This window comes from Streptomyces verrucosisporus, from assembly GCF_017114865.1.
Lineage (GTDB): Bacteria > Actinomycetota > Actinomycetes > Streptomycetales > Streptomycetaceae > Streptomyces > Streptomyces fenghuangensis.
This window is the reverse complement of record NZ_JADEYH010000004.1, coordinates 114,242-170,967: the sequence shown is the minus strand read 5'-3', so window position 1 is coordinate 170,967 and position 56,726 is coordinate 114,242. Positions and strand designations below refer to the sequence as shown.

Sequence of the window (56,726 nt, the reverse complement as noted above, 5' to 3'; positions counted from 1 at the left end):
GTCAGCGGTTCTGTCCTCGCAGCCGAACACCCTCATCATCGCCCTCTCGTAGGGCATCTCCTGTGTCATCCGCGTGGCCGGTGCCTTCCCGACCAGGGAGACCAGTTCACCGAGTTCTTCGTCGAGTTGCTCCGCGGTGCCGAAATGCACACCGCTGACGATGACCACCGGCAGTGTGCCGGGGCCGGCGTCGGGCAGCCGCACCAGCGCCCCGCACGCCAGGTCCTCGGAGGCGGAGTCGACCCAGTCCAGATAGCCCGGAACGGCCTGTCCGGCGTCGTCCCAGGTCCACGTCAGCGCGTAGTGGACGACCCTGGTGACCGGGGTGGGGCGCATCCTGAAGTCGGTGACCACTCCGAAGTTGCCGCCACCGCCTCCCCGCAGCGCCCAGAACAGGTCGGAATGCTCACGTTCGGACGCCTCGACCACGCGCCCGTCGGCGAGGACCACCCGGGCGGAGAGGAGTTGGTCGGAAGCCGGGCCGTACTTGCGGTAGTGCCAGCCGGTGCCACCGCCGGTGATGAAACCGCCAGGGCTGACGGTGGGGCAGAACCCCCCGGGTACGGACATGCCGTACGGGCTCAGCGCCGTCACGATGTCCACCGACTGCGAACCGGGGCCGAGGCGGACGCAGCCGGGAGCGGGAGCGACGTGGCGCATGCGTGTGAGGTTGACGACCAGGCCCTCGGTGGTGGACCAGCCGCCGTAACTGTGGCCGCCGCTGCGCACGGCGGTGTGTATGCCGTGGTGCTGGGCGAACAGCAGTGAGACGGCGACGTCCCGGGGGGTCTCGGCGTAGACGACCGCCTGGGGACGGATGCCGTCGAAGCGGGAACTGGCCAGTTGCCGGGCCCTGTCGTACCCGTCGTCGCCCGGGAGCACCAGGTCACCGCGGAGTCTGGCTTCCAGCCGGTCCCACCGGGTGCGGCGGGGGCGGGCGGCGGCGCCGCCCGCCGGGGCGAGTACGCCGCCCGCGGCGGCGAGACCGGCGGCACCGAGTAGCGTACGGCGCTTTACCATGGACGATCCTCCATAAAGGACGAGGGAAACGGGACAGGGAAGGGAAGCGGGAAGCGGGAGGCGGACAGGTGCGGGCGGGTCAGCCGGCGGGCAGGGAGCGTCGCTCCGGACTCGGCAGCGGGAGCGCGAGCGAGTCCAGCACGTGCCGCCAGTGCCCGGCCCGTGCGGCCGGGCCGGGCCGCAGGCCGGTCCTGACCCATGCCGTCACCGGTCTGATTCCGTGGAGGGCGTTGACGAGCCAGGTCTCGCGCCCGTCCAGGTCCGCCGGGGTCACCCGGCGCCGCTGCACCGTTACGCCGTGCCTGCGGGCCTGGTCGGTGATCAGCGAGGCCGTGACACCGGGCAGGAGGCTCCCCGGTGCGTCGGGCGTGCACAGGACGTCCTCCTCCCACCACAGGAGGCTCGCGGTGGTCGACTCGGTGAGCCGGCCGTCCGGGGCGGTCAGCAGGGCGTCGTCGGCACCGGCCGCCACGGCTTGTGCCTTCAGCCGGGCCAGCCGTTGCAGGTCCGGTCCTTTGCGGCCCGGTACTACCCGTGGGTCGGGCCGCTCCCAGAGCGTGGCGCGGATGGCCGGCAGCCGTGGTGGAGCGGGGCGCAGCCGCAGCCCCAGGGTGTGATCGGGGCGCAGTTCCACGCGAGGGAACCATGTTCCGGTGCGGGGCAGTTCGGCGACGGCGTGCCGCCAGAAGCGCTCCACACCGTCGAGGTCCGGTGCCGCCTGCTCGCACGCCTGGGAGAATCTGGCGGCGTGTCGCCCCAGACCTCGCACACGCCCGTCCTCGACCAGCCAGGAGTCGGCCGCGAGCAGTTCGTCCGTAGCCGCCGGAACGGGCCCGGGCGCAAGGCCGCGACCGTCGTCCCAGCCGAGGAAACGTTCGTCTTCTGCGGTGTGCATCGGTCAGTACCGCCCCCGTGTGTTGGTCGGAGCCCCGGTGCGCGGGCCGTAGGGAGCCCGCTCGAGCCACTCCCCGCAGGACGGCACGACCGTGGAGAGCACGGCCCCGGTGGCCTGCCGCAACCGGGTGACGCGGCGGCGGGGCCGCAGATGGGCCAGGGCGGTGCGGGCGGCCTCGCTGTTGAACAGGGCGGCCGCCCTGCGCGAGTGGGCGAAGGCTCCGACGAACCGGGCCCGTTCGGCGGGCTCGGCGAGGGAGCGGGCGATGGCCTCGGCGGCGGCGACGGAGTCGGCGATCCCGCTGTTCATGCCCCGCGCGCCGAACGGCGGGAAGAGATGCGAGGCTTCCCCCACCAGCAGGACGCGATGCTCGGAGTCGGTGAAGGTGTCGGCGACGACGTGCAGGAAGTGGTAGCGGGACACCCACAGCAGCCGGTCGGCGTACCGCTCACCGACCACCTTGGCCACCCAGGTCCGGGCCGCGGCGTCGTCGGCCCAGTCCTCCGGACGGTCGCCGTCCTTGCACTGCAGGTCCAGCTGGAAGCCGCCGGCGAACGGGACCCGCATGACGCTGCGCCCGCCGAGAGCGGGGTGTTCGTAGGTGAACACCCGCTCCAGGGGGAGCGGATCGTCCGGGTCCTCCTCGATGTCGACGACGACGTGGAAGGCCTCGGAGCGGTCGCCCGACATGGTGATGCCCTGGGAGCGTCGCACCTCGGAGCGCGCCCCGTCGGCGCCGATGACGTACTGGGCACGCCACGCGGTGCCGTCCGCCGTGACCACCCGGGCCCCGTCCTGGCCGGTCTCCACCGCGGCGACCGGCGAGTCCCACCGGAAGACGACACCGGCGTCACGGCAGGCTGCCATCAGGTGCCGCTCGGTCTCGACCTGCCGGAGGCTGGTGAAGGGAGGGGTCCTGCCTCCGTCCCGCGGTCCCTGCGGATAGGTGCGGGCGAAGACCTCCCTGGAGCGGTAGACGGTGCGCCGGGTGGGCCAGGTCACGCCGTTGCGGATCAGAGTGCGGTCCAGTCCGGGGCTGATGCGGCCGAGCAGCTCGAGTGACTCGCGGTGCACGAACAGGGCGCGGCTGCCGGGTCGGACCCGGTCCTCGGGTTCGGCCTCCACGACGGTCACGGGCAGGTCATGGCTGCGCAGGGCCAGTGCCGCGGTGAGTCCGACCGGTCCCGCGCCGACGACCAGCACCGGGTAAGGTCCTCGTTCGGAGGGGGTGTGGGGCATGGCTTCTCTTCCTCGGTCTCGTCCTGGGTCTGGTCCGGGCACCGCGCTCAGTCGGCGGATCCGGCGTCGGACGCGTTCTTTTCGTGCTTCTCGTGGAACATGCGGGTGATCTCGACCCGGCGGACCTTCCAGGTGGAGGTGCGCGGCACCTCGTCGAAGGGCCACTGCACCGGCTCGGCCAGAGCAGGCAGGTCCGCGGTGGCCTTGGCCCAGCGCTCGGGGTCGAGCGGCGCGTCACCCCGGGTGCACACGACCGGGACCGGTTCACCGTCGGCCCCCGCCACGATGATCACTTCCAGCAGCTCGTCCAGGCGGGACATCAGGACGTCCTCCAGCTCCAGATTGCTGTCGATGTCACCGATCTGGTCGATCTCCCGGTCGATCAGGTGCAGTTTGCGGAACTTGCCGAGGTAGCCCATGTCCCCCAGCCGCCACCAGCCGTCATTGAAGTTGTTCAGGAAGCGCTCGTGCTCGCCGAGGTAGGTCATGATGCGGCCGCGGCCGCGCAGTTCGAGATGGCCGGACTTGCCTCTGGGGACGGGCCTGCCGCTCTCGTCGACCACGCGCAGTCTGATGAATCCCGGCAGTACGTAGCCGACATCGCGGCCGTCGTTCCGCGCGGCGGTCTTCTTGGTGTACCAGGCCCCCGAGATCGGACCGGTCTCGCTCTGGCCGTAGAGCTGGACCAGGAGCGGCCGGGGGCGCCTGGAAGCGGCCAGCAGCCGCTGGATGGTGCGCGGGTGGATGGCGTCGAAGGTGCTGCTGTAGTACCGGACGCTGGACAGCGGCGCGCCGGGGGCGCCGACGAGGTCCTCCCACTGGATGAAGTTGTTCGGGTGGGTCTCGACCAGGCCGGGGCGGTGCCGCACGAAGACCGGCGCGATCTTCTCCGGATCCGGGTCGGCGAGGATGACCAGCGGGTTTCCGTAGTTGAGGAAGACTCCCAGGGAGTGGAAGAAACGCGAGTGCACGAAGGACATGCACAACGCGACCGTCTCCTTCTTCCGTATCGGCCAGGCGATCACCTGCTGTGGCAGCAGACGGTGGAAGAGCGCCTGCGCGGTGTGGACCATCAGCTTGGAGACGCCGGTGGTGCCCGAGGTGTGGGTGATCAGGGCCGGCTGGGAGGGGTGCAGCTGGACGGAGGGGCGCCGGGCCACCCCGTCCAGCTCGCTGATCAGGGGAAGGTCCTGGTGGGGGCTGGTCCCGGCCAGGACGGTGCGTCGGGTCAGGTCCCTCACCGGGACGCCGTCCAGCGGGCCGGTCAGCTTCTCGGCGTCGGTGATCAGCCAGGGCTGGTCGAGGCGGCGCAGCAGTTGTTCCACGATGTCGCCGGGGAGTGCGGCCGAGAGCATGACCGGGACCGCGCCGGCCCTGGCCACCGCACAGGCCAGCAGGGCGATGTCGAAGTTGTCGCTCTTGTGCACGGCGACGCGTTCGGAGGGACGGACCCCCAGCTCCCACAGCCGGGCAGCGAGGTCGTCCACCGCGTCGGCCAGGGTGGCGTAGGTGAAGGCGGTGCCGAGGTCCGGGAGGGTGGCGAGCGGAGCGTCGAGGGTGACGGGGACGGCCGGATGCTTCTCGGCCGCCTTCTGCCACATCTGACCGAGGTAGAAAGCCAGGTCCGGAAGGCGGGCGGGCAGGATCATGTATCGGCTGCTTTCTGCGCGGCGGATCGGAGGTCGGCCGTCACCAGGAACCCTGGCGCACGAGGAAGCGCCGGAGCTTGCCGGTGTCGGTACGTGGCAGTGCCGGGACGAACTTCACGCTGCGCGGCACTTTGTAGGGGGCCAGATGGTTGCGGGCCAGGGCGAGGATCTCCTTCTCCAGGAGGTCCGGGTCCGTGACGGCCTGCCCGGGGACGGCGAAGGCGCGCAGTTTGGTGGCGCCTCGCTCGTCGCCGACGGCGGCCACCACGATGTCGCGGACGGCCGGGTGGCGGGCGATGACCCGCTCGATCTCGACGGGGGAGACGGTGATGCCGCCGACCATCTCCAGGTCGTCGGTGCGGCCGAGGTGCACCAGCGTGCCGTCGGGGTTGCGTACGGCGCGGTCGCGCGTGTTCAGCCAGCCGTCGACGAGGATCCTGGCGGTCTCCTCGGGCAGTCCGAGGTACCCGGGCGTGACCGTCGGACCGCGCACCCACAGCTCACCGGGTTCACCGTCGGGCAGGACGCGGCCGGATGAGGCGCGGACCTCTGCGGCGAAGCCCGGCACCGGGCGCCCGATGGTGCCCGGGACGTGGAAGGAGACGCCGTTGGTGGCGATGGCGTGCCCCGCTTCGGTGGAGCCGAGCTGGTCGAACAGCGGAGCTCCGAGGAAGGCGGTGGCCCGTTCGCCGAGATCGGCACTCAGCCGTTCGCCGGCGGTGACGGCGGCCCGGACGCTGCGGAAGTCCTCCGGGCCCGTCTCGGCCAGCAGGTTGGCGTACGCGGACGGCACCGCGTACAGGTACGTGACCCGGTGGCGCGCCACGAGCTCGGCGATCCGCCCCGGACGCGGCGGGCCGGGCGACAGGACGGCGGAGCACCCGGAGTACAGGGGGAACGCCAGCGAGTTGCCCAGGCCGTATGCGAAGAACAGCTTGGACACCGACAGGCAGATGTCGTCGGGGCCGACACCGAGGACCTGGGCGCCTGCCCCGGTGTAGTAGGTCTCCAGGTCCCCCTGGCGGTGGATCACCCCCTTGGGACGTCCGGTGGTTCCGGAGGTGTACTGGATGTAGAGCGGGTGGTCGGCGCCCACCTGCGCTGCGGCGGCGGGGGCCTGCCGCTCCGCCAGTTCCAGCAGCCGTTCGCCCGTGAGGTGGGCGATGTCGGGGAAGTGCCCGGCGATCGCCTCGTCGGACACGGCCAGGGTGGCCCGGCTGTCCTCGGTGAGGTAGCGGTGGTTGTCCTCGGTCAGGTTCGGATTGAGCAGCACGGCGGTGGCGCCGAGCCGGGCGGCCGCGAGGAAGCAGACGACCCAGGCGACGGTGTCGGGCAGGGCGACCACGACCCGGCGGCCGGTGGCGACGCCGTGCTCGGCCAGCACGGACGCGGCGCGGGCGGCGAGATCGTGGACCCGCCCGTGGGTGACGGTCCGGTCCTGCTCGTGGTAGGCGGGCCGGTCCGCCCATCCTCTTGCGGCGGCTGTGGCCGCTAGGGCTTCGGCCATGTTCATGTGGACTTGCGCTCCTGTCGGTTCACGGGCCGTAGGGGCGGGCCGGAACTCGCCCCTGGGAGGAGTGACCACCCGGGCCGGGCGGTCACACGGTGGCGGTTTCCTGGGCGCGGTAGGCCCGCAGCGGGGCGGACGCCTTGAGAACCATCTCGTCGAACTCGTCGTCCGCGTCGGAGTCGAGGACGATCGCACCGCCGGCGCCGATCCGCCACCGGTCGCCGATCCTGACGGCGGTCCGGATGACGATGTTGAGGTCCGCCGTTCCGTTGGTGGAGAGCAGGCCGATCGACCCGGAGTACACACCGCGGGCCTCGGTCTCCAGCTCGTCGATGATCTCCATCGTGCGCAGTTTGGGGGCGCCGGTCATCGAACCGCCGGGGAAGCAGGCCCGGACGGCGTCGATGGCGTCGGTGCCCGGGCGCAGCTTGCCGCGTATGGTGGACACCAGCTGGTGGACCGTGGCGTAGGTCTCGGTGGCCATCAGCCGTGGTACGTGGACGCTGCCGACCTCGCACACCCGCCCCAGGTCGTTGCGGAGAAGATCGACGATCATCAGGTTCTCCGCGCGGGTCTTGGGGCTGGAGGCCAGCGAGGCGCGCAGCCTCTCGTCCTCCGCCGGGTCGGCGCCGCGAGGGACCGTGCCCTTGATGGGCTTGGTCTCCACCACACCGGAGCGGTCGATGGTGAGGAACCGCTCGGGTGAGGAACTGGCGATCTCCACGTCGTCGCCCAGGCGGAGGTACGCCCCGTAGGGTGCGGGGTTGACGCGCCGCAGCATCCGGTAGTAGCCGTAGCCGTCGCCGTCGGCCGGCAGCCAGGCCGAAGTGGTCAGGCACACCTCGTAGCTCTCCCCGGACCGCAGTTTCCGGTCGATCTCCGCGATCCGCGCCCGGTACTCCTGGCGGTCGTGGGTCAGCCAGGGCTCGGCGGAGGTGCCGCTCGTCTCGGCGGGCGGCTCGGGCGGGGACAGTGACAGGAGCCGGGCGGCGGTGGCCTCCATCCAGCGCCGGGCCTCCGTCTCGGCGGCGGGACCGCCGTCGCTGAGGGCCAGCAGGTAGGTGATGTCCTCCTGGTGGTCCACGACGACGACCCGGTCGGCGAAGACCCAGACGGCGTCGGGGACGGGCGAGGCGTGCTTGTTCACCGCGCCGAGATCGCCCTTGAGCTCGTAACCGAAGTAGCCGACGTAGCCCCCCGTGAAGTCGAACGGCACGTCGGTGAGGTCGGTGCGGCGGCGGTGCAGCTGCCTTTGGAGGTAGTCGAAGACCGTGCCCGGGACGCGCACGGGCGCCTCTCCGGTACGTGTGACCTCCACCCCGCCGCCCCCGGCCCGGTACCGGACGACCTCGGCCAGGGGACCCGCGGCGTCGCCGAGGAAGGAGAAACGGGATCGGCCCGGTTCGACGTGCGCGCTGTCCAGCCAGAAGGCGGGGGCCGACGACCGGGCGTACAGATGGGTGAAGACGGTCTCGGTGTCGACGGCCGTCTCCAGGGTGCGCAGGTGGACGCGGAGGCCGGCGGCGGGCTCACCGGGGGTGACGGGGAACTCGGCGGCGGGCTCGGCGGCGGGCTCGGTCCTGGCTGCCGGGGCGGCGGAGACGGTGACCGTCGGCCTCTGCCGGGTCCTGCGGTGCGCGAGGGCGAAGTCGCGCAGGTTGGCCATCATCAGGCGGCCGTGCTCGGTGCAGACGGACTCGGGGTGGAACTGCACCCCCCAGACGGGCCGTTCGCGGTGGCGCAGCCCCATGATGACGCCGTCCTCCGCCCACGCTGTGGCGACAAGGGTGTCAGGCAGTGGCTCGGCGACGTGGAGGGAGTGGTAGCGCACCGCTGTGAAGTCCTGCGGTAACCCCTCGAAGATGCCCTGGCCGTCGTGTTTGACACTGGTGAGGAAGCCGTGCCGGGGTTCGGGAGCGGGCACGATCCGGGCGCCCTCGGCCTGGCCGATGCCCTGGTGCCCCAGACAGACCCCGAGGACGGGGACGTCGGCAGTCCTCAGGATGCGGGCGGAGATCCCGAAGTCGCGGGAGCGGCCGGGGTGGCCGGGCCCGGGGGATATCGTGACGCAGTCGAAGGCGGAGGGGTCGATGTCGGCGGCGTCGGGCGAGTCGTTGGTGACGACGGTCGGTTCGACGCCGTTCACCTCCGCGATGAGCTGGTAGAGGTTGTAGGTGTACGAGTCGTAGTTGTCGATCAGAAGAGTTCTCATTACACGGCTTTCTGAAGAGTTATGGGACTCGGCCGGCAATGGAGCGAGTGGGGGCGGGTCACCCCCGGGCGATGAGTTCGGCGACCTTCTGGGCGGTCAGCAGTGCCTGGCTGTCGTTCAGGCGGGGGTCGCACAGGGTCCGGTAGGCGCGGGCGAGGCTTTCCTCCGTGGTGGGGCCTCCGGTTCCCAGGCACTCGGTGACGTGGTCGCCGGCGATCTCCAGGTGGACGCCGCCCGGCCACTGCCCGGCGTCGGCCATCACCTCGAAGAAAGCGGTGATCTCGGCGAGGATGTCGCTCATCCGCCGGGTCTTCAGGCCGCTCGAGGCCGTGAAGGTGTTGCCGTGCATGGGATCGCAGACCCACAGCACGTCGTGACCGGCGGCGCGTACGGCACGGGAGAGCACCGGCAGGCGCTCCCGGATCAGGCCGGCGCCGAAGCGGGTGATGAGGGTGAGCCGACCGGGCCTGCGGTGTGGGTCCAGCCGTCCGCAGAGCCCGGTGAGTTCCTCGGGAGTGATGCCCGGGCCCACCTTGCAGGCCACCGGGTTGGCTGTCTGCGCCAGGAAGGCGACATGTGCTCCGTCCAGGCGCCGGGTGCGGTCGCCGATCCAGGGCAGATGGGTGGAGAGCAGATAGTGCTCTCCGGTGTGCGGGTCGCGCCGCACCAGCGTCTGCTCGTAGTCCAGCACCAGCGCCTCGTGGCTGGTCCACAGGCCCGTCCGGCGCCAGGAGCCGTCCACCTTGACGGTGCGGCCGTAGTCCCTGATCACCGAGCGGAGCGTGCCGTCGTACGGGCGGGTGGGGACGGCGTGCGGTGCGGCTTCCTCCCAGGTGTGGGGAAGGAGCCCGGACACCGTCTCGTGCGCGATGAGGTGGAGTTCGTTGATGACCGCGCGTGCGGTGCGGTAGGCGGTCAGCATCCGGTGCGGGTCGGGGGTCCGGGCGTCGGGGTGCGGCGCGGCTTCGTTGACCATGTCTCCGCGGTAGACCGGCAGGACACGGCCGCCGACGGTCTCCCGCGGCATGGATCGCGGTTTGGCGTGCTGTCCGGCGATGCGCCCCACGGTGAGGGTGGGCAGATCGGCGCGGGCGCTGATGGTCTCGGCCATCCGACCGATGATCCGGTGCTTGCCGCGGACCGCTGCGAGCCCGGCCGCCCCCGTGGGCTCGGCGCAGTCTCCCGCCTGGAGCAGGAAGGCCCGCCCCGCTCCGGCGTGGGCGAGGGCTGATCCGAGCCGGCGGACATCGGCGGGCGCGGTCAGAGGGGGCTGGAGGGCAAGCTGGTCCTGGACGTTCTCCGCCAGGGCGGGATCGGGCCATGCCGGCTGCTGGTCGGCCGGCAGGTTGCGCCAGTCCGTGATGAGTGGGCTGCGGATGTCCGGGCCGGGACCGGACGCGGTGGGGCTGACTTGACGCGAAGATGCGGTGAGGGCCACTGTTCCTCTCTCCGTCGGAGCGGGGGCCGACTGCGGGGCCGTCAGTGGATATCAGCTCTCTGCCTCGGCAGTGACCAGTCCCTTGGGCTCGAGCAGGAACTGGGCGAGGCTGCCGTCGTGCGGTGTTTCGGGAAGGCCGGCCCAGGGCTTGACCCGGCCGGTGACCACCTTGCGGACCGACGGCTCGCGCAGGACCCGCGGTGCCAGGGAGGCGTGCTCGTCGGGCAGGCTGACGACCAGGGATTCGCGCAGCGGGCCGGTGCCGTCGTCCTGGTTCCACGGGGCCACCACGACGAAGGGGAAACCGAGTTCGGTGCCCGCCGGAGAGGCGTCGGGCCTGTTCACGGACACGACCACGGGCCGCAGGACGGCGGTGCCGTCGCCGGGGTCGGCGACCGGCGATCCGCCGTAGCGAGCGCTGCTGTGGTCGACCGCTTCGGCGGTCAGCTCGGCCAGGTACTCGGCCATGGCCTCCGCGTTGCCGCGGCTGGTGGCCGGCAGCGTGGCGCGCTCGTCCAGGACGGGCAGCACCGGCAGGGCCGCCAGCCGTTCGGCGAGTGCCTCGGCGAGGGGCTCGGCGGGGCCGCTGGTGAGGACCAGGGAGATGTTGTTGCAGCGCACTCCGCCGTCGTCGGCGATCCACCGGACCAGGTCGTCGAGGAGGCCGTCGTCCTGTGCGGCGCCTGATCCGACGAGGGCTTTGCTCCGGCCGGGGCCGCGGACCAGGACGTCACCCCGGCCGGCGTAGCGGGCCGCGGCGGCCGGGCCGCCGTAGACCAGGCCCAGGTCCGTCTGGGCCAGTAGGTGCTCGCCCATGTCGTGCCCGCCGGGCAGGAACGCCGCCTTGTCCGGGTCCAGTCCCGCGGCCAGCAGGGCGGCCAGGAGCCGGCGGGGGGTGAAGGGGTCCTTGCTCCCCGGCCGGACGAGCACGCTCATGCCCATGGACAGGGAGCGGACCCAGGTGACGTTGGGCTCGGGGTGGTTGTTGGGGACGACCGCGGCCAGCAACGAACCACGGGGCACCCAGTGAGTGCTGTAGCCGGGTACCTCGAAGGGGGCGGGCAGCTCGGCCCGGTTGAGCCGCTCGACCATGCCCAGGGAGTTGCCGATGCCGTCGATGGCGCGGGTGATGGCCCCGGCAGGGGTGCCGGTCGCCATGACGACCCGGCGCCGGTACTCCTGGGGGGTCTCGCCCTCCAGTTCCGCGGTGGCGAACAGCTTTCCGGCGGTGGCGAACAGTTCCGGCGGCGGTACAGAGCCGTCCGCCGAGGCCCGGACGCGGTTGAGGGCCGCCTGGGCGAGCAGCTGCGGGGCCAGCCCGATCGTGGCCAGCGGTGCGCCGTCGAGGGCGGCCAGTTCGGCGCGGTCGCGGCTCTCGGTGCCGCGACCGCCGATGACGGGGCCGATGAAGGGCTGCCGGTCCGGCATCAGTAGACCCCCTCGACGACCTTGGGAGCATCCGCGCTGCGCAGAGGTGCGATGTCGGCGAGGCCGTCGACGTCGTCCCCGGTGGCCGGCCGGACGCGGATGGCGGTGTCGCGCTCCAGCAGGTTCGGCAGGAAGAGGTCCCGGCTCATCTGATGGACGAGCACCTGGCCCCGTTCTCCGTAGGCGACCGGTTCGCCCGTCTGCGGGTCCAGGAGTTCGACGATCGACTGCGGGACGTAGGGCCGGAAGACGCAGGGGTGGGCGTCGCCCTCCTCCCGCGGGCGCTGCGGGGCGACGCCCATCATGGTGTTGCCGTATATCGCGGCCACCGTGGCGTCGGGGAAGAAGGTCTCCTCGATCTGGTGCAGCGTCTCGAGGCTGATGCTGGTGCCGGCCCACAGGATGCCCTTGAGCGAGCGAGCCAGGCGCTCGTACAGGCCGGAGCGTGCGCACACCGCCTCCAGCACCGGCGGGGTGATGAAAAGGACCGTGATGTTCTGGGTGCTGACGATGAGTTCCATCTGGTCGAGCAGGTACTCGCGGTACTCGGCGGCCAGGTCCGTGCGGCCGGAGCCGATCAGCCGCTTCACCCAGCGGGGGTCGAAGTCGAGTGTGAAGCACATGCCGTCGCGCAGCTGGGCCAGGCGGCGCACGCTGCGGCCGACGGCGTGGGGACCGGTCGGGCCGACATGCAGCCAGTGCCCGCGCTCGGGGAAGCCGTGCTCCGCGAGAACGGTGCTGACCCAGTCGATGTTCCTTACGCGGGCGGTGCTGTCGACCACTCGCTTGGGGGCGCCGACGGTGCCGCCGGATTCGAATACCTCGAAACTCCGGCCCTTCAGACCTGCGGGAACCAGGTCCTCGACGGGGACCGTGCGCAGATCGTCGCTGACGTCCGGGAAGCGGCGCAGGTCGGAGATATCGGTTATGTCGGTGAGCGGGTCGAAGTCCAGGGTCCTGGCCCTCGCCAGCCAGAAGGGGGAGCCGGTCGCGGGATCGAAGTGCCAGCGCAGGATGTCACGCAAGTACTCGGTGGGCTTCGGCGGTTCGCCGCCCTGCGCTGGGACGTTTGTCAGCTCGGTCATATCCGTCCAAACCGTTCGTCGGTCAGCCTCTGGAGCGTGCCGGAGACCGGCTTCCGGGGGTGGGACTCCCCGGAAGCCGGTTCGGTGGTCCGCCGGTTGTGGTGCGCAGACCCGGCGGGCCGGAATTCGTGGAGCCGGCGGTGGCGCAGTGCCGCACGCAACGGCCTTTGAGCGTGTTGCGAGGACGCGGGAGGCCGCGGTGGGGTCGAGATGCAGACAAGTGCACAAGGGTGCGGAGAGGCCCGGCGCGGGATCGCCGCCCCTCAGCGCGGAATTTAACTTTTCAGTGAGGTATCTGGGCTGTCAAGCGCCACCCGGCGGCCGTGCACACCGCCGTCGCGCAACCGTGCACACCGCCGTCGCACAGCCGTGCGCGACGGGGGGAAGGTGTCCACCCGGCGTGTTGCACACTGGTGCAACTGCCAGTGCCTTTCATAGCGTTCGGTCCATGACCACCAAGATCAGTGAGCGTCTGGACCTCAGCGAACTCTCCTCCGCCGCCTACTCGGCCATGGGCCGCCTGTACGCCACGGCCGACAAGGCGGCCGAGGAAGCCGGAGTGGAGGCCGCCATCCGCTACCTGGTGCAGATCCGCGCTTCCCAGATCAACGGATGTGCCTTCTGCATTGACATGCACACCATCGACGCCCGTAAGGCGGGGGAGACCGAGCAGCGCATCTACGCGCTGAACGCCTGGCGGGAGAGCCCCTTCTTCTCCGAGCGCGAGCGTGCGGCCCTGGAGCTGACCGAGGCCGTGACCCTGGTCCACGACGGCCAGGTGCCGGACGACGTGTACGAGCGCTCCCTGAAGGTCTTCGGCGAGGAGCAGCTGGCCCATCTGATCTGGACCATCGTGACGATCAACAGCTACAACCGGCTCGCGATCGCTCAGCGGCTGGTCCCGGGCAACTACGCGCCCTCGTCGTGACCTTGTCCGGTCCGGCTCCGGGTGCCGTGGCCGCGCAGCCGGCCACGGCACCCGCCCTCCCGGCGCCCGCGGACGGCGTCCCGCCGCGGGGTGTGCCGGCGGAGGAGTTCACCGACGTGTTCACCCGCCGCCTGCTGCGCCTGGACGGGTCGACCACGGAACTGCTGGAGGAGCGCCTGGGCCGCAGGCTCCGGCTGTTCGTCACCGCGCAGAGCACGGCCGCCGCGCCGCCGTCGGCGTCCGGCCGCGTCCCCGGCGGCTCTCGCCGGTTGCACGAGCCGCACGCGGATGAGCCGTACCTGATCCGCCGCAGCGAACTCATCGGCCCGCGCGGGATGGTGGTCTCCCGGAACCTGGTGACCGGGAGGCTGCCCGGCGATCCCCGCCTGGCCGGAGCGGTCACCGGACGCACCGTCCCGCTCGGAGTCTCCGCGGCGGTGCGGTGTGCCGCGCCGCGCCGGGTGCCGCTGGAGATCGCCCTGTGCCCCTGGCCGGGCTCCGCACCCGCCGTTTCCGCCGTACGGCGCGTCTACCTGCTGTCGCTGGCGGACGAGGCGCCGCTGTACGTCGAGGAGCGGTTCAACCCGGCCGTCGTCCCCTCCGTGCGCACCGCCCGTACCCCGCGCCCACCACGGTGACCGACGTCACCGTGGTGGGCGCGGGCCCGGTGGGCCTGAGCGCGGCTCTCGCGGCCAGGGCCCGGGGCATGGAGACCGTCCTGCTGGAAGCCCGCCCGCGCGGGGAGACACGCCCCGGCAGCCGCGCCCTCTTCGTGCACCGGGCGACTCTGGACCGGCTGTCGGGCATCAGCCCGGGGCTGGGGGAGGCCGTCGCGGCGCGAGGGCTGGTGTGGTCCACCAGAAGAACTCTGTGGGGCGGAAAGCAGGTGTACGCCCGCAGCTACGGAGCCTTTGCCTCCCCGCCCTTCACCAGCCTGCCGCAGACCGTGGTCGAGGATCTGCTGCGCGAGGCCTGCGACCGGGCGGGCGTGGTGTCCGTCTGGGGGGATCCGGTGGCCTCGGTGGTGCCGCGCCGTGACCGGGTGCTGGTGCGCACCGGCTCGGGTGCCGCGTACGACGCCGCGTACGTCGTGGGGGCGGACGGGGCCCGGTCGCGGGTCCGTGAACAGGTGGGCGTTGCCCTGGAGGGCACCACCGCGGCGGCCGAGTTCGTCGTCGTGGACGTCGCCGACGGGCCGGAGCCCGCCCCGGCCGAGCGCGTCTTCCACTACCGCCACCCGGCGGCGGGCGGACGCAACGTGCTGCTGGTCCCCTTCCGCGGCGGCTGGCGCGTGGACGTGCAGTGCCGTCCGGGCGATGATGCGCGGCGGATCGCCGGGGAACCGGCCCGGTGGCTGCCCGACGTCCTGCCCCAGGTGCCCGACGCGCGCGTCACCTGGGTGTCGGTCTACCGGTTCCATCAACGGATCGCAGGCAGTCTCGCCGACGCCACCGGGCGCGTGCTGCTGGCCGGTGAGGCGGCCCACCTGCTGCCGCCTTTCGGGGCACGCGGGATGAACTCCGGGATCACCGACGCGGTGGAAGCCGCCCGCGCCGTGCACGAGGGAGACACCGGGGAGTACGCGCGGCGCCGGCGGGATGCCGCGGAACGCAACGTACGGGCCGCGGGCATCGCCCTGGACCACCTGCTGGCCCGGAGCCCGGTGCAGCGGGCGGCGCAGTGGACGGCGGCGGCCGTCGCACCTCTGTGGCCCCGGGCCGGTCGCTGGCTGGACTCCGCCCCGTACGGGCCCCGACTGCGCTCCGTACGCTACTGAGCGGTCACCGGACGACGACACGGAGAGGGCCTGGGCCGGGAGGACCCGAAGCGTCGGGTTTCCACCGCTCCGGGCCCTCCCGGCCCTGCCCGTCAGGACCCCTGTCTCCTCACCTGGTCGGCGAACGACTGCCACGTTCGGGCGCACTCGAGCGCAAGGTCGGCGACGACGCCGGTGCGGTGCGCGGGCACCGCGTCGACCAGGGCGTTCCACTCCTCGGAGGACGTCTGAAGGAGACTGAGCAGGCGCAGCAGCCGGCGTCCCACCTCGCTCTGCCGCAGAGCCGGGTCCCGGCAGAGCCTGTGGTAGAGGGCGACCGGATCCGGTGTGGGCTGTGCGGCTTCGGGCTGTGCGCAGTGGTCCGCGGTGGCCTTGGCCGTCAGACCGGTGCGGGACCGTACGACGACAGGCCCGCCCGGCTCGGTCTCGCACGGTACGGACCGCCGGGGAGCGAGGGCGGGTTTCCGGTGGCGCCTGGGCACGATGTCCTCGCCCCGCTGCATCCGGTCGCGCACGTCCCGGACGGTGCTCGGGGAGAGCCTCGTCCGCCTGGCGATCTGCCGCAGTGACATCTCGGGGAAGGAGGAGAGCAGGCGACTCGCCTCCTTGCGGGCCTGTGCGGTGCTCAGTGGACGCACCCTTCCGTCCCGGCCGACTCGCGCGTCGGCCGGTAGCGGGGCCTTCGGCATGTTGCGCCGCAACGAGCTCACCTTCTGCGCGGACAGCCCCGTCACAGCGGCGATCGCCCGGTCGGACCAGTGCGGATGTGAGGCCAGGATGCGCAGGGCGGCGGCGCAGCGTTCCGCAAGCTTCAGCGGGAGCCCGTGGGCGATGTTGGACTCCACCGCCAGGACGAAGGCGTCATCCTCGCTGCCGTCGAAGAACCGGACTTCGATCTCCGTCCGGCCCCGCAGGACGGCGGCCCGCAGCCGGTGCATGCCGTCGATGACCCGCATGGTGGGGCGGTGCACGATGATGGGCGGAAGAGCCTCCCCCGCCATGGCCAGGACACGTAAGTGCTCGGTGTTCTCGAGAACGGCTCGCGGCGAATCGGCCGTGTGCAGGAAGTCGACGGGTAACACGTGCACCGCGCTGAGGAGCTGTTGGCGCGGGCTTCCGAAATCCCCCAACAATCCGTCCGGTTGTGCGGACTTGGCGGTCATTGTCGGCATCCTCCTTGTGGCCCCATCCCTGCGGCGGGATGATCGCGGTGGGCAGGACTGGGCGTGAGCGGTGGGCGACTGTGCGTCGCGCACAGTCGCCCACCCGGGATCTCCGTCCGGGGCGTCGGCCGGCCTCGCCGGTCGTCGCGCTCCGAAAGAAAGTCGTCACGATGAGCTAGTCAAATCGGTCATTGTGTGTCCGGACGCGCTTGAGGGTTCGCGGGAACAGGTAGCACTCCCTCGGCTCGCCGTCGCTCGTCGGCGGACGGCCGTTCGCGCGCGACCCGCAGGGCGGCAACCCGGCGGGGCGCCGGACGCTTCCCCTTCCGTGCGAACTCATCCGGGAAGCCCGTGCAGGAGGGTGGTCGGTCGCATGGGATCAAGGAGAACATGAATAGCTTTGATAAATAATATTATTGTTCAGGAAATATCGAGCGGGAATCCTGTTTTGTGCAATTACCCCCAATTCGAATAAAAGGGGTGAATGGCACAATGAGCGATACGGCGGGAATCTCGCCGTGCGGGAGGGAGATCATGGTCGGCTCAACGCTCTTGGAATGCCCCGACATGCCGGATCGGCTGGCGCGGCACGTCATCCGCTTGGCCCAGCTGCTGGACGCCGTCACCGCCGACGCCGCCGAAGACGCCGGCCTGACCCGAATCGACGCGGACGTACTGCTGGCTCTGTACGCGGCTCCTGGGCGGCGCCTCAGTCCGACCGGGCTCACGGTCGGCTGCGGACTGTCGTCCGGAGGTACCAGCAACATCGTGCACCGTCTCGCGGCTGCCGGGTACGTCAACCGGGAGGCGAACCTGTGTGACGGGCGAAGCTCCTGGGTCTGTCTGACGGAGGAGGGTGCCCGGACGGCCGGGCTGGTGGCGCAATCGGCGGCGTCCGCACGTGCACGGCTGCTCCGCCGCCTGCCCGAGGGGTGCGCCGAGAGTCTCACGCAACTGGTGGAGCTCGCACTCGACCGCCTCGACGACAATGCCGTTCCGCCGTCCACCGGCCGGCCGGCCAGGCGCGCCCGCCCGCTCGGGAAGGGTACCTGTTCCGGTGGGTGAGGGCCGTCCGCTTCCGGAGCCTCCCAGGAGCCGGTGAAGTTGTTCCGCCGTCGGCACCCCCTCGATGCGCAGGTGCCCGTCGGTGATCGTCGGCGTCAGGACGACCAGGGGCTTCGCCTCCTCCGGAGCCGGCCGATGGCACTCGGCGTACTTCCGCGCCGTCACGGCTGCGCGGAACTCGTCCGGGTCGAGGCCCGCGCGGTTCGCGAGCCACTCCAGTGTCGTGAGGTCGCCTATGTCGGCCCGGTCCTGGAAATGGGCGGAGAAGACCTGGTCGCTGTAGGCCTCCCCGCGTCCGCGGGCGCACGCGTACCGGTATCCGAGCCAGGCCGGCCGGGTGTCCGTCCCCGTCGCCGGCGGCGTTTCGCCGACCGGAACGCCGAGCCTTTCGGCCAGGGGCAGGACGGTGTTCTCCCAAATCCGCTGCGGAAGGGCGGTGTCCTGTATTCCCGCCTGCCGCTCGAAGGGGTGCGACCGGACCCGTACACCTGCTCCCAGGGCCGCCTCGAGGAGCAGTCGGCGCGTCAGGAAGCTGAACGGACAAGAGTAGTTGAACCAGAAATTAATTTCTGAGGTCATCGGGCGTGTCCTTGCCTTCCCCCGTTTTCGCCCTCGGCGAAAACGCAACCGGTGTGATCGGTCGGCGTCCACTTGTGTTCTCCGGGGCACCCGGCTTCGCCGCGCCGGGCGCACGGACGGCGGTGAGGCCGATGTTATGGCGGTGGCACACCCTGGAAGGAAGGCTGCGCGGGCAGTCCCGGTACGGCACTTCTCCGGGTGGTCGCGGGGTCCGCTATCGCCGGCCCCCGGGGCCGGGCGGCACCGCCTTCCGGTGAACCGTCCGGAGGCGGGGGAGAGCCGGGCGACGGTGCGCTCCGTGACGGCCTGGCCGGTCGGGTCCTCTGCATCGAGTGGTGTCCACTTCCGTAGTGGGCTGCTTATGTCTGTCAGAATATTGTCGGTATTAGTGGTTTTCAAGCCTCCGGGCGCGGGCCGGTCCTTATTCTCGGGCAGCACGGACTTGTCGGAGGGTTTTCGGGAAACCCCGGCCCCGGAGCACGGAAATCCCATATGCGCAGAAGGTGGAATTCCTCTCGCCGTCGCCGTCGCCGTCGCCGTCGCCGGTCCGCCGGCCGCGGTCCGGCGGTGGACCAGAGGATCCACTCGCGAGTGGACCACCGGCGGGCCGTCGGCTCGTCTACGGTGCTGACGAGCCCGGGACACCAGGCCCCGTCCGGGCCTTCCGCGACAGATCCGGCCCGCCCTTCCCCTCGCCTCTGACGCCGTAGGGAGACATGCCGACGATGCCTGCCAGACGAACCCCGCCGTTCCATCCGCTCCCCCGTCCCCGGTTCGGCCGCGTGGACGGAGGCCGGTCGTGACTCTGCGCCCGGACGCCTTCACCGGCGTCCGGAAGCCGACCGGACGGAGTGGCCCAGCCGGTTCCGGCGGCGTGGACACGCGCCCGCCGGGCGGAGCCCCTCCGAACGGCGACCGGGCCGCGCGACGATCCGGGGCCCCGCGCCCGGAGGGCCGCGGCCGTCACATCAGGAACTGGGACCCGGATGACGAGGCGGCCTGGGAGGCCGGCGGCAGACTCGTCGCACGCCGGAACCTGATCCTGTCGATCCTCTCGGAGCACATCGGCTTCTCCGTGTGGAGCCTGTGGTCGGTGCTGGTGCTGTTCATGTCCCCGGAGACCGGCTTCGGATTCTCGGCCGGGGAGAAGTTCCTGCTGGTGGTCGTCCCGACGATGGTCGGCGCGGTGCTGCGGCTGCCCTACAGCTACGCGGTGACCCGCTTCGGCGGCCGCAACTGGACCGTGTTCGCCTCCGCCGTCCTGTTCGTTCCCACTCTGGCGACCCTGTACTTCATCCAGCGCCCGGGCACACCGCTGTGGGTGTTCCTGCTGATCGGCGCGACCGCCGGTGCGGGCGGCGCCAACTTCGCCTCCTCGATGACCAACATCACCGGCTTCTACCCACAGCGCCTTCAGGGCTGGGCCCTGGGCCTCAACGCCGGCGGCGGCAACCTCGGCGTGGCGGTGGTTCAGATCGTGGGGCTGCTGGTGATCGCGACGGCGGGCAGCACCCACCCCTCGTACGTGGTGGCCGTGTACCTGCCCCTGATCGGGGTCGCCGCCCTGCTGTCGGCCCTGTTCATGGACAACATCGACACCGTGCGCACCGACCCCGGTGCCCAGCGGGAGGCCGTTCGAGAACGCCACACCTGGTGGATCTCCCTGCTCTACGTCGGTACGTTCGGCTCGTTCATCGGCTACGGGTTCGCGTTCGGCCTCGTACTGCAGCTCCAGTTCGGCTCCACCCCGCTGGAGGCGGCGCGGCTGACCTTCCTCGGGCCGCTGATCGGTTCGCTGGCCCGCCCGTTCGGCGGCTGGGCGGCCGACAGGTGGGGTGGGGGGCGGGTCACCCTGTGGGCCTACATCGGCATGCTCGCGGGCACGGCGCTGCTGCTGGTCGCCTCCGCACGCGAGTCGCTGGGCCTGTTCCTGGCCGGCTTCACCGCTCTGTTCGTCCTCAGCGGGATCGGCAACGGCTCCACCTACAAGATGATCCCCGTGGTCTTCGGCCTCGGGGCCGAACGCGAGGTCGCGGCAGGCCGGGACGCGACACGTGCCTTCGCCCGGGCCCGCAGACTCTCCGGCGCGGCGATCGCCATAGCCGGAGCCGTCGGTGCGCTCGGCGGAGTCGCCATCAACATGGCCTTCCGGTCCTCGTACGCCTCCTCCGGTACCGGCGACAAGGCGTTCTGGGGTTTCCTCGCCTTCTACGCGGTGTGCGTCGTGGTGGTCCGGAAGGTCTACCCGGGTTCCGCGCGCGGTGGACGCGGGGCGGTCAGGAGGGCGGGAACATGACCGGACCACGGCGGGTCAGGACGCACTGCCCGTACTGCGCCCTGCAATGCGGCACCCGGCTGAGCCGCGAGGACGGCACTGTGCGTGTCCGGCCGTCCGACTTCCCCGTCAACCGGGGCGGGCTGTGCCGCAAGGGCTGGACGGCGCCCTTCGTGCTCGAAGCTCCGGACCGGCTGCGCCATCCCCTCCTGCGCGGCAGGGACGGCCGGCTCCTCCCAGCGGACTGGGACAGCGCGCTGGACGCGGTCACGGCCGGGCTGCAACGCGTACGGCGGGACCACGGACCGGACGGGGTCGCGGTCTTCGGCGGGGGCGGGCTGACCAACGAGAAGGCCTATCTGCTGGGCAAGCTGGCCCGGACGGCACTCGGTACCAGCCAGATCGACTACAACGGGCGGTTCTGCATGTCCTCGGCCGCCGTCGCCGGCAACGCCGCGTTCGGTGTGGACCGGGGCCTGCCCTTCCCGGTGACCGACCTGGCGGAGGCCGACACCGTCCTGCTCGCCGGCGCCAACGTCGCCGAGACCATGCCGCCGCTCATGCGCCACCTGGACCGGGCCGACCTCGTCGTCATCGACCCGCGCCGCACCAGGACCGCCGAGGCGTCGGCCCTGCACCTGCAACCGCTGCCCGGCACGGACCTCGCCCTGGCACTCGGTCTGCTGCACATCGCGGTCACCGAGGGATGGTGCGACCTGGGCTACGTGGAAGAGCGCACCAGCGGATTCGACGAGGCATGGCAGAGGGCGCTGGCGTGGTGGCCGGAGCGGGTCGAGCGCGTCACGGGCGTGCCCGCCGGGGAACAGCGCGAGGCGGTCAGGATGCTGGCCCGCACACGCCGCGCGTACATCCTCACCGGGCGCGGGGCCGAGCAGCACAGCAAGGGCACCGACACCACCGCCGCCTTCATCAACCTTGCCCTGGCCCTGGGGCTGCCCGGCCGGCGGGGCAGCGGCTACGGCTGCCTGACCGGGCAGGGCAACGGCCAGGGCGGGCGCGAGCACGGCCAGAAGGCCGACCAGCTGCCCGGTTACCGCAGACTGGACGACCCGGCGGCGCGCGAGCACGTGGCACGGGTGTGGGGCGTGGACCCGAATTCGCTGCCGGGGCCGGGGCGCAGCGCGTACGAGCTGCTGGACGCCCTCGGCGAGCCGGACGGTCCCAGAGCCCTGCTGGTCTTCGGGTCGAACCCGGTGGTGTCGGCTCCGCACGCCGGGCGGGTCGGAGACCGGCTCGCCGGACTCGACCTGCTGGTGGTCGCGGACTTCTTCCGCTCCGAGACCGCCGAACTGGCCGACGTGGTGCTGCCGGTCGCCCAGTGGGCTGAGGAGGAGGGGACTTTGACCAGCCTGGAGGGCCGCGTACTGCGCCGCCGCCGACTGCAGGACCCTCCTGCCGGGGTTCTCGGGGACCTGGAGGTCATCCAGGCCCTGGCGGTCCGGCTGGGGCAGCCGGCAAGCCGTTTCCCGGCCGCGCCACGCGAGGTGTTCGACGAGCTCCGCCGGGCCTCCCGGGGCGGCCCCGCCGACTACTCGGGCATTGACTACGAGCGGCTGGACGCCGGTGAGGCCCTGTACTGGCCCTGCCCCGAACAGCCGGAAGGCGCCGGCCCCCACCCCGGTACGCCCCGGCTGTTCCTGGACCGCTTCGCCCACCCCGACGGGCGCGCCCGGTTCGCCGCGGTCGACCACCGGGATAGCGCCGAGACGGCCTGCGCGCAGTACCCGCTGACCGCCACCACCGGACGCGCGCTCGCCCACTACCAGTCCGGCACGCAGACCCGTCGTGTCCCCGAACTCCTCCGGGCCGTGCCGGAGGTCTGCGTCGAGGTGCACCCGGACACGGCGGCCCGGGCAGGGCTCTCGGAAGGGGCGCTCGCCGTCGTCACTTCGCGGCGCGGACGTCTGACCGCCCGGGTGAGGATCGTGAACACGATGCGCTCCGACACCGTCTTCCTGCCCTTCCACTTTCCGATGTCCGGCCGGGCCAATCTGATCACCAATCCGGCGCTGGACCCGCGAAGCGGGATGCCCGAGTTCAAGGTGTGCGCCGTACGTGTCGAGCCCGGGGAGGCCGGGGCATGAGGGCGGGCATCGTGATAGTCGGCCACGGACCGGCCGCCCACCGACTCGTGCAGCTCCTGCGCCGGTACGGGTACCGGGGGCGGATCGGGGTCCTCGGTGCCGAGCACCGCCCCGCGTACCAGCGTTCCCTGCTGGGCGAGGTGCTCGGTGGACGGCTGAGGCCGCCCGCCCTGACACTGCCCGCCGTCGCCGAGGGCGCCGACGTGCGCGACGGCGTCACCGTGACCGGCGTGGACCGGCGGCGGGCCCTGGTGCACACCGACGACGGCGGCTCACACCCCTACGACACGCTGGTACTCGCCACCGGCGCCCGGCCGCACCTGCCGGACCTGCCCGGACTGCGGGCCCCGGACGGAGCCCCCGCCGACGGGGTGACCGCCTTGCGCACGCTCGACGACTGCCTGCGGATCGCCTCGGCGCCGGGGACGGGTCCGACGGGTGCCGGGAAGGGCGGCACGCAGGGGCCGGGCGTGGTCGTGCTGGGCGCGGGGGTGCTGGGCGTGGAGACCGCCGTGGACCTGCGAGGCGCCGGCCACGATGTCACCCTGGTCCACCCCGCTCCGCACCCGATGGAGAACCGGCTCGACGCGCCCGCCGGGCTCCTGCTGACCGAACGGCTCGAACGGCTGGGAGTGCGGATGCTGCCGGGCCGAACGCCCCTGGCGTACCGATCCGGCACCCTGCTGCTCGAGGACGGCGGGCAGGTGCCCGCCCGCCACCTCGTCGTGTGCGCCGGGGCTGTGCCCGAGACCTCGTTGGCCCGCGGCTGCGGGCTGGCGGTGCGTACCGGTGTCGTCGTCGACGCGGAACTGCGCACCAGCGATCCCCGTGTCCGTGCCATCGGCGACTGCGCGGAGTACCAGGGCACCGCGGGTGGAAGCGTCCTGACGGCCTGGGAGCAGGCGGATGTCCTGGCGCGGCTGCTCACCGGAGGCCGGGCCCGGTTCCGGGGGGCCCGCTCCGCTGTCCGGCTGCGGGCGCGGGGGATCGACCTGGCGGTGCTGGGGGGACCGGACGCGCCGGGGGAAGGGCACTGTGCCGACGAGGTCGTGACCCTCATGGACCGGACACGCGGCCGGTACGCCCGGCTCGTCCTCCGTGAGGGGCGCGTCCACGGTGCCGTGCTGCTGGGCCTGCCCCGTGCGATCGCCGCCGTCGCCCAGTTGTACGACCAGGACCTCCCGGCGCCTTCCGACCGGTTGTCGCTGCTGCTCGGGACCCCTCCCGCGGACGATCGGGGAGGCCCGGCGGAGGACGATGTCGTCTGTTTCTGCGGCGGTGTCACCCGGGCCGAGGTGCGGCGGTCCTGGCGGGACGGTGCCCGGGACCTGGCCGCGGTGGCCGCGGCCACCCGGGCGACGACCGGCTGCGGAGGCTGCGCGCGGGACGTCCTGGCGCTCGGCGGAGGAGCACGCTCCGGTGCGGTGGAGCCGGTGGACGGCGGGCCGCGCCGTCTGGCGGGACTCCTCGGAGAGGGTGGGGCGTGATGGCCCGGACCCTCGTCGTCGCCGGATACGGCATGGTCGCCCACCGTTTGGTGGAGCGGCTGCGGGCGGGCGATCCCGGTCGGCGATGGCGGCTGGTCGTCCTGGGGGAAGAGCCGTGGCCCGCGTACGACCGTGTCTCCCTCACCTCCTGTCTGGAGGGCCGGGACGCCCGGGACCTTCTGCTGGCCGGCTGTGAGCCGCTCCGCACCCCCCGGGTGCGGCTGCGCCTCGGCACTCGTGTCGTCCGTTTGGACCGGCGGCGCGCGCAGGTGGTCACCGCGGACGGCGACGTCTGGCGGTACGACGCCCTGGTACTGGCCACCGGGGCGCGTCCTTTCGTGCCCCCGGTCCCGGGCCGCGAACTGCCGGGCTGCTTCACCTATCGCACCCTGGACGACCTTGAGGGAATCCGTGCCGCCGCGCGGCCCGGTGACCCGGCCGTCGTGATCGGCGGCGGACTGCTCGGGCTGGAGGCGGCGGCCGGCCTGCGGGCACTGGGCATGCGCCCGCAGATCCTGGAACAGGCGCCGTGGCCGATGCCGGCCCAGTTGGACGCGCGCGGTGGTGAACTGCTCGCAGGGCTGGTGGGCGCTCGCGGCATCGCGATGCGCTGCGGTGTCTCGGTCCGCTCGCTGCGTGCCGGTCCCGGCGGACGGGTGCGGTCCGTGGGGCTGCATGACGGGACCGCCCTGGAGGCCTCCCTGGTGGTGTTCGCATCCGGTGTCCGGCCACGCGACGAACTGGCCGGTGCCGCCGGTCTGGCCACGGGGGAGCGGGGCGGTTTCCTCGTCGACGAGTACTGCCGTACCGCCGATCCCCGAATATGGGCGATCGGGGACTGCGCGGCGGCCGGGGGCCGCCCCCACGGACTGGTCGCGCCCGGTTACCGTATGGCCGACACGGTGGCGGCCCAGCTGACCGGGGGAGCGGTGAGGCCGTTCGGCGGAGCCGATCTGTCCGCGCGCCTGAAGCTGGCCGGGGTCCACGTCGCAGGTTTCGGCGACACCCACGCGCGCACCGCGGGGGCGGTGGAGTTCGCCGTCGAGGACCTCCGTGAGAGGCGTTACGCCAAGCTCGTGCTGAGTGAGGACGGGGGTGTTCTCCTCGGCGGGGCGCTGGTCGGTGACACGGCGGCCTTCCCCGCACTGCGGTCACTGGTGGGGAAGCGTCTGCCCGGCTCCGCCGACGCTCTGCTGAGCCGCCGCTGAACCTGATCTTTCCGGTCTTCGGCGGGCGCTGGAAGAATACGCGCGTCAAAGGGTCCCGGGAGCACCGGCCGGCGGGGGACCCGGGCGAACAGAGCGAGAAGGGGGAGCAGAATGCGCTTCGGCGATCGCACCGTACCGCCTGGTGTGGAGGGTCCCGGCACAGGACGGGCCGCGGCACCGACGCGGGGCGACGAACACCGCCACCGCGTATCGCCGGACGGCGGACCCGCCGAAGGGCCCCGGCACGACGGGAACGGTGCGCCGCGCCCCGCGGACCGGTCCGCCCGGCCCTCCGCACCGGGCGTCCGCTTCCTCGACCTCCAGCTGGACCTGGACCTGCGCCGGCGGCACGGGCGTTCGGAGGAACTGGCCGCGGCGCTGCGCCGGGCCATCGACTCCGGGCGCCTGCGGCCGGGCACGCGCCTGCCCTCCACACGCGGCGTCGCCGAGGAACTGGGCCTGGCCCGGGGGACGGTCACCAGCGCCTACCGCCGACTCGCCCTCGAAGGGCGGCTGGAGGCCGAGCAGGGCTCCGGGACCCGGGTGACCTTACCGCGCAGCGCCGTGTCACCGGAGCAGGCGGCCGACCCCGGCACCAGGAACCCGTGGCGCTGGAACCTCAGGCCCGCGATGCCCGATGTGACGCTTTTCCCCAGGACGGCCTGGGTCAGGGCCACCCAGCGGGTGCTGCGTGAGGCGTCGGCGGAGGCACTCGACTACGGGGATCCCCGTGGCCGCCCGGAACTGCGCCAGGCTCTCGCCGACTACCTCGGCCGGGCACGCGGAGTGGTCGCCCAGCCGGACAGGATCGTCGTCTGCCACGGCTTCACCCAGGCGATCGGTCTGCTGGCGAGGGTGCTGGCGGGTCACGGAGCCGGAAAGCTCGCGATCGAGGACCCGTCGTACCCGCTCTTCCGGGAGATCATCCGGACGGCCGAACTCACCGCGCACCCGGTCGAGGTGGACGAGCACGGGCTGCGGCCCGAACTGCTGGACGCCGAAGCCGCGCTCGTGACCCCGATCCACCAGTACCCGCTGGGGGTGTCGCTGTCCCAGGAGCGCCGCGAACAGCTGCTGGCCTGGGCCCGCGCGACCGGCTCGGTGATCGTGGAGGACGACTACGACGGCGATTTCCAGTACGGAAGGCGCCGGATAGGAACGCTCCAGGCGCTGGAACCGTCCCGGGTCATATACGCCGGTACCACCAGCAAGACGCTCGCCCCCGGTCTGCGGCTGGCCTGGCTTGTGCTGCCCCCGGACTGGGTCGAGCCGGTCACGGCGGCCAAACGGATCGCCGACCAGCACTCGGCGGCGCTCACCCAGATGGTGCTGGCGGAACTGATCACTTCGGGGGCGTACGACCGCCACGTGCGGCACTGCCGCAGCCACTACCGCGGCAGGCGGGACCAGTTGGGCGCGGTCCTCGCCGAGAGGGTGCCGCAGGTTCGTCTGCTGGGCGAGAACGCGGGGCTGCACGCCGTGGTGCACTGGCCGCAGGACGGTCCGTCGGAGCACGAGGTGCTGCACGCCGCCCGACACGAGTCCCTGGCGGTCAGCGGTCTGGGGGAGTACTGCGTGGCGCCGGGCTCCCGGCCTCCCGGCCTGGTGGTCGGGTACGCGACCCCGCCGCGGCACGGCTACGCCGGGGCGCTGGAGTCCCTGACCAGAACACTCCGCCGCGCCTTCGGCACGCAGGGGAACCGGTGAAGGGGTTACGTTCCCCCTGATCTGCGGGGCCGTCCCGCCGGACGGCCGGCGCCCCCGGTGCGCAAGGAGGCGTCCACGCCTCGTTTCCGATGCCGCGGCCACGGGCGGCGCAAATCGGTCCGGCCGGTGGCCGGCCGGGAACGTGTGGACCATGCGGCGGGTCGTGAACCCAGTCGCCGCGGGGTCCGCTGCCGGTGCGGCGACGGACCGCCGAGAAGCCGTACGGGACGATCGCCCCTGAGGTGTGGGCGGTCGGCGACGTGTCGTTGCCCGAGAGCGGCACCGCGTCGGTGGGGGTGGCCCGGCAGTACCGCCGTGGACGTCCCCGCACCAGGCCGGAGGCGGTCCCGGCCGACAAGGCGTACTCCTCCCGCGCGATACGCGAGCACCTGCGCGGACGCGTACACCGCCGTGATCCCCGAAAACCCCCGCTCACTTGGCGTCCGCGTAGCACTCCACCACGGCCGTGGTGAACGGGAAGCGCACCGGGGTCTCGCCGAAGGCCGCGAGGCCCGCCCGCTCGCCCGCCGCGCGTACGGCCCCCACCACCGCGTCCGCCTCCTGTGCCGGACAGTGCACGATCACCTCGTCGTGCTGGAAGAACACCAGCTCGGCGCGCATCCCGGCCAGGGACTGCCGCAGGGAGGCCAGCACCAGCAGCATCCAGTCGGCCCCGCTGCCCTGCACCACGAAGTTGCGGGTGAACCGGCCGCGGGCCCGGGCCGCGCCGTCGCCGGGCGGGCCCTGCGCGTCCGCCTCGGGCGGGCCGACCCCGCCGTCACCGAAGTCCGTCTCCCGGGCGGCCGCGGGCGGGCAGGTGCGCCCCAGCCAGGTGCGCACCAGCCGGCCCTCCTCGCCGGCCCGCGCCGCCTCGTCCACGTACGCCACCGCCGCCGGGTAGCGGCGCCGCAGATCCGCCAGGTGCCGCAGGCCGTCCCCCGAGGTCTGCCCGTACACCGCGCCCAGCAGCGCCAGCTTGGCCCGGTCCCGGTCGCCGCCGAACGCCCGGTCCGACAGCACCGAGTACATGTCCCGGCCGCTCCCGGCCACCTCCATCAGCCCCCGGTCGCGGGAGACGGCGGCCAGCACCCTGGGCTCCATCTGGTCGGCGTCGGCGACCACCAGCCGCCACCCCGGATCGGCCACCACCGCGCGCCGCACCACCTTGGGGATCTGCAGAGCGCCCCCGCCGTTGCTCGTCCAGCGGCCCGTGACCGAGCCGCCGGGCACGTACTCGGGACGGAAGCGGCCGTCGCGCACCCAGGTGCGCAGCCAGGACCGGCCGTGCGCGGTGTGCAGCCGGTACAGCGTCTTGTGGCGCAGCAGCGGGGCGACGGCCGGGTGGTCGATCTTCCGCAGCTCCCACGCCCGCGTCGAGGACAGCCGGATCCCGTCCCGCGCGAACGCCCTGACCACGTCCGCCGGCAGATCCGGCCGCACCCGCGCCCCCGGCCCGAAGGCGCGCGAGACCTCCTCGGCCAGCTGAGCCAGCCGGGCGGGCTCGCCGCCCGGATAGCTCTCGCCCAGCAGTTCCCGCAGCAGCTCGCGGTGGACGTCCGCCCGCCAGGGCACCCCCGCGCGGTTCATCTCCGCCGCCACCAGCGTCCCCGCGGACTCCGCGGCCAGCAGCAGCCGCATCCGCTCCGGATGCCCGGCCGCCTCCACCCGCCGCAACTGGCCGGCGTACACCTCCAGCAGGGCGGCGAGCGGGTCCGTGCCCGGCGGCAGCGGCACCGGGCCCGGGGCGAACAGCGAGGGCTGCCGGTCGGCCGCGCGCAGCGGCGGGTCGTCCGGAACCGGCGCCCGGTGCAGCCGCGCCCAGGCCGCCGACAGCGAACGAGGCTCGCCCCACCGCCCCTCGTGGCCCAGCAGCAGCGCCTCGCACGCCTCCGTGTCATGGCACCGCTCCACCCGCACCCCGGCCTCCAGCAGCCGCGGGTACACCTGCGCCGTCGACCGCCACACCCACCGGGCGACCGGGCCGGAGGCGGTACGGTCCGCCACGGCCCGCGCCACGTCCGGCTCGGTCACCACCGGGCCCGCCGCGCGCCCCCGCCCGTCCAGCGGGCACAACAGGGCCGTGCCCTCGGCGGTCACCGCCACCGCCCAGCGCACCGCGCCCTCCCGTTCCCGTCCGCCCCCTCGCCCGGGGCCGTGGCCGTCCCGCATACGGTGGAGTGTGACAGCGGGCACCGACAACCGGCGGTGATCTGCGCCGCGGTCTCCGCCGCGATCCTCGCCCCGCGGTGACGCCGGGCCGCCGATCGGGCATACTCCAATCGCCACAGCCGCTGGTCAGCCGCTCTCGCGACCCGAGAGCGACATCGGCCGGTACCACCACTTCCCGGTGGCGGCGCCCCACCCCGAGCGCCCGCCGCCGCAGCCCCCGACAGGGAGGAGAGCGCCGAGATGACCGAGTACGGCCCCCAGCCGGTGGAACGCCGGATGCCCACCGAGGAGGCCCGTGACCTCCTCACCCTGGTGCGCGAACTCGCCCAGCGCGAGATCCGTCCGGTCGCGGCCGAGGAGGAGGAGAGCGGCCGCTTCCCCCGCGAGACCTTCACCCTGCTGTCGGAGTCCGGCCTGCTCTCACTGCCCTACGGCGAGGAGTTCGGCGGCGGAGACCAGCCCTACGAGGTGTACCTGCAGATCCTGGAGGAGCTGGCCGCGGCCCGGCTCACCGTGGGCCTGGGCGTCAGCGTCCACACCCTCGCCTGCCACGCGCTCGCCCACTACGGCTCCAAGGAGCAGCGCGCCGAGCACCTTCCGGCGATGTTCACCGGCGGACTGCTGGGCGCGTACTGCCTGTCCGAGCCGTCCTCCGGCTCCGACGCCGCCGCGCTGCGCACCCGTGCCGTCCGCGACGGCGACGACTGGGTGCTCGACGGCACCAAGGCGTGGATCACCCACAGCGGCATCGCCGACTTCTACACCGTCATGGCCCGCACCGGGAAAGACGGACCGCGCGGCATCACCGCCTTCCTCGTCCCCGGTGACGCCGAGGGGCTCAGCGCCGCCGCCCCCGAGCGCAAGATGGGGATGGGCGGGTCGCCGACGGCCCAGGTCCACTTCGACGGGGTCCGCGTCCCCGACAGCCGCCGGGTCGGCGACGAGGGGCAGGGCTTCGCCATCGCCCTGGACGCCCTCAACTCCGGCCGGCTCGGCATCGCCGCCTGCGCGATCGGGGTTGCCCAGGCCGCCCTCGACGAGGCCCTGGCCTACACCGCCGGGCGCGAGCAGTTCGGCCGCCCCGTCTCCGACTTCCAGGGCGTGCGGTTCATGCTGGCCGACATGGCCACCCAGATCGAGGCCGGGCGCGCCCTGTACCTGGCCGCGGCACGCCTGCGCGACGCGGGGGAGCCCTTCGCCCGGCAGGCGGCGATGGCCAAGCTGTTCTGCACGGACACGGCCATGAAGGTCACCACCGACGCCGTCCAGCTGCTGGGCGGCTACGGCTACACCCGCGACTACCCGGCCGAGCGCCTGATGCGGGAGGCCAAGGTGCTGCAGATCGTCGAGGGCACCAACCAGATCCAGCGGGTGGTCGTCGCCCGCCACCTGGCCGGCCCCGAGAGCCGCTGAGCGCGACGGCGGTCCGCGCCGCCGAAAGGCCCGGGCGCGGACCGCCGTCCGTGCCGCGGTGCGTCCGTGCCCGGCGGTGTCCGGGCGTGCGGTGCTTCTCCGGGCGCGGGGTCCTTCCGGCCGGACGGCGCGGGCCGTCAGTGGCGCGGGTGCCGGCCGTGCGGAACGCGCATCGGGTGCGTACCCGGGCCCCCGGCGTGGGAGAAGGGCTGCATCCGCCAGTGCAGCCCCTCGGGCAGCGTCAGCAGCATCGCGGCGTCCTGCTCGCGGGCCTCGTGCTCGGGGCCCTCCGTCCCGGCGTCCTCCACCGGACGTCCCGAGCCCTGGCACACCGTCAGGCCGAACGGATTCCACGGAGTCGGGCACAGCGCGTGCTCGGGGAGCGTCTCCTCGTCCGCCAGCAGGGCTATCGGCCGCGCGCAGTCCGGGCAGACCACCCGGAAGATCTCGTAGGTCTCATAGGTCTCATGGGCCTCGGCTCTCTCCTCCTGGGCCTCGGCGTCCGGGTGACCGGCGTGGAGCGACTTCACCTTGCGCATGCAATCCCCCTTGGACGGGCTGCCGGGTGTCCGATCGAGGGTGTCCCGGCCACAGCAAGCATTTCCCTCCGTTGCCCATCCGTAATCTCCGCACCCTCCCGGACACGGGAGCGCGGGTGTGGCGTTCGTCACATGCCCGCGCCCCGGGGGCATCGACAGGCCGAACGGTGTGCCGTGGTGCGCCCGGCGCAGTAGGTTGCCTGTCGTGGAGGAGCTGGATCGTCGCATCGTGGAATTGCTCGTCAGGGACGGGCGGATGAGCTACACCGACCTGGGCAGGGCCACCGGCCTGTCGACCTCGGCGGTGCACCAGCGCGTCCGCAGGCTGGAGCAGCGCGGTGTCATCCGCGGCTACGCGGCCATCGTCGACCCCGAGGCCGTCGGACTGCCCATGACCGCCTTCATCTCGGTCAAGCCGTTCGACCCCAGCGCCCCGGACGACATCGCCGACCGGCTCGCCGAGGTGCCCGAGATCGAGGCGTGCCACAGCGTCGCGGGCGACGAGAACTACATCCTCAAGGTCCGGGTCTCCGCCCCCGTCGAGCTGGAGCACCTGCTGGCGCGCATCCGCTCCCTGGCCGGGGTCTCCACCCGCACCACCGTCGTGCTGTCCACCCCCTACGAGGCCCGGCCGCCCCGCGTGTGAGGGCCTCCGCGCCGCGTACGGGCGACCCCGGCGGCCGGGAGCGGCGGGTGAGGGGGAGACTGGCAGCCATGAGCGACAGCACGGCCCCTCTCGAAGGCCCCGGCGGTCCCGGCCACCCCGGCCGCCCCCGCACCGTCCTCCTGCGCGGAGGCGAGGTCCACAGCCCCGCCGACCCCTTCGCCACCGCCATGGTCGTCGAAGGCGGCGGCATCGCCTGGGTCGGCTCGGAAGGGGCCGCGGACTCCTTCGCCGACGGCGTCGACGAGGTGGTCCACCTCGACGGCGCGCTCGTCACCCCGGCTTTCACCGACTCCCACGTCCACGCCACCGCGACCGGCCTGGCGCTCACCGGCCTCGACCTGGCCGGCGTCCGCTCCCCGGCCGAGCTCCTGGAGCGCGTACGGGAGCATGCCCGGTCCCGTCCCGGCGACCGGATCCTGCTCGGCCACGGCTGGGACGCGTCCGCCTGGCCCGGACAGCGGCTCCCCTCCCGCGCCGAGCTCGACGAGGCCGCGGACCGGCGGCCGCTCTACCTCACCCGTGTCGACGTCCACTCGGCCCTGGCCACCACCGCGCTGCTCGACCTCGTCCCCGGCGCCCCCGGCGTCACGGAGCTGCCCGGCTACACCCCCGGCGCCGCCCTGACCGGCGACGCCCACCACGCGGTGCGCGCCGTCGCCCACGCCTCCATCACCCCCGCCCAGCGCACCGAGGCCCAGCGCGCCGCCCTGCGCCACGCGGCCTCCCGCGGCATCGGCACCCTCCACGAGTGCGCGGGACCGGAGATCTCCGGCGAGGACGACCTCACCGGCCTGCTGGAGCTGGCCGCCGCCGAGCCCGGACCCCGCGTCTTCGGCTACTGGGCCGAACACATCACCTCCCCCGGGGGCGCTCGGCGGGTGCGGGAACTCGGCGCCCTCGGCGCCGCGGGCGACCTCTTCGCCGACGGCTCCCTGGGCTCCCACACCGCCCATCTGCACGAGCCCTACGCCGACGCCGGCCACCGCGGCACCGGCCATCTGGACGCCGACGCCGTCGCCGCCCACGTCGCCGCCTGCACCGAGGCCGGGATCCAGGCGGGCTTCCACGCCATCGGCGACGCAGCCCTCACCGCCGTCACCGAGGGGGTGCGCGCGGCCGCCGAGCGGGTCGGCCTGGAGCGGGTGCGCGCCGCCCGGCACCGTGTCGAGCACGCCGAGATGCTGACCGGGGCCACCGTCGCGGCCTTCGCCGAGCTGGCCCTGACCGCCTCCGTCCAGCCGGCCTTCGACGCCGCCTGGGGCGGTGAGGACGGTATGTACGCCCGGCGCCTGGGCCGCGAGCGCGCCCGCACCCTCAACCCGTACGCGGCCCTGCTGCGCGCCGGTGTGCCCCTGGCGCTCGGCTCCGACAGCCCCGTCACCCCGCTCGACCCCTGGGGCACCCTGCGCGCCGCCGCCTTCCACCGCACCCCCGAGCACCGGATCTCCGTCCGCGCCGCCTTCACAGCCCACACCCGCGGCGGCTGGCGGGCGATCGGCCGCGACGACGCGGGCGTCCTCGTCCCCGGAGCCCCGGCCGACTACGCCCTGTGGCGCACCGGCGACCTGGTGGTGCAGGTGCCCGACGGCCGGATCGCCGCATGGTCCACCGATCCGCGCTCGGGCACCCCCGGCCTGCCCGACCTCGGTCCGGGGCGCCCGCTGCCCGTCTGCCTGCGGACGGTCGTCGGGGGAAGGACGGTCTACGAACACCCGAACGGGTGACGGAAGGCGGCCATACCGCCGAACGATGTCCCCACAGGTCTGCCCTCCCGCGGCGGGCCCCTCCGCACTGACCTGCTGCTTTGGGGAAACGCCGCAGGTCGTGGGGGTGTTGACAGGCCGTGGCGGTCGGCGGGTAGGTTCTGCCGGGTCCACCACAGGACGTCCGACCGGGGATCCTCCGCGCACAGTCGTCGAGCGAGCTGGGTCATGGGCGGTGCGTCGCACCGGCGTACGGCCGGGAGCCAGACCCAGCGTCCGCGGCACGGGGACGGAGCGATTCCGGCCGGTCGGCGGTGCGACCCGGGTGGGGGCCCGGAGGCTCAGTAGACAACGACTTTCGGCCGATCCGCAGCCAGCGGGTCCCAGGTCGGCCCGAAGGGCGCCGGGCCCCGATCCCGAGGATGGGATGCCCCCGCCCCTTCTCCGCCCCGCCCCCTCCGCCCACCGGCCGTGCGGGGCCGCCTGCCCCGCCCCCGGGCGGGGCCCCGCGTCCCACCCCGTCCCCGCGGGGGCGCCGGGCGTTGTACGGTCGGGCTCGTCACCGCACGACCTGTGAGAAAGGCCGCGACCGTGCCATCGGGCCCCGAGACCACCGCCGAAGCCGAGACCGGCGGCGCGGCCGCCGGCCATCCGGACGAGCCGCAGCACCGCCGTACGACCGTCCCGGCCGGTACCCCGGCCCGCGCCGCCGGGGAAGCCGGGGACGCCCCCGCCCCGGCCGCCGGCGAGGCCGGTGCCCGCCCGGCGCCCCGGCTGCCCGTCCGCCTGGCCGGGTGGGCACGCCGCGAGGCGTGGCGCACGGCGGCCGCGGCGGTGAGCGGTGTCGCCCTGGCCGCCGCCTTCCCCCCGTACGACGTGTGGCCGCTGTCGGTCGCCGCGGTCGCCGTCCTCGCCCTCCTCACCCGGGGGCGTACCGCCCGCCAGGGGGCCTGGCTCGGTCTGGCCATGGGGCTGCCGTTCTTCCTCGTGCTGCTGAAGTGGCTCCATGTGATCGGCTGGGACGCGGTGTTCGGCCTGTCCCTGGTCGAGTCGCTGTTCTTCGTGCCGATGGGCGCCGGGCTGGCCGCGACCTCGCGGCTGCCGCTGTGGCCGCTGTGGGGCGCCTGTCTGTGGGTCGCCGAGGAGTGGGCGCGCGACCGGATCCCCTTCGGCGGCTTCCCCTGGGGACGGCTGGCCTTCGCCGTCACCGACTCGCCGTTCCTGCCGCTGGCCGCCCTGGGCGGCGCCCCGCTGGTGACCTTCGCCGTCGCGCTGACCGGCGGCCTGCTCGCCGCGGCGGCCGTCCGGGGCGCGGCGGCCGTCGCCCGGCGGCGCGGAGCGGAGGAGACGGACGAGGGGGACGGGACCGGCTCCCCGTCGGCGGCCGGCTCCCGTACGGCGCGCCCGGCCCTCGCCGCCGCCGGGGCGGCCGCCCTGGCGGCGGCCGTGACCGCGGCCGGCCTGGCCGTGCCGGTCCGCACCGCGGCGGCCGACACCGTCCGCATCGCCGTCGTCCAGGGCAACGTCCAGCAGCCGGGCATGGACTTCCTCGGCCGCCCGATGCTGATCCTCAACAACCACGTCGAGGCCACCCTGAAGCTGGCCGAGGACGTGGAGGCGGGCCTGGAGGAGCGGCCCGACCTGGTGATCTGGCCGGAGAACGCCTCCGACCTGGACCCGCACCGGTACCCGCAGGCGTACGACGCCATCGACCGGGCGGCGAGGGCCGTGGGCGTCCCCGTACTGGTCGGCGCCCTCGTCGACCATCCCGAGCGCGAGGGCTACGTCGAGAACCAGGGCATAGTCTGGGACCCCGAGACCGGTCCCGGAGCCTCGTACACCAAGCAGCACCCGGTGCCCTTCGGCGAGTACGTCCCCTACCGCGACCAGCTCAGTAAGGTCATCACCCGCCTCCAGCGCGTCCCGCGCGACTTCTGGCCCGGCCAGAGCACCGGGGTGATGGACGTCGGCCCCGCCCGGCTCGGCGACGTCATCTGCTTCGAGGTCGCCTACGACGAGATCGTGCGCGACACCGTCAACGACGGTGCCCGCGCCCTGGTGATCCAGACCAACAACGCCACCTACGGCAACACCGGCCAGCCCGAGCAGCAGCTGGTGATGTCCCGGCTGCGGGCCGTCGAGCACGGGCGGGCCGTGGTCACCGCCGCCACCAGCGGCATCAGCGCGGTCGTCGCCCCCGACGGCACGATCGGCCGGCGCACGGAGGAGTTCACGCAGGACGTGGTCACCGCCGACCTCCCGCTGCGCGACGAGACCACCCTCTCCGACCGGATCGGCCCCGCACCGGAGTGGGTGCTCGCTATGGTGGGCCTCCTGTCCTGCGCCGCGGCCTTCGCGACCGGCCGACGGGGGCGGGTACACGGGGTGAACGGGACGGACGAGAAGAGGCGGCAGCAGTGAACGAGGCGGGGCAGCGCCGGAAGGATCCGCTCGGCAGGATCCTCGTGATCATTCCGACCTACAACGAGGTCGACAACATCCGGCCGGTCGTCACCAGAGTGCGCACCGCCGTCCCCGAGGCCCACGTCCTGGTCGCGGACGACAACAGCCCCGACGGTACGGGGAAGGTCGCCGACGAACTGGCGGCCGAGGACGAGCGGGTCGAGGTCCTCCACCGGGAGGGCAAGGAGGGGCTGGGTGCCGCCTACCTGGCGGGCTTCCGCTGGGGCATCGACAACGGCTACGACGTCCTGGTCGAGATGGACGCGGACGGCTCCCACCAGCCCGAGGAGCTGCCCAGACTGCTGACCGCGCTCAAAGGCGCCGACCTGGTGCTGGGCTCGCGCTGGGTCCCGGGCGGGCGGGTGGTCAACTGGCCGGGCCACCGCAAGTTCCTCTCGCGCGGCGGCAGCACCTACTCCCGGCTGCTGCTGGGCGTGCCCCTGCGGGACGTCACCGGCGGCTACCGGGCGTTCCGCAAGGAGACCCTGCTGGGGCTCGGCATGGACGACGTGGCCTCCCAGGGGTACTGCTTCCAGGTGGACCTGGCCCACCGCGCCGTGCAGGCCGGGTACCAGGTGGTCGAGGTGCCCATCACCTTCGTCGAGCGCGAGCGCGGCGACAGCAAGATGAACCGGGACATCGTCGCCGAGGCCCTGTGGAGGGTCACCGCCTGGGGTGTGCGGTCCCGTGTGAACCAGGCGCTCGGCCGCAGGCACACTGGATGACATGACGACCGGCGCACCGTACCCGTACGAGCCGCCTCCGCGGCACTCCCGCCCCGGACCGCAGGGCCCGGGGTCTCCCGGCACCGGACCCCGGCGCCGCCCCCGGCGCAGCTTCGTACCCCTGGGGCTGGCCGCCTTCGTGATCCTGGAGATCTGGCTGCTGACCCTGCTGGCGGACGCCACGAACGGGCTGGTCGTCCTGATCGTCCTGGTCGCGGGGGCGGTACTGGGCGCCGCGGTCGTCAAGCGCGCGGGACGCCGCGCCTGGCGGGGTCTGGTCGAGACCGTCGAGAGCCTCCAGCCGGGCGCCGAGTCCGGACCGGAGCCGCGGGCCGACCGGGGCGGGCACGGGCTGACCATGCTCGGCGGCCTGCTGCTGATGCTGCCGGGGCTGATCTCGGACGCGGCCGGGCTGCTGTGCGTCTTCCCGCCGACGGCCGCGCTGCTGCGCCGCACGGTGGAGCGCCGGCTCGGCAGCCGTACCGGCTTCGCCCCCGGATCCCTGGGGGACTCCCTGCGGCAGGCGCGCACGGCGGAGGAGCAGTTCCGAATCCACCGGCCCGACGGCAAGGTGGTGGAGGGAGAGGTCGTGCGCGAGGACGAGCGCGATGCCCGCGGCGGGGAGGGCGGGGGAGCGCGTTAGCCGTTCTCGGCGGGACGCACACGTGGGCGAGGGCCCGACCACCGGCCGGTGGTCGGGCCCTCGCCCACGTGCTCCCGCGGTGCGGTGCCGCGTGCCGCCGTCAGGCGGACTTGCGCTTGCTGTCCCGCGGGTGCACGGCGATGTTCATGGTCCCGGAGCGCAGGACCGCCAGCCTCTCGGCCAGCACCTCCTCCAGCTCCTCACGGGTGCGCCGCTCCATGAGCATGTCCCAGTGCGTACGCGCGGGCTTGCCCTTCTTCTCCTCGGGCCCCTCGCCGTTGACCAGGAGCGCCTGGGCACCGCATACCTTGCACTCCCACTCCGGCGGAATCTCGGCCTCAACCGAGAACGGCATCTCGAACCGATGACCGTTCTGGCATGCGTACTCCACGGCCTGGCGCGGCGCCAGGTCGATACCGCGGTCGGTCTCGTAGCTGGTCACCACGAGTCGCGTGCCGCGCAGAGCTCGCTCACTCATGAATCGTGCCTCCCGGGCTTGTCGCCCACAGGACAGGTGTCGCTGTCGTCGTCATCCGGTCAACGTCCGGTCGGCGGTGAAGATTCCCGATCTGGGACATGCGTCGCCCGTCGTGCCGCTGCCTCGTCGGATATGCGGTACCCGCAGCCGCCCGCTTTGTCACATCCCACATGGGACGTAACGTAACGTTCGCCTATCTTTGGCGTGCGGTAACGGTCCATCCGACGAGTTGCAGGCGTACACTACCCGCCCTTCGGCCGATGGCCTAAATCCGATCCGGCGCAGCGGCGCCGACCGCCGCCACCGCTCGTCTGACCGGTACCCGCAAAAGCAGGACGAAACCCAGAACGAAGAAGATCACCAGGGAGATGATCGCGTCCCGGTAGCTGCCGGTGAGCTGGTAGGTGAGCCCGAACACCAGCGGCCCCAGCCAGCTGGTGCCGCGATCGCTCACCTCGTACAGCGAGAAGTACTCGGCCTCCTTGCCCGGCGGCACCAGCTGCGCGTACAGCGACCGCGACAGCGCCTGGGTGCCGCCCAGTACCATTCCGATCGCCGCGGCCAGCACGAAGAACCACACCGGCTCGCCCGCGGGCAGCACGTATCCGGCGCCCACCGTCGCCGTCCACGCCACCAGCGAGCCCAGGATCGTGCGCTTGGCGCCGTAGCGCACCGCCAGCCGTCCCAGCAGCAGCGCCCCCACCACGGCCAGGATCTGCACCAGCAGGACCGCACCGATGAGGGTGGTCTGGTCCATCCCCAGCTCCCCGGCGCCGAAGACCGAGGCCTGGGTGATCACCGTCTGCACGCCGTCGTTGTAGAGCAGGTAGGCCAGCAGGAACATCAGGGTCAGCGGGTAGCGGCGCAGATCGCGCAGCGTCCCGGCGAGCTGCCGCCAGCCGCCTCGCAGGGACATCCCCCCGCCGGCCGGGCCGGCGGGGGCGTGGGCGGAGGGCCGCTCGCGCAGCCGCCGCAGCGGGATGACCGCGAAGACCGCCCACCACAGGCCCGCCGAGGCAAGGCAGATCCGCACCGCGGTGCCCTCGTCCACACCCAGCGACTCGTGCCCGAGGAACAGCGCCAGGTTGGCCACCAGCACCAGGGAGCCGGAGGCGTAGCCGAAGGCCCAGCCGCGCGAGGAGACCGCGTCCCGCTCCGCGGGAGCGGCGATCTGGGGCAGGAAGGAGTTGTAGACCACCACGGCCGTGGCGTAGGAGACGTTCGCCACCACCAGCAGCACCCCGCCCAGCAGATAGCGGTCGCCCTCCAGGAAGAACATCCCCGTGGTGGCCGCCGCCCCCAGGTAGGCGAACACGCCCATGATCGGCTTCTTGCGGCCCGACCGGTCGGCGACCGCCCCGGCCAGCGGCATCACCAGCACCGACAGCAGTACCGAGACGGAGACGGTGTAGGCGAAGTACGAGCCGGCGCGGACCGGGATGCCCAGGGGGTGGACGTAGCCGGCGGCGTCCGCCGCGGCCTCGGCGACCGAGGTCAGATAGGGGCCGAGGAAGACGGTGAGCACGCTGGTGGAGAAGACGGAGACCGCCCAGTCGTAGAAGTACCAGCCGCGCTGCTCACGGCGCCGCTCGGCGTCCCCGGCGAAGTCCCCCGGGTTCTCCGCGCCGCCGGCGCCGCCCGCGCTCTTCGCCGTTTCTCCGGCGTCTTCGGTGCCCTCGGCGTCCCCGGCCCCCGCCACGGTCTCGGTGCCCACCCGCGCCCCCTCGTTCGTCCCGTGCGCAGCGGCGGGTCGCGGGCGGGGGAGCGGCCCGTGCCGTCCGGCCGCCGGACGTCAGATCCAGGCCCCCCGCTCGGCCAGCACCGTGCGCAGTGTCTCGATGTGATCGGTCATGATGCCATCCACGCCCATGTCCAGCAGCGTCCTCATCCGCTCCGGATCGTTGACCGTCCACACGTGCACCTGCAGGCCCCTGTGGTGTGCGTGGCGGACGAACGCCCGGTCCGCCACCGGTATCCCGCCGTGCCGCACCGGGACCTGCGCGCACAGCGCGCCGCGGCCGACCGCGCCCGGCAGACGGTACGAGCGCAGCCGCAGGCCCAGGACGCCGCGCGTGCCCAGCGAGGTGGCCAGCCGCGGGCCCGCCAGACGCCGGGCCCGGGCCACCCGGGACTCGTCGAAGGCCCCCAGGCACACCCGGTCCCAGGCGCCGGCGCGGTCCAGGATCTCCAGCAGCGGGGGGAGGGCCGCGTCCGCCTTGACGTCGATGTTCCAGCGGGCACGGGGGAAGGCGCGCAGCAGATCGGCGAAGAGCGGCACCGGCTCGCCGCCGCCCACCCGCACCCGCCGCACCTGCGACCACGGCAGGGAGGCGATCGCCCCGCTGCCGTCGGTGACCCGGTCCAGCGTGGAGTCGTGGAAGGCGACCAGCTTCCCGTCCGCCGTGGCGTGCACATCGGTCTCCAGATAGCGGTAGCCCAGCTCCACCGCCCGCGCGAAGGCGCCGTGGGTGTTCTCCGCTCCCGGCGCGGCGCCGCCGCGGTGGGCGAAGGCCAGGGGGACGGGGTGGTCGAAGAAGGGGTGGTCGGGGCGCGGGGCGCGCAGGGCCGGTGCCGTCATGGACGCAGTATCGCGCGACGCCTCCGGCGCGCCTGCGGGCGGTCCGCCGAGCCGTTCTCGGAGCCGTCCGCCCGATCGCCTCCCGAACCGGCCCGGCCGCCGTCCGCGGCGGGGGCGGGTGTGCCGAAGGCCCTCAGGAAGAACTGGGAGAGCGGACCGATCGCCAGTGCGTAGAGCACCGTTCCCGCCCCCACGGTGCCGCCCAGCAGGAAGCCGGTGGCCAGGGCGGCCACCTCGATGCCCGTCCGCACCAGGCGCACCGAGCGCCCGGTGACCCGGTGCAGGCCGGTCATCAGGCCGTCGCGCGGGCCCGGTCCGAAGCGCGCCGTGATGTACAGGCCGGTCGCCGCCCCGTTCAGCACCACCGCGCCCACCAGCAGTGGCACCCGTACCGCGAGCGCGCCCGGTTCCGGCATGAGGGCCAGGGTGGCGTCCATGGCCAGTCCCACCACGACCACGTTGGAGACGGTGCCCAGGCCGGGCCGCTCCCGCAGCGGTATCCACAGCAGCAGCACGGCCGCGCCGGTGACGATCACCACGGTGCCGATGGTCAGTCCGGTGTGCCCGGAGACGCCCTGGTGGAAGACGTCCCACGGGCCGAGGCCGAGATCGGCGCGGACCATCAGCGCCAGGCTGGCCCCGTAGAGCACCAGGCCGGCGTAGAGCCGTACGAGGCGGCGGACGAGGCGGTCGGGGCGGCGACCGGGGCGCGCGGCGGAGCCGCCCGGATCCCCGGATCCTGTGAATCCTCCGGAACCGGACAAGGGGCCTTCCTTTCTGGCGCGTTGGACTGATGCGTGACACTCTGTGGCCTGTAAGCGGTTCCCGGACACGGCCAATCCCGAGAAGGTGGACTCAATCGATGGCTCAGTGGACCTCGGCGGTCGGAGCGCCTCAGCTCGCCCGCCTCCTGTCCTCCCACCGCACCGAGTCGGACGGGGCGCGGCGGACGCCCGCCTACCGGGCCCTCGCCGACGGGGTGCGCCTGCTGGTGCTGGAGGGCCGCGTCCCCGTCGCCGCCCGGCTGCCCGCCGAGCGGGAGCTGGCCGCGGCCCTGTCCGTCAGCCGTACCACCGTGGCCGCCGCGTACGAGGCCCTGCGCGGCGACGGGTTCCTGGCCTCGCGCCGCGGCGCGGGGAGCTGGACGGCCCTGCCCGCCGGCAACCCCCTGCCGTCGGGCGGACTGGCGCCCCTGCCCCCCGACGCCGCCGGGACCATGATCGATCTGGGCTGCGCCGCCCTTCCCGCCCCCGAGCCCTGGCTCACCCGCGCCTTCCAGGGAGCCCTGGCCGATCTGCCTCCTTACGCCCACACCCACGGCGACTACCCGGCCGGACTGCCGGTCCTGCGCCAGGCCCTCGCCGACCGCTACACTGCCCGCGGCGTCCCGACGATGCCCGAGCAGATCATGATCACCACCGGCGCCATGGGCGCGGTGGCCGCGATCCGCGCGCTGTTCGTGCCGCGCGGCGAGCGTGTCGCCGTCGAGCACCCCTCGTACGCCAATGTGCTGCGCCTGCTGAGCGAGTCGGGTGCCCGGCTGGTGCCCGTCGCGATGGGCGAGGGCCTGACCGGCTGGGACCTGCCCGCCTGGCGCCGGGTGCTGCGGGACGCCGCGCCGAGAATGGCGTACGTCGTCGCGGACTTCCACAACCCCACCGGCGCGCTGGCCGGGGAGGAGCAGCGCCGGGAGCTGGTGGCCGCCGCCCGGGCCGCCGGTATCGTGCTGGTGGCGGACGAGACCATGGCAGGCCTCGACCTCGACGCCCCGCCCGGTGAGCCGATGCCCCGCCCGGTCGCGGCGTTCGACGCGGGCGGCTCCACCGTCGTCACGGTCGGCTCGGCCAGCAAGGCCATCTGGGCCGGGCTGCGCATCGGCTGGATCCGGGCCGCGCCCGAGACCATCCGCAGCCTGGTCGCGGCCCGTGTCTACGCGGACCTGGGCAGCCCCGTGCTGGAGCAGCTCGCCGTCGCCCGGCTGCTGGCGGAGGACGGCGGACGGGGCGACGGACGGGAGGGCGGGGGCAGCGGCTGGGACCGGGCCATGGAGGTCCACCGCGAGCGGGCCAGGGAGAACCGCGCGGCCCTCACCGGGGCCCTGCGCGAGCACCTCCCGGACTGGGGGTTCACCGTCCCGCGCGGCGGCCTCACCCTGTGGGTGCGCACCGGTGACCTGTCCGGTTCGCGGATCGCCGAGGCCGGCGAGCGGCTGGGGGTGCGCGTCCCCTCCGGGCCGCGCTTCGGGGTGGACGGCGCCTTCGAGGGCTATGTGCGGCTGCCGTTCACGGTCTCCGGCCCCGTGGCCGCCGAGGCGGCGGCCCGGCTGGCGGCGGCCGCGCGGCTGGTCGCCGACGGACGGAGCGCGGGCGGCGACATTCCGCGCAGCTCCGTCGCCTGAACCGCCGCGCGCCCCGCCGTCGGCCGCGGTCTCAGTGGACCGCCCGCCGGGCCGCGGCCCTCGGCGGGGAGGCCACCGGCTCCGGCAGCAGCTCCAGGACCGCCCGCCGCTGCGGCTCGGCCGCCTCCTGATCGAGGGGATCGGGGGCGGCGGGCACCTGGAGGCGGTGCACCGGCCCCGAGCCCAGCCGGGCGTAACCGCGCCCCGCGGGCACCTCGGGCGGCGCGGTGGTCGAGGGCGCCTCGCCGAGCACGGCCCGCACCTCCTGCGCAGTCGCCTCGCCGAGCACCACCCGCGCCCGGGTGTACGCGCGGACGGCCCCGGTCAGCTCCCCCGCGCCTTCGAACTGGTCGGCCAGCGCCACGGTCACCCGCACCGCGCGCCCGTACCGCAGGGGCACCTGGAGCAGGTCCTGCGGGTCGCGCTGTCCCTCGGCACGGGCCAGGTGGCTGAGCACAGAGGGCCGGTCCACCAGCACCCACAGCGGGCGGCAGACATCCTCCGGCGCGTCCCGTCCGGTCTGGCGGACCCGGTTGGCGGCCAGCAGCCTGCGCTCGGTCTCCCGCACCACCCACTCCAGCGCCGACAGGGCGCCGGCCGGGGTGGACTCCACCGCCCGCACCCTGCCGCGTCCGGCCAGGAACGCGTACTCGCCCGCCCCGCCGCCGTCCACGACCAGCACCTCGCCCTGCCGCAGGGCCTGGAGGGCGACCGACCGCAGCAGCGTGGTCGTCCCCGACCCCGGGCGGCCCAGCGCCAGCAGGTGAGGCTCGGTGGAGCGCGGGCCCGTGCGCCACACGACCGGAGGCACGTCCAGCCGCTCGCCGCCCTCCGCGACCACCGGCACCGTGCGGGGGACGGTGTGGAGGTCGGTGAAGCCCAGCACGGTCTCGCCGGGCGCGGTGACGAAACGCTGCGCGCAGACGCCGGAGGGCAGCGGCGGCAGCGCGGTCAGGGTGAGCTCGCCCACTTCCTCCTCCCAGGCGAAGTGGTACTCCCGGCCCCGGCCCGCCTTGGCGCACAGCAGTTCCTGCAGGTGCGCGCGGGAGTCCGGGTCGCCGTCGCCGAAGTGCGGCGGGTAGCGCAGCCGCAGCCGGGCCAGCCGTCCCTCCTGGGCGAACGCGAAGTCGGTGAAGGCCCGCCGCCAGTCGCCGTCGTGGGCGTAGAGGGGCTGCGGGCGGGGGTCGTCGGCGAGCGAGAGATGCGGCACCAGCGCTTCGTAGAGGGTCTGCAGCCGTGCGCGCTCGGCCTCGCCGGGCTCGCCCCCGGCGGCGTCCGGGGACCGGTCGCGGCCCTGCCAGAGCGCGGCGCCCGCCAGCGTGACCGCACCCAGCAGCGGACCGTACGGGGCCAGCCACAGGGCCAGCAGGCAGGCGGCCACGGTGAACAGCACTGGGCCCCGCCGCTCCCGGGGGGTGCGCTCCCAGCGGCGCCGTCCCGCGGAGGCGAGACGGCCCAGACCGCGGGCGGCCACGGCCGGCAGGTGCAGTGCGTCGAGGGCGTGTTCCGCGGCCACCCGCCGCAGGTCCCGCCCGCGGGCCGGCGGGGCGGCGCCCGGTGCGGGGTGGGGGTGGGAAGCGTGCAGCGGGGTGAGTGCCGGGGGGAAGGGCCGCCAGGCCACGCCGAATCTCCTGCCGTCCGGAGCCCTGGGGCTCGAAGTCCTGCGGGTCGTGGGTGCGGGGGTCCCGGTGGGTGTACCGGGGGAGCCGGGGCTCCCGGCTTCTAGAAGGGGATGTTCCCGAGGAGGTTGGCAAGGGTGTCCCCGCCCGCCTGGATGCCGGGTGCGATCGCCGATCCCGCCAGGTAGAACCCGAAGAGCGCGCACACGATGGCGTGGGAGAGCTTGAGGTTGTCCTTGCGGAAGAACAGGAAGACGATCACTCCGAACAGCAGGACACCGGAGATCGACAGCACCATGGGTCAACTCCCTGTGTGGCGATGGATTTGTCACCGTGTGTCCCTCAAGCTTCACAGAGCGTCCGGTGTGCCGAAAGCGGCGGAAGGGTGATATCAGCACATTTCCTCTGCTCCGAGCGGGGTACCCCGTCCGGACGGAGGGGGCGGCCGGTTCCCGGAGGCCGGGGGGTAGCTTCTCGGGAGCCGACACGCGACAGGAAACGGGAACCATGCGCCACAAGCCCGCACTGCTCTACGTCACCGACCTCTCCTACGAGGCCCGGGGCCGCCGCTACGGCGACGAGGACGTCCGCCTCTCGGCCCGGCTGCGCCAGGACTTCCGGATCGCGCTCTGCCACCCGCGCGACGCGGCGGCGCTGATGGACACCTTCGACGCGGTCGTGGTGCGCAACAGCGGCCCCGTGCTGCACCACCGGGACGCCTGGGAGGACTTCCGCGCCCGGGCGCTGGAGCGGGGATCCCGGGTCTTCAACGAGCTGTCGGGCAGGGCGGACATGGTCGGGAAGCGGTACCTGACCGAGCTGAGCGCGGCGGGGGAGCCGGTCATACCCACCGTCGACCGCCGCGAGGACCTGGACCGGCTGCCGCCGGCGGCCGAGTACGTCGTCAAGCCCGAGCTCGGCGCCGACTCCATCGGCCTGGAGGTCGTCCCCGCGGAGCGGCTCGCCGGACTCGCCCTCGGACCGGGCGCCGGTCTGCTGGTCCAGCCGAGGATCGACTTCCGGCACGAGGTCTCGTTCTACTTCGTCGACCGCTCCTTCCAGTACGCCCTGTACGCCCCCGACCTCGCGCGGCGCTGGGAGCTGGAACCGTACGCCCCCACGGCGGACGACCTCGCCTTCGCGCAGCGGTTCGTGGACTGGAACGCCATAGGCCACGGCATCCAGCGTGTGGACGCCTGCCGTACGGCGCGGGGGGAGCTGCTGCTCGTGGAGCTGGAGGACCTCAACCCCTACCTGTCGCTGGACCGGGTGGACGCCGGCACGGAGGAGGCGTTCGCCGCCGCGATGACCGCCTCGCTGCACGCCCTGCTGGCCTGAGGGCCGCTCGGGCTCTGCTCCCCGGGGAGCGTGCGGCGGCTAGTGTCGCCGCATGACGGAGACGACGGACACCGCGGACGCCGCGGACACCGGCGGCGCGGCGAGCGCGGTGGAGGGGTCGCGCGGCGACGTGCGGCCCCCCGAGGTGGAAGCCGGTGAGCGGACCACCCTGCTGGCCTTCCTCGACTATCTGCGGGACGCGGTCGCGGCCAAGGCGGCCGGTGTGCCGGACGAGGCGGCCCGTGCGGCGGGGGTGCCTTCCGGGACGAGCCTGCTGGGACTGGTCAAGCATCTGACGGCGGTCGAACACAACTGGTTCACCTGGGCGTTCGCGGGTGAGGGGGACACTCCCGCGGACGACGGCGCGCCGCCCGCACCCGGGGAGACGGCCGGGGAGATCCTGCGCGCCTACCGGGAGGCCGCCGGGCGCTCGAACGCCATCGCCGCGGCCTGCGACCGGCTGGACCGGCCGGGAGTGCGGTCGTTGCGCGAGACCCCGCCGCCGACCATGCGCTGGATCCTGGTGCACATGATCGAGGAAACCGCCCGGCACGCGGGCCACGCCGACATCCTGCGCGAGCACATCGACGGCTCGGCGGGCCGTTAGCCGCACCGGTCCGCGCCACCCGGCGGCTGGGTGTGGTGCGCCTCGGCGGACTGCCCGGCGCTCTGGCCCGGCTGGTCCCGTACGGCGGGCACGGGGAGCCCGACGGGGCTGGCGGGGGCTGAAGGGCGCTGAGGAACCCTTGCCCGCCGGCCGGGTCAGGGGCGGAGCCCGGCCAGTTCGGCGGCCAGCCGGGTGCGCCAGGCCGGGACGCGGCCCAGCAGCCGCAGCGTCATGTCGCGGCCGGCGCGGAGGGCCAGGGAGCGGGCGGTGACCGCCCGGGTGAGGCGGTCGGTGAAGGTGATGACGCGTTCGGCCGCCGGGCGCCGCTCCCGCTCGTAGGCGTCCAGCCGGGTGTCCGGTTCCGCTCCGTGGAGGAGGACGTCGGCCAGCGCCCGCCCGAGGGCGCCGGCGTCCTGGATGCCGATGTTCATGCCCTGGCCGCCGGCGGGGCTGTGGACGTGGGCGGCGTCGCCGGCCAGCACGATCCGGCCGGCGCGGTAGCGGTCGGCGATCCGATGGTGGACGTGGAAGCGCGAGCCCCACAGCATCTCGCCGACCCGTCCCTGTCCGCCCGCGCGCTCGTCCAGTACCCGCTGGACGAGCGTGGCGTCCGGTTCTCCGGGCTCCTCGGGTACGGCGGCCACCAGACGGAAGACGTTCCCGGGCAGAGGCGCCACCAGGACCGGCCCGTCCGGGCCGAACAGCATGGACACCTCCCCGCGGCCGGGCCGCCAGTCCATCCGCACGTCCGCCAGCACGAAGGACTGGGCGTAGCGGCCGCCCCGGTAGCCGATGCCGGCGGCCTCCCGGACCGTGCTGCGCATCCCGTCGGCACCGACGGCGTACGCCGCCCGAACGGTCTGTGTTCCTTGCGGACCGTCCACCGTGACGGTCACCCCGCCGGGCTCCTGCCCGAGGCCGGTCACGGTGTACGGGCGGCGCGCCGGGGCGTGGTCGCCGCAGAGGGCGCGGACGCGGTCTTGCAGCACGGCCTCGGTCTCGTGCTGCGGGAGCATCAGCGCGTAGGGGTACGGGGTCGGCAGGCCGTCGAACGTGACGGTCGTCAGCCGGTGCCGTCCCCGGCTCACACCGAACCGCGTCACCCGCAGGCCGCGCTCGACCAGTGGGGCGGCGGCCCCCACCGGCTCCAGCGTCTCCAGGGTGCGGGCGTGGACGACTCCCGCGCGCGAGGTGCCCGCGCCCTGCGGCAGTCGGTCCAGCAGGAGGAAGGCCACGCCGGCGGAGGCCAGGTGGGCGGCCAGGGCCAGGCCGGTGGGCCCGGCGCCGACGATGACGACGTCCGTCCGTCCGGGGAGCGCGGGGGTGGTGGCTTCGGCGGTTCCGCTCATGGGGCAGCACCTCTTCCGTTTGATGCCAACGGTTGTTGGCCAACGTCTGGTGTCAGGATGGCGCGCCGGACGGCATCCAGTCAACAAGTGTTGGCCAACAAACGTTGGCATCCGGGGTGCGTCAGGGTGACTCCGCCGTCAGGTAGCGCTGCACCGTCGGCGCCAGCCAGGCGACGGCCTCCGCCCGCGGCATCCCGGCGGCGGGCGGGAAGCGCAGCACGTACCGGCTCACGGCCATGCCCAGGATCTGCGAGACCACCAGAGCCGCGCGGGCCCCCGCCCGCTCCGGATCGGGGCAGACGGCCGCCACCGCGGGGGCCACCTGCTCCTGGAAGACCGCGCGCATGCGCTCGGCACCCGCGGGGTTGGTGACGCCGACGCGCAGCAGCGCGTTCAGCGCCTCGTCCTCCTCCCAGCGCTCCAGGAAGTGCCCGACCAGCACGGCCCCGGCCTCCTCGCGGGGCACGGCGGCCAGGTCGGGAAGGCGCAGGTCGAACTCGCTGGCCGCCGCGAACAGCCCCTCTTTGTTGCCGTAGTACCGCATCACCATCGAAGGATCGATGCCCGCGTCCCGGGCGATGGCGCGGATGGTGGCGCGCTCGTAGCCGTCGGAGGCGAAGCGCTCACGGGCCGCCTCCAGGATGGCGGCCCGGGTGGCGTCGGAGCGGCGGGGACGGCCGCCGGAGGCGGTGTCGGTCGGCTGCATGGCGGCGAGTCTAGGCCAACGCCCGTTGGCCTCCTCTTCCGTCCGGGGAGCGGGGGCCGGGAGACCGGACGGGGAGGTCAGGAGCGGGACGGGGGTTCCCCGGGCGGCCGGGCGCCGCCCCGGCCGCGTACCTCCAGGTCGTCCAGGAGCTCCCGGGTCGCCCCGGCCACGGCCTCGACGGCGCGCTCGAACGCGGCGCGGTTGTGGGCGGCGGGCGCCCTGAATCCCGAGACCTTGCGGACGTACTGCAGGGCGGCGGCGCGGATGTCCTCGTCGTTCACCTCGGGCGCCATGGGCGGTCGGAGTGTCCTGATGCTGCGGCACATGCCCCCAGTCTGGCGCGTGTCCGGCGCGGCCGGGGGTACCGGGGAGAAACACCGGATCCCGCCCGACGGATGGAGTGGACGTGCAGGCACTGACCGTGGCTCCCGGCCGGAGGAACTCCCTGCGGCTCGACACCCTCCCCGACCCCGAGCCGGGGGAGGGGGAACTGCTGGTGGACGGCCTGGCCGTCGGCGTGTGCGGCACCGACGCGGAGATCGTCTCGGGAGGTCACGGAGCCCCGCCGCCGGACCGGGAGCGGATGGTCGTCGGCCACGAGTCCCTGGGCCGGGTGCGCCAGGCGCCACCGGACAGCGGCTGGGTGCCCGGCGACCTGGTGGTCGGCGTCGTCCGCCGGCCCGACCCCGTGCCGTGCGGGGCCTGCGCCCACGGCTACTTCGACATGTGCCGCAACGGGATGTTCACCGAGCGCGGCATCAAGGGGCTCGACGGCTACGCCTCCACCTCCTGGACGGTCGAGACCGACTACGCGGTGCGCCTGGACCCCGGACTGGAGCACGTCGGGGTGCTCATGGAGCCCGCCACTGTGGTGGCCAAGGCGTGGGACCAGGTGGAGCGCGTCGGCGGGAGGTCCTGGTTCGCCCCGCACTCGGTGCTTGTCACGGGGGCCGGGCCGATCGGGCTGCTCGCCGCACTGCTGGGGCGGCGGCGCGGCCTGGAGGTCCACGTCCTGGACCGGGTGGAGAGCGGCCCCAAACCGGAGCTGGTCCGGCGGCTGGGCGCCGAGTACCACTGCGAGGACGCCGAGCGGGTCATGGAGCGGGTGCGGCCGGACGTGGTGATCGAGGCGACCGGCGCCGCGCCGGTGGTCTTCGGGGTGATGTCGGCCATGGACCCCTACGGAGTGCTCTGCCTGACCGGTCTGTCGCCCGCCGGCCGCACCCTGGAGGTGGACGCCGGATACCTCAACCGCGAGCTGGTGCTGGACAACTCCGCGGTGGTCGGCTCGGTCAACGCCAACCGGCAGCACTACGCCGCCGCGGCGGAGGCCCTCGCCGGGGCGGACCGGGGTTGGCTGGACGCGCTGATCACCCGCCGGGTGCCGCTGGAGTCCTTCGCCCAGGCCTTCGAACGGCGGCCGGACGACGTCAAGACGGTCATCGAACTCGCCCGGCACTGAGCGTGCCGGGCACTCCCGGCCTGGGTGCCCGCTCCTGAGCCTGGCCCGGCTCAGGAGTTCCCGTCGCCGGAGCGGAGGCGGGAGGGGCCCCGGCCCCCGGCCAGGTTCTGCGCGGTGTCGATCAGCGGGATGTGGGAGAGGGCCTGGGGGAAGTTGCCGACCAGCCGCCGGTGCCCGGTGTCGTACTCCTCCGAGAGCAGACCCAGGTCGTTGCGCAGGTCGAGCAGCCGCTCGAACAGCTCCCGGCCCTCCCGCACGCGGCCCTGGAGGATGTAATTGTCGGCGAGCCAGAAGGAGCAGGGCAGGAAGGTGGCCTCGCCCGCGGGCAGGCCGTCCACGGAGTCGGTGCGGCCGCCCATGGTGTAGCGCTGCACCAGGCCGTCCTTGAGCAGTTCCCGCTCGATCGCGGCGACGGTTCCCCTCATCCGCGGGTCGTTCGCAGGCAGGAAGCCCACGGACGGGATCAGCAGCAGCGAGGCGTCCAGCTCCGCGGAGCCGTAGAACTGGGTGAACGTCGCGCGGTCGGGGTCGTAGCCGTACGCGCAGACCTCGCGGAAGATCTCCCGCCGCAGACTCCTCCACCGGTCGGCCGGCCCCTCCAGACCGAAGCGCTCCACGGCCTTGACCGCCCTGTCCGCGGCCACCCAGGCCATCACCTTGGAGTGGGTGAAGTCCCGGCGCGGGCCGCGCACCTCCCAGATGCCGTTGTCGGGATCGCGCCAGTGGGACTCCAGGAAGTCCATCAGCACGCGCTGGACCCGCCAGGCGTCCTGGTCCGGCGGCACGCCGTGGGCCCTGGCCTGGTGCAGTGCGTCCATGAGCTCCCCGTGGACGTCCAGCTGGAGCTGGCCGGAGGCGGCGTTGCCGATGCGCACGGGGCGGGAGTGCTCGTATCCGGGCAGCCAGTCCAGTTCCGTCTCGCTCAGCAGCCGTTCGCCCTCGACGCCGTACATGATCTGCATCCGCCGCGGGGCGCCTGCCAGCGCGCGCAGCAGCCAGTCGCGCCAGGCCACCGCCTCCCGCTCGTATCCGGAGTCCAGCAGCGCCATGAGGGTGAAGGTGGCGTCGCGCAGCCAGCAGTAGCGGTAATCCCAGTTGCGCACACCGCCCAGTTGCTCGGGCAGGGAGGTGGTGGGAGCGGCCACGATGCCGCCGCTGGGCGAGTAGCTCAGGGCCTTGAGCGTGATCAGGGAGCGCACCACCGCCTCGCGGTACTCGCCGGAGTAGGTGCAGCGGCCGACCCACTCCCGCCACCACCGCTCGGTTGCGGCCACCGTCCGGACCAGTTCCGCGGTGTCCGGGCGGTCAGGTTCCCCGTGGCGCAGCCCTCTCCAGGCCAGCCGGAAGCCCACCCTCTGGCCCGCGTCGACGGAGAAGTCGGCGACGCAGCAGCCGTCGCCGTCCACAGTGAAGTCCGCGCCGGAGTCGAGGACGACCACGTCCGGCCCCGCGTAGGCGCGCAGCCGGCGCCCCTCGGGCCGCAGCCAGGCCGGGGTGACGCCGTAGTCGAAGCACAGGCGCACCAGCGAGCGCATCCGCACCCGCCCCTCCAGGCCCTCGACCACGCGCACCACCGAGGGGTGGTCGCCGTCGACGGGCATGCAGTCGGTCACCCGGGCCCGGCCCTCGGGGCCGGCGTACTCGGTCTCCAGCACCGCGCTGTCGCCCCGGTAGCGGCGGGCCAGCGGCCGGGCCCGGTCACGGGGGGCCAGCAGCCAGCGGCCGTGCTCGGGGCGGCCCAGCAGGGCGGCGAAGCACGCGTCGGAGTCGAATCGGGGCAGGCACAGCCAGTCCACCGAGCCGTCGTAGCCCACCAGTGCGGCGGTACGGGTGTCGCCCAGCAGGGCGTAGTCCTCAAGCCGGAGCGGCACGCGGCGTCTCCCTTCGGCCCGCTCGGGTCGCCAGCGGCACGGGTACCCGGTGATCCCGTCGCTACACGGGTGGGCGGGGGAGGAGCTCCCGGGTCGGCGAGGGGAAGGGAAACCATTCATTTTGATCCAGCTTTGTCCTTTTTAGCGGTTTCCAGAGCCTTTCGGGTGGTTATCCGCAGTCTTGGAGCCAGAGGAACCGGCAACGAGGAGAGGCTCATGATCACCAAGGAGCAGATACCCGAGGTACTGGACCACCAGGTCTACGACGCCGAGGGAAAGAAGATCGGAGAGACGGGGCACGTCTTCCTCGACGACGTCACGGGCCAGCCCGAGTGGGCGAGCGTCCGCACCGGGTTCTTCGGCAGCCATGAGACCTTCGTTCCGATCCACGACGCGGCCATGGTGGAGGACCATCTGGAGGTGCCGTACTCCAAGGACCAGGTCAAGGGCGCCCCCCACGTCGACGTGGATCAGGGCGGGCATCTGTCCGAGCAGGAGGAGCGCCGGCTGTACGACTACTACGGCGTCGACTGGGGCGGCTACGGGCAGGAGACGACGGGCCGCACCGGAACCGCGGACACCACGGGTACGGCGGACACCGAGGGCACGGCCGCCGCGGCGGGTACGGCCGGCACGGCCGGGGGCCGCGCCGGTACGGGCGGAACCCGCGGCCGGGGCGAGGCCATGACGCGCTCCGAGGAGGAGATGCGCGTCGGCGTCGAGCGCCAGGAAGCCGGCAAGGCCCGGCTGCGCAAGTACGTCGTCACCGAGGACGTCCAGAAGACGGTGCCCGTGCGGCGCGAGGAAGTCCGCGTGGAGCGCGAGCCCATCACCGAGGAGAACAGGGACGAGGCCGTGAGCGGCCCGGAGATCTCCGAGGCCGAGCACGAGGTGACCCTGCACGAGGAGCGCCCGGTGGTCGAGACCGAGACGCGTCCGGTGGAACGGGTGCGCCTGACCACGGACGAGCGCACCGAGGAGGAGACGGTCCAGGGGCAGGTGCGCAAGGAGCGCATCGAGGAGGAGGAGACTGCCGAGGACGAGCGGCGCCGCCGCCGCTGAACCGCCGGTTCCATCCCCCCGGGGCCCGTTCGGAGACGTCCTTTCCGTGCGGGCCCCGGTCGTGTCGGAGCGTCGCCGGGGTGCGGCCGAGGCGCCGGCGGAGAGCGGCCGGAGGGCCGGGCAAAAGGGAATGTTGTGTGAATGCCGGGTCGAAGGCAGGGTACTTCGCCCTTCGTGAGCCACTAGTCACATATGACGCAAAAGGCAAATTTCGCAGGACCAACTGGAGGCACCGGTGAGTGAATCTCCGATCACGGGCAACGGCCCCGCACAGCAGACAGGCCAGACCGCGAAGCAGGAGACCCGCGCCACGGCCGACCGGGCGAAGGAGGCCGCGGGCACCGTGGCCGGCAGCGCCAGGGAACAGGCGCGCAATGTGACGGGCGAGGCCCGCGACCAGGTCGCCGGCATGGCGGACCACCTCAGGGAGCGTGCCACGCGGGAGGCGGACACGCAGACCAGGAGGACGGCCGACACCATACGCCAGTGGGCCGACGACCTGTCGGGCATGGCGGAGAACACCCGGTCCGACTCCCCGGTGCGGAACCTGGCGACCCAGGCCGCCGACGGCGGCCGCCGCGCGGCGGACACGCTGGAGGAGCGGGGCGTCGGCGGCCTGGTCGAGGGCGTGGAGTCCTTCGCACGCCGTCGTCCGGGCGCGTTCCTGGCGGGTGCGGCGCTGGCCGGCTTCGCCATCGGGCGCGTGGCCAAGGCGGGCAGCAAGTCGGCCCGGCAGGGGCAGGACGGTTCCGGTACGGCGCAGGCGCAGGGTTACGAGGCCTACCCGCCGACCCCGGGCGCCGCGGTTCCCACCGGGCCGGGCGGAGAGGTCCGGCAGATGCCCGGCTACGGGGAGCCCTCCTACGGCGCCACCCCGGGAGCCCCGGGTACCACCGGCACCGGCGGCTACGGGGCCACCGGCACCTACGGGGCCCCCGACGTCCCCCGCCGTCCGGAGGTGGGCTGACATGGCGTACACGGCTCACCGGCCGGACACCGACCTGGAGGCCCGGGGCAGGACGACGCAGGAGGACGCCTCGATCGGCGAGCTGCTCTCCGCGGTCACCTCGGACGCGCAGAAGCTGTTCCGGCAGGAAGTGGAACTGGCCAAGGCCGAGATCCGCGAGGAGGCCACCAAGGCGGGCAAGGCCGCCGGCATGTACGGCGGAGCCGGGTTCGCCGGCTACATGACCGTCCTGTTCGCCTCCCTGGCGCTCACCTTCGGTCTGGCCAACGTCATGGACTGGGGCTGGGCGGCGCTCATCGTCACCGCCCTGTGGGGTGTGGCCGCGGCCGTGATGTACGCGATGGGCCGTTCGAAGATGAAGCAGGTCCACCCCAAGCCGGAGCGCACCGTCCAGACCCTCAAGGAGGACGCCGAATGGGCACGTCACCCGACGAGCTGAGGGCTCAGATCGACACCACCCGGCAGGAGCTGTCGGAGGACGTCGGCAGGCTTGCCGACCACGCCAACCCCCGCCACGCCGTCCGCCGCCGCAAGGAGCGGGCGCGGGGCAGGATGACCGTAGTGCGGGAGCGAGTCATGGGAACCACCTCGGACACGACGCAGTCGGCCCGTGAGAGCGCCGGGCACACCGCGGACAGGGCGCGCGAGGGAGCCGGACAGGCGGGCGAGGCCGTCAAGGCCGCCCCCCACCACGCCGCGCGGAAGACCCAGGGCAACCCGCTGGCCGCCGGTGTGATCGCCTTCGGCGCCGGGATGCTGGCGGCCTCGATGCTGCGCAGTTCGCAGAAGGAGGAGCAGGCGGCGGGCCGTCTCTCCCAGAAGGCGGGCGGACTGGCCGAGCCGGTGAAGGAAGCGGCGATGGAGTCCGTGGAGCACCTCAAGCAGGACGCCAGGCAGTCCGGCCAGCAGGCGGCCCAGCAGGTCAAGGAGACCGCCTCGGACGCCGCCCGCACCACCGCCGAAGAGGCCCGCGGGCAGGCCGGGGAGGTCAAGGGGCAGGCCCGCCAGTCCGGGCAGAGCGTGGCCGGCGAGACCCGCCGCCAGGGCCCCGGCTCGGCGCACTGAGGCAGGCTCCGGCGGCTGTCGCCCCCGCCCGTGCGGGCGGGGGCGACCGGGAACGGACGAGGTGCCACCACATGACGAAGCACGAGAGCCGGCAGCGGGACGGTTCGGCCGGGCAGACCCCCAAGAAGCCCACCGACCTGCCGAAGAGGTCCTGGAAGGACGTGCTGAAGCGCACGGTCGCCGAGTTCAAGGACGACAACATCACCGACTGGGCGGCCGCCCTCACCTACTACGGAATCCTGTCGATCTTCCCCGCGCTGCTCGCGCTGGTGTCGATCCTGGGCGTGATCGGCAGTTCCGCGATCCAGCCCCTGATCGACAACCTCGGCAGCATCGCGCCGGGAGCCGCGCGCGACATCCTCGAGAGCATGCTGACGCAGCTCCAGAACAACCAGGGCGCCGCCGGATTCGCCCTGGTCATCGGTGTCGCGCTGGCGGTGTGGTCGGCCTCCGGATACGTCGCCGCCTTCATGCGGGCCTCCAACGCCGTCTACGACATCGAGGAGGGGCGCCCGATCTGGATGACGCTGCCCGTGCGGGTGGGCGTCACCCTGACCCTGCTGGTGCTCCTGGCGCTGAGCTCCATCGCGGTGGTCTTCACCGGCGACATCGCACAGCGGGCCGGTGACGTCATCGGCCTGGGCGAGACCTTCCTGACGGTGTGGAGCATCGCCAAGTGGCCGGTGCTGGTCCTGCTCGTCGCCTTCATGATCGCGCTGCTGTACTGGGCCGCGCCCAACGTCAAGCGCCGCTTCCGCTGGATCAGCCCCGGCAGTCTGGTCGCCGTGCTGCTGTGGATCGTGGCGTCGGCCGCCTTCGCCTTCTACGTCGCCAACTTCGGCAACTACAACAAGACCTACGGCAGCCTGGCGGGCGTGATCATCTTCCTGATCTGGCTGTGGATCACCAACATCGTGATCCTGCTGGGCCAGGAGCTCAACGCCGAGATCGAGCGCGGCCGGGCCATCGAGGCGGGGCATCCGGCCGAGGAGGAGCCCTACGTCGAGCCGCGCGACACCCGCAAGTTCCCGGACGACAACCCCAGCGGCCGGGACTGACCCCCGGCCCCGCGCACACCGGCCCCCGGCCGCTTCGGCCGGGGGCCGGCGCACACCCGGACGGAGGCGGGCATCGGACGGACCCCGGCGGGTACGGGGGCAGCAGCGGGGTGCCGCGCCGCCGGGCGCGGCGGGAACACGAGCACCGGGCGGACCGGGCCCGGAGGGAGAGGGAGACGATGCCGCAGAGCGGGACCGCGGGCGAGCACATCGCCGACGCCGTGGAGCAGGTGACCCGGGAGGCGTCCGAGCTGTTCCGCGACCGCTTCCAGGGGTTCGGCGACGGGCTGCGCAGTGCCGCCCGGCAGGCGGGCGCGGGCGGTGCGCTGCTGGGCGGCGCCGGGGTGTGCGCGCTGCTGGCGGTGGGCTCCGCCCACCGGGCGGCGCTGCGTGCCCTGGAGTCCGCCCTGCACCCGGCGCAGGCGGCGGCCGTGCTCACCCTGGCCTACGCCGCGGGGGCCGGGGCGATGGCGAGAGCGGGCCGCGACCGGCTCAGGGCCGCCGGGCGCGCCTCGGGGGCGAGCCCGGCACCGACCGGCCCGTGACCGTGTGTCCCGTGCCGGGCGAATCAGCCGGGAATGCGGGGGTACGCAGCAGACAACCCCGCTCATGGGGGCGGAACCGAACAGAGGAGGCTCGCTGTGAAGGGTGAACACGAGAAGGAAGAGTCCTCCGCGCCGCGGCCGACGCACCTGCGCACCGGCAGTGAGCAGCCGGTGGACCCGGAGGACCTGGTCAGGCTGTCCGGCCGCGAGCCCACGCCGGAGCGGATCGAGAAGGCGCGCAGGGAGCTGGAGGAGCACGGAGCCGCCGCCGTGGAGAAGTACCTCCCCTAGGGCCGCCCCCGGGGCCGCGGCGGGTCTCCCGCGGCCGTTCCACGGCACCGCCCGCCGCGCGGGCGGTGCCGTTCACCGGACCGCCGTGCTCCCGGTCGTCACGGTTTGACGCCGACCCCGCCGTACTCGTCCACGGCGGGGGGAAGGCCGCCGGAGAGCGGCGCATCGGTGGGTGGGGTCTGCGGACGCCACCGCGAGACCGGCACCACCCCCGGCTCCAGCACCTCCAGGCCCCTGAAG

At 73.5% G+C, this 56,726-nt stretch carries 49 protein-coding genes and 2 pseudogenes (2 of these 51 running past the window's edge); 27 read left to right on the top strand and 24 right to left on the bottom strand.

Annotation, left to right across the window (positions count from 1 at the left end):
- The 9 genes from IQ279_RS07985 to IQ279_RS07945 all read right to left on the bottom strand — a co-directional run.
- Window positions 1-1,020: the 5' portion of an FAD-binding oxidoreductase gene (locus IQ279_RS07985; RefSeq protein WP_206347636.1), read on the bottom strand. 498 nt of this gene lie to the left of the window's left edge; only the first 1,020 of its 1,518 coding nucleotides appear in the window; its start codon is at window positions 1,018-1,020; the stop codon falls past the left edge of the window.
- Between the two features lie 79 nt (window positions 1,021-1,099).
- A complete protein-coding gene (locus IQ279_RS07980; protein ID WP_206347635.1) occupies window positions 1,100-1,915 on the bottom strand; it encodes an aminotransferase class IV in 816 nt (271 codons plus the stop codon).
- Between the two features lie 3 nt (window positions 1,916-1,918).
- Window positions 1,919-3,154, bottom strand: a complete 1,236-nt coding sequence (locus IQ279_RS07975; RefSeq protein ID WP_206347634.1) for an FAD-dependent monooxygenase — start codon at window positions 3,152-3,154, stop codon at window positions 1,919-1,921.
- A gap of 47 nt (window positions 3,155-3,201) precedes the next feature.
- The gene (locus tag IQ279_RS07970) at window positions 3,202-4,803 is read right to left on the bottom strand and encodes a class I adenylate-forming enzyme family protein (RefSeq protein WP_206347633.1); all 1,602 of its coding nucleotides are present in this window, start codon (window positions 4,801-4,803) and stop codon (window positions 3,202-3,204) included.
- Window positions 4,804-4,843: 40 nt separating this feature from the next.
- On the bottom strand, window positions 4,844-6,316 hold the full coding sequence (locus IQ279_RS07965; protein ID WP_206347632.1) for an AMP-binding protein: 1,473 nt from the start codon (window positions 6,314-6,316) through the stop codon (window positions 4,844-4,846).
- 85 nt (window positions 6,317-6,401) lie between these two features.
- A complete protein-coding gene (gene pabB, locus IQ279_RS07960; protein ID WP_206347631.1) occupies window positions 6,402-8,525 on the bottom strand; it encodes an aminodeoxychorismate synthase component I in 2,124 nt (707 codons plus the stop codon).
- 58 nt (window positions 8,526-8,583) lie between these two features.
- Window positions 8,584-9,963 (bottom strand): 3-deoxy-7-phosphoheptulonate synthase class II, encoded by a 1,380-nt coding sequence (locus IQ279_RS07955; protein WP_206347630.1) that lies wholly within the window; start codon window positions 9,961-9,963, stop codon window positions 8,584-8,586.
- 51 nt (window positions 9,964-10,014) lie between these two features.
- Entirely contained in the window at window positions 10,015-11,391 is a 1,377-nt protein-coding gene (locus IQ279_RS07950; protein ID WP_206347629.1) for an aldehyde dehydrogenase family protein, read from the bottom strand.
- Window positions 11,391-12,476, bottom strand: a complete 1,086-nt coding sequence (locus IQ279_RS07945) for an AMP-binding protein (RefSeq protein ID WP_206347628.1) — start codon at window positions 12,474-12,476, stop codon at window positions 11,391-11,393. Before IQ279_RS07945 ends, IQ279_RS07950 begins: the two co-directional genes overlap by 1 nt.
- Window positions 12,477-12,924: 448 nt before the next feature.
- Between IQ279_RS07945 and IQ279_RS07940 the strand changes: the two genes are divergently transcribed.
- The 3 genes from IQ279_RS07940 to IQ279_RS07930 all read left to right on the top strand — a co-directional run bounded on the left by IQ279_RS07940 (window position 12,925) and on the right by IQ279_RS07930 (window position 15,181).
- The gene (locus IQ279_RS07940) at window positions 12,925-13,404 is read left to right on the top strand and encodes a carboxymuconolactone decarboxylase family protein (protein WP_206347627.1); all 480 of its coding nucleotides are present in this window, start codon (window positions 12,925-12,927) and stop codon (window positions 13,402-13,404) included.
- 116 nt (window positions 13,405-13,520) lie between these two features.
- Window positions 13,521-14,042 (top strand): hypothetical protein, encoded by a 522-nt coding sequence (locus IQ279_RS07935; RefSeq protein WP_307792264.1) that lies wholly within the window; start codon window positions 13,521-13,523, stop codon window positions 14,040-14,042.
- On the top strand, window positions 14,039-15,181 hold the full coding sequence (locus tag IQ279_RS07930; RefSeq protein ID WP_206347625.1) for an FAD-dependent monooxygenase: 1,143 nt from the start codon (window positions 14,039-14,041) through the stop codon (window positions 15,179-15,181). The genes IQ279_RS07935 and IQ279_RS07930 overlap by 4 nt, the downstream gene beginning before the upstream one ends.
- 92 nt (window positions 15,182-15,273) lie before the next feature.
- Here the strand turns inward: IQ279_RS07930 and IQ279_RS07925 are convergent, their stop codons facing one another.
- Window positions 15,274-16,269 carry a ParB/RepB/Spo0J family partition protein gene (locus tag IQ279_RS07925; protein WP_307792263.1) on the bottom strand — a complete coding sequence of 332 codons (996 nt, stop codon included), beginning with the start codon at window positions 16,267-16,269 and terminating at the stop codon, window positions 15,274-15,276.
- Between the two features lie 567 nt (window positions 16,270-16,836).
- On the opposite strand from IQ279_RS07925, the gene IQ279_RS07920 reads away from it, so the two are divergent.
- Window positions 16,837-17,409 carry a MarR family winged helix-turn-helix transcriptional regulator gene (locus IQ279_RS07920; RefSeq protein WP_206347724.1) on the top strand — a complete coding sequence of 191 codons (573 nt, stop codon included), beginning with the start codon at window positions 16,837-16,839 and terminating at the stop codon, window positions 17,407-17,409.
- Window positions 17,410-17,535: 126 nt separating this feature from the next.
- Here IQ279_RS07920 and IQ279_RS27850 read toward each other — a convergent pair.
- A pseudogene (locus IQ279_RS27850) lies at window positions 17,536-17,988 on the bottom strand (DsbA family oxidoreductase); the annotation flags it as partial.
- 967 nt (window positions 17,989-18,955) lie between these two features.
- Here IQ279_RS27850 and IQ279_RS07915 point away from each other — a divergent pair.
- From IQ279_RS07915 to IQ279_RS07890, 6 genes and pseudogenes are all read left to right on the top strand, one after another.
- Entirely contained in the window at window positions 18,956-20,284 is a 1,329-nt protein-coding gene (locus IQ279_RS07915; RefSeq protein ID WP_307792267.1) for an MFS transporter, read from the top strand.
- The gene (locus IQ279_RS07910; RefSeq protein ID WP_206347623.1) at window positions 20,281-22,368 is read left to right on the top strand and encodes a molybdopterin oxidoreductase family protein; all 2,088 of its coding nucleotides are present in this window, start codon (window positions 20,281-20,283) and stop codon (window positions 22,366-22,368) included. The genes IQ279_RS07915 and IQ279_RS07910 overlap by 4 nt, the downstream gene beginning before the upstream one ends.
- Complete coding sequence (locus IQ279_RS07905) at window positions 22,365-23,855, top strand: FAD-dependent oxidoreductase (RefSeq protein ID WP_241027771.1); 1,491 nt, start codon at window positions 22,365-22,367, stop codon at window positions 23,853-23,855. The genes IQ279_RS07910 and IQ279_RS07905 overlap by 4 nt, the downstream gene beginning before the upstream one ends.
- Entirely contained in the window at window positions 23,855-25,063 is a 1,209-nt protein-coding gene (locus IQ279_RS07900) for an NAD(P)/FAD-dependent oxidoreductase (RefSeq protein ID WP_206347622.1), read from the top strand. The genes IQ279_RS07905 and IQ279_RS07900 overlap by 1 nt, the downstream gene beginning before the upstream one ends.
- Before the next feature lie 111 nt (window positions 25,064-25,174).
- Window positions 25,175-26,770 (top strand): MocR-like pyridoxine biosynthesis transcription factor PdxR, encoded by a 1,596-nt coding sequence (gene pdxR, locus IQ279_RS07895; protein WP_241027770.1) that lies wholly within the window; start codon window positions 25,175-25,177, stop codon window positions 26,768-26,770.
- A 317-nt stretch (window positions 26,771-27,087) separates the two neighbouring features.
- Window positions 27,088-27,171: pseudogene (locus IQ279_RS07890) on the top strand (IS5/IS1182 family transposase); the annotation flags it as partial.
- 31 nt (window positions 27,172-27,202) lie between these two features.
- On the opposite strand, the gene IQ279_RS07885 reads toward IQ279_RS07890, so the two are convergent.
- Window positions 27,203-28,939 (bottom strand): bifunctional 3'-5' exonuclease/DNA polymerase, encoded by a 1,737-nt coding sequence (locus IQ279_RS07885; protein ID WP_206347621.1) that lies wholly within the window; start codon window positions 28,937-28,939, stop codon window positions 27,203-27,205.
- Between the two features lie 240 nt (window positions 28,940-29,179).
- Here IQ279_RS07885 and IQ279_RS07880 point away from each other — a divergent pair, with 240 nt between their 5' ends.
- Window positions 29,180-30,352 carry an acyl-CoA dehydrogenase family protein gene (locus IQ279_RS07880; RefSeq protein ID WP_206347620.1) on the top strand — a complete coding sequence of 391 codons (1,173 nt, stop codon included), beginning with the start codon at window positions 29,180-29,182 and terminating at the stop codon, window positions 30,350-30,352.
- 137 nt (window positions 30,353-30,489) lie between these two features.
- On the opposite strand, the gene IQ279_RS07875 is transcribed toward IQ279_RS07880, so the two are convergent.
- The gene (locus IQ279_RS07875; RefSeq protein ID WP_241027769.1) at window positions 30,490-30,891 is read right to left on the bottom strand and encodes a hypothetical protein; all 402 of its coding nucleotides are present in this window, start codon (window positions 30,889-30,891) and stop codon (window positions 30,490-30,492) included.
- Between the two features lie 205 nt (window positions 30,892-31,096).
- On the opposite strand from IQ279_RS07875, the gene IQ279_RS07870 reads away from it, so the two are divergent.
- The 5 genes from IQ279_RS07870 (at window position 31,097) to fxsA (ending at window position 37,092) form a co-directional block, all read left to right on the top strand.
- On the top strand, window positions 31,097-31,537 hold the full coding sequence (locus IQ279_RS07870) for an Lrp/AsnC family transcriptional regulator (RefSeq protein WP_206347619.1): 441 nt from the start codon (window positions 31,097-31,099) through the stop codon (window positions 31,535-31,537).
- A 68-nt stretch (window positions 31,538-31,605) separates the two neighbouring features.
- Window positions 31,606-33,282, top strand: a complete 1,677-nt coding sequence (locus IQ279_RS07865; RefSeq protein ID WP_206347618.1) for an amidohydrolase — start codon at window positions 31,606-31,608, stop codon at window positions 33,280-33,282.
- 570 nt (window positions 33,283-33,852) lie between these two features.
- Window positions 33,853-35,682, top strand: coding sequence for an apolipoprotein N-acyltransferase (lnt, locus tag IQ279_RS07860; protein ID WP_206347617.1), 1,830 nt, complete (start codon window positions 33,853-33,855; stop codon window positions 35,680-35,682).
- Complete coding sequence (locus IQ279_RS07855) at window positions 35,679-36,449, top strand: polyprenol monophosphomannose synthase (protein ID WP_206347616.1); 771 nt, start codon at window positions 35,679-35,681, stop codon at window positions 36,447-36,449. The genes lnt and IQ279_RS07855 overlap by 4 nt, the downstream gene beginning before the upstream one ends.
- 1 nt (window position 36,450) lies before the next feature.
- The gene (gene fxsA, locus IQ279_RS07850; RefSeq protein WP_206347615.1) at window positions 36,451-37,092 is read left to right on the top strand and encodes an FxsA family membrane protein; all 642 of its coding nucleotides are present in this window, start codon (window positions 36,451-36,453) and stop codon (window positions 37,090-37,092) included.
- 100 nt (window positions 37,093-37,192) lie between these two features.
- Here fxsA and IQ279_RS07845 read toward each other — a convergent pair whose 3' ends face one another.
- The 4 genes from IQ279_RS07845 to yczE form a co-directional block, all read right to left on the bottom strand.
- Window positions 37,193-37,570 (bottom strand): RNA polymerase-binding protein RbpA, encoded by a 378-nt coding sequence (locus tag IQ279_RS07845; RefSeq protein WP_093656502.1) that lies wholly within the window; start codon window positions 37,568-37,570, stop codon window positions 37,193-37,195.
- 265 nt (window positions 37,571-37,835) lie between these two features.
- The gene (locus tag IQ279_RS07840) at window positions 37,836-39,284 is read right to left on the bottom strand and encodes an MFS transporter (RefSeq protein WP_307792262.1); all 1,449 of its coding nucleotides are present in this window, start codon (window positions 39,282-39,284) and stop codon (window positions 37,836-37,838) included.
- 78 nt (window positions 39,285-39,362) lie between these two features.
- Complete coding sequence (locus IQ279_RS07835) at window positions 39,363-40,148, bottom strand: glycerophosphodiester phosphodiesterase family protein (protein WP_206347614.1); 786 nt, start codon at window positions 40,146-40,148, stop codon at window positions 39,363-39,365.
- The gene (gene yczE, locus IQ279_RS27845) at window positions 40,145-40,801 is read right to left on the bottom strand and encodes a membrane protein YczE (RefSeq protein ID WP_372445099.1); all 657 of its coding nucleotides are present in this window, start codon (window positions 40,799-40,801) and stop codon (window positions 40,145-40,147) included. Before yczE ends, IQ279_RS07835 begins: the two co-directional genes overlap by 4 nt.
- A 209-nt stretch (window positions 40,802-41,010) precedes the next feature.
- Here yczE and yczR point away from each other — a divergent pair, with 209 nt between their 5' ends.
- Window positions 41,011-42,546, top strand: coding sequence for a MocR-like transcription factor YczR (gene yczR / locus IQ279_RS07825; protein WP_206347613.1), 1,536 nt, complete (start codon window positions 41,011-41,013; stop codon window positions 42,544-42,546).
- Between the two features lie 31 nt (window positions 42,547-42,577).
- Here the strand turns inward: yczR and IQ279_RS07820 are convergent, their stop codons facing one another.
- Together IQ279_RS07820 and IQ279_RS07815 are read right to left on the bottom strand one after the other, a co-directional pair.
- On the bottom strand, window positions 42,578-44,167 hold the full coding sequence (locus tag IQ279_RS07820) for a hypothetical protein (RefSeq protein WP_372445093.1): 1,590 nt from the start codon (window positions 44,165-44,167) through the stop codon (window positions 42,578-42,580).
- Window positions 44,168-44,268: 101 nt separating this feature from the next.
- A complete protein-coding gene (locus IQ279_RS07815; RefSeq protein ID WP_093849355.1) occupies window positions 44,269-44,463 on the bottom strand; it encodes a hypothetical protein in 195 nt (64 codons plus the stop codon).
- Window positions 44,464-44,672: 209 nt separating this feature from the next.
- On the opposite strand from IQ279_RS07815, the gene IQ279_RS07810 reads away from it, so the two are divergent.
- Window positions 44,673-45,503, top strand: a complete 831-nt coding sequence (locus IQ279_RS07810) for an ATP-grasp domain-containing protein (protein ID WP_206347612.1) — start codon at window positions 44,673-44,675, stop codon at window positions 45,501-45,503.
- Between the two features lie 52 nt (window positions 45,504-45,555).
- Entirely contained in the window at window positions 45,556-46,110 is a 555-nt protein-coding gene (locus IQ279_RS07805) for a DinB family protein (RefSeq protein WP_206347611.1), read from the top strand.
- Window positions 46,111-46,265: 155 nt separating this feature from the next.
- Here IQ279_RS07805 and IQ279_RS07800 read toward each other — a convergent pair whose 3' ends face one another.
- The 3 genes from IQ279_RS07800 to IQ279_RS07790 all read right to left on the bottom strand — a co-directional run bounded on the left by IQ279_RS07800 (window position 46,266) and on the right by IQ279_RS07790 (window position 48,491).
- Window positions 46,266-47,459 carry an FAD-dependent oxidoreductase gene (locus tag IQ279_RS07800; RefSeq protein WP_206347610.1) on the bottom strand — a complete coding sequence of 398 codons (1,194 nt, stop codon included), beginning with the start codon at window positions 47,457-47,459 and terminating at the stop codon, window positions 46,266-46,268.
- A 121-nt stretch (window positions 47,460-47,580) separates the two neighbouring features.
- Entirely contained in the window at window positions 47,581-48,165 is a 585-nt protein-coding gene (locus tag IQ279_RS07795; RefSeq protein WP_206347609.1) for a TetR/AcrR family transcriptional regulator, read from the bottom strand.
- Between the two features lie 77 nt (window positions 48,166-48,242).
- The gene (locus tag IQ279_RS07790) at window positions 48,243-48,491 is read right to left on the bottom strand and encodes a DUF2277 domain-containing protein (protein ID WP_206347608.1); all 249 of its coding nucleotides are present in this window, start codon (window positions 48,489-48,491) and stop codon (window positions 48,243-48,245) included.
- Window positions 48,492-48,571: 80 nt separating this feature from the next.
- Here IQ279_RS07790 and IQ279_RS07785 point away from each other — a divergent pair, with 80 nt between their 5' ends.
- Window positions 48,572-49,627, top strand: a complete 1,056-nt coding sequence (locus tag IQ279_RS07785) for a glucose 1-dehydrogenase (protein WP_206347607.1) — start codon at window positions 48,572-48,574, stop codon at window positions 49,625-49,627.
- Between the two features lie 50 nt (window positions 49,628-49,677).
- On the opposite strand, the gene IQ279_RS07780 is transcribed toward IQ279_RS07785, so the two are convergent.
- Window positions 49,678-51,498 (bottom strand): glycoside hydrolase family 15 protein, encoded by a 1,821-nt coding sequence (locus tag IQ279_RS07780; RefSeq protein ID WP_206347606.1) that lies wholly within the window; start codon window positions 51,496-51,498, stop codon window positions 49,678-49,680.
- A 216-nt stretch (window positions 51,499-51,714) separates the two neighbouring features.
- Here IQ279_RS07780 and IQ279_RS07775 point away from each other — a divergent pair, with 216 nt between their 5' ends.
- The 7 genes from IQ279_RS07775 (at window position 51,715) to IQ279_RS07745 (ending at window position 56,486) form a co-directional block, all read left to right on the top strand.
- Entirely contained in the window at window positions 51,715-52,560 is an 846-nt protein-coding gene (locus IQ279_RS07775) for a DUF2382 domain-containing protein (RefSeq protein ID WP_206347605.1), read from the top strand.
- A 235-nt stretch (window positions 52,561-52,795) separates the two neighbouring features.
- Entirely contained in the window at window positions 52,796-53,527 is a 732-nt protein-coding gene (locus tag IQ279_RS07770; RefSeq protein WP_206347604.1) for a hypothetical protein, read from the top strand.
- A 1-nt stretch (window position 53,528) separates the two neighbouring features.
- On the top strand, window positions 53,529-53,966 hold the full coding sequence (locus tag IQ279_RS07765; protein WP_206347603.1) for a phage holin family protein: 438 nt from the start codon (window positions 53,529-53,531) through the stop codon (window positions 53,964-53,966).
- Window positions 53,942-54,592 (top strand): DUF3618 domain-containing protein, encoded by a 651-nt coding sequence (locus IQ279_RS07760; protein WP_206347602.1) that lies wholly within the window; start codon window positions 53,942-53,944, stop codon window positions 54,590-54,592. The genes IQ279_RS07765 and IQ279_RS07760 overlap by 25 nt, the downstream gene beginning before the upstream one ends.
- A 71-nt stretch (window positions 54,593-54,663) precedes the next feature.
- Complete coding sequence (locus IQ279_RS07755) at window positions 54,664-55,650, top strand: YihY/virulence factor BrkB family protein (RefSeq protein WP_206347601.1); 987 nt, start codon at window positions 54,664-54,666, stop codon at window positions 55,648-55,650.
- A 179-nt stretch (window positions 55,651-55,829) separates the two neighbouring features.
- Window positions 55,830-56,195 (top strand): phage holin family protein, encoded by a 366-nt coding sequence (locus IQ279_RS07750; RefSeq protein ID WP_206347600.1) that lies wholly within the window; start codon window positions 55,830-55,832, stop codon window positions 56,193-56,195.
- Between the two features lie 96 nt (window positions 56,196-56,291).
- A complete protein-coding gene (locus tag IQ279_RS07745) occupies window positions 56,292-56,486 on the top strand; it encodes a hypothetical protein (protein WP_206347599.1) in 195 nt (64 codons plus the stop codon).
- A 98-nt stretch (window positions 56,487-56,584) separates the two neighbouring features.
- Here IQ279_RS07745 and IQ279_RS07740 read toward each other — a convergent pair whose 3' ends face one another.
- Window positions 56,585-56,726, bottom strand: the 3' end of a protein-coding gene (locus IQ279_RS07740) for an SAM-dependent methyltransferase (RefSeq protein ID WP_206347598.1). The gene runs 692 nt beyond the window's last position; the window shows 142 of its 834 coding nt (coding positions 693-834); its start codon lies off the right edge, out of view; it ends in the stop codon at window positions 56,585-56,587.

Coding starts and splice junctions, on each gene's coding strand:
- IQ279_RS07980 (WP_206347635.1), bottom strand. CDS start 1,915: ATGCACACCGCAGAAGACGAACGTTTCCTCGGCTGGGACGACGGTCGC.
- IQ279_RS07975 (WP_206347634.1), bottom strand. CDS start 3,154: ATGCCCCACACCCCCTCCGAACGAGGACCTTACCCGGTGCTGGTCGTC.
- IQ279_RS07970 (WP_206347633.1), bottom strand. CDS start 4,803: ATGATCCTGCCCGCCCGCCTTCCGGACCTGGCTTTCTACCTCGGTCAG.
- IQ279_RS07965 (WP_206347632.1), bottom strand. CDS start 6,316: ATGAACATGGCCGAAGCCCTAGCGGCCACAGCCGCCGCAAGAGGATGG.
- pabB (WP_206347631.1), bottom strand. CDS start 8,525: ATGAGAACTCTTCTGATCGACAACTACGACTCGTACACCTACAACCTC.
- IQ279_RS07950 (WP_206347629.1), bottom strand. CDS start 11,391: ATGCCGGACCGGCAGCCCTTCATCGGCCCCGTCATCGGCGGTCGCGGC.
- IQ279_RS07945 (WP_206347628.1), bottom strand. CDS start 12,476: ATGACCGAGCTGACAAACGTCCCAGCGCAGGGCGGCGAACCGCCGAAG.
- IQ279_RS07940 (WP_206347627.1), top strand. CDS start 12,925: ATGACCACCAAGATCAGTGAGCGTCTGGACCTCAGCGAACTCTCCTCC.
- IQ279_RS07920 (WP_206347724.1), top strand. CDS start 16,837: ATGAGCGATACGGCGGGAATCTCGCCGTGCGGGAGGGAGATCATGGTC.
- IQ279_RS07910 (WP_206347623.1), top strand. CDS start 20,281: ATGACCGGACCACGGCGGGTCAGGACGCACTGCCCGTACTGCGCCCTG.
- IQ279_RS07905 (WP_241027771.1), top strand. CDS start 22,365: ATGAGGGCGGGCATCGTGATAGTCGGCCACGGACCGGCCGCCCACCGA.
- IQ279_RS07900 (WP_206347622.1), top strand. CDS start 23,855: ATGGCCCGGACCCTCGTCGTCGCCGGATACGGCATGGTCGCCCACCGT.
- pdxR (WP_241027770.1), top strand. CDS start 25,175: ATGCGCTTCGGCGATCGCACCGTACCGCCTGGTGTGGAGGGTCCCGGC.
- IQ279_RS07885 (WP_206347621.1), bottom strand. CDS start 28,939: ATGCGGGACGGCCACGGCCCCGGGCGAGGGGGCGGACGGGAACGGGAG.
- IQ279_RS07880 (WP_206347620.1), top strand. CDS start 29,180: ATGACCGAGTACGGCCCCCAGCCGGTGGAACGCCGGATGCCCACCGAG.
- IQ279_RS07875 (WP_241027769.1), bottom strand. CDS start 30,891: ATGCGCAAGGTGAAGTCGCTCCACGCCGGTCACCCGGACGCCGAGGCC.
- IQ279_RS07865 (WP_206347618.1), top strand. CDS start 31,606: ATGAGCGACAGCACGGCCCCTCTCGAAGGCCCCGGCGGTCCCGGCCAC.
- fxsA (WP_206347615.1), top strand. CDS start 36,451: ATGACGACCGGCGCACCGTACCCGTACGAGCCGCCTCCGCGGCACTCC.
- IQ279_RS07845 (WP_093656502.1), bottom strand. CDS start 37,570: ATGAGTGAGCGAGCTCTGCGCGGCACGCGACTCGTGGTGACCAGCTAC.
- IQ279_RS07835 (WP_206347614.1), bottom strand. CDS start 40,148: ATGACGGCACCGGCCCTGCGCGCCCCGCGCCCCGACCACCCCTTCTTC.
- yczR (WP_206347613.1), top strand. CDS start 41,011: ATGGCTCAGTGGACCTCGGCGGTCGGAGCGCCTCAGCTCGCCCGCCTC.
- IQ279_RS07815 (WP_093849355.1), bottom strand. CDS start 44,463: ATGGTGCTGTCGATCTCCGGTGTCCTGCTGTTCGGAGTGATCGTCTTC.
- IQ279_RS07810 (WP_206347612.1), top strand. CDS start 44,673: ATGCGCCACAAGCCCGCACTGCTCTACGTCACCGACCTCTCCTACGAG.
- IQ279_RS07805 (WP_206347611.1), top strand. CDS start 45,556: ATGACGGAGACGACGGACACCGCGGACGCCGCGGACACCGGCGGCGCG.
- IQ279_RS07800 (WP_206347610.1), bottom strand. CDS start 47,459: ATGAGCGGAACCGCCGAAGCCACCACCCCCGCGCTCCCCGGACGGACG.
- IQ279_RS07795 (WP_206347609.1), bottom strand. CDS start 48,165: ATGCAGCCGACCGACACCGCCTCCGGCGGCCGTCCCCGCCGCTCCGAC.
- IQ279_RS07790 (WP_206347608.1), bottom strand. CDS start 48,491: ATGTGCCGCAGCATCAGGACACTCCGACCGCCCATGGCGCCCGAGGTG.
- IQ279_RS07775 (WP_206347605.1), top strand. CDS start 51,715: ATGATCACCAAGGAGCAGATACCCGAGGTACTGGACCACCAGGTCTAC.
- IQ279_RS07765 (WP_206347603.1), top strand. CDS start 53,529: ATGGCGTACACGGCTCACCGGCCGGACACCGACCTGGAGGCCCGGGGC.
- IQ279_RS07760 (WP_206347602.1), top strand. CDS start 53,942: ATGGGCACGTCACCCGACGAGCTGAGGGCTCAGATCGACACCACCCGG.
- IQ279_RS07755 (WP_206347601.1), top strand. CDS start 54,664: ATGACGAAGCACGAGAGCCGGCAGCGGGACGGTTCGGCCGGGCAGACC.
- IQ279_RS07750 (WP_206347600.1), top strand. CDS start 55,830: ATGCCGCAGAGCGGGACCGCGGGCGAGCACATCGCCGACGCCGTGGAG.